The sequence below is a fragment of the Amycolatopsis sp. NPDC048633 genome, assembly GCF_040650695.1.
GTDB lineage: Bacteria > Actinomycetota > Actinomycetes > Mycobacteriales > Pseudonocardiaceae > Amycolatopsis.
Genome location: NZ_JBEZHS010000049.1, coordinates 1 through 56,033 on the forward strand (window position 1 = coordinate 1; position 56,033 = coordinate 56,033).

52 protein-coding genes (1 of these 52 running past the window's edge) are annotated in these 56,033 nt (G+C 72.9%); 22 read left to right on the top strand and 30 right to left on the bottom strand.

The window, feature by feature from the left end; translation table 11 throughout:
- The first annotated feature begins 216 nt into the window (after positions 1-216).
- The 4 genes from AB0C38_RS45400 (at position 217) to glgC (ending at position 5,806) form a co-directional block, all read left to right on the top strand.
- Positions 217-1,635, top strand: coding sequence for a choice-of-anchor A family protein (locus AB0C38_RS45400; protein WP_360686405.1), 1,419 nt, complete (start codon positions 217-219; stop codon positions 1,633-1,635).
- A gap of 173 nt (positions 1,636-1,808) precedes the next feature.
- Entirely contained in the window at positions 1,809-3,344 is a 1,536-nt protein-coding gene (locus tag AB0C38_RS45405; protein WP_360686408.1) for a hypothetical protein, read from the top strand.
- A 93-nt stretch (positions 3,345-3,437) separates the two neighbouring features.
- Complete coding sequence (glgA, locus tag AB0C38_RS45410) at positions 3,438-4,592, top strand: glycogen synthase (RefSeq protein ID WP_360686411.1); 1,155 nt, start codon at positions 3,438-3,440, stop codon at positions 4,590-4,592.
- A complete protein-coding gene (glgC, locus tag AB0C38_RS45415) occupies positions 4,589-5,806 on the top strand; it encodes a glucose-1-phosphate adenylyltransferase (RefSeq protein ID WP_360686414.1) in 1,218 nt (405 codons plus the stop codon). The genes glgA and glgC overlap by 4 nt, the downstream gene beginning before the upstream one ends.
- A gap of 18 nt (positions 5,807-5,824) precedes the next feature.
- On the opposite strand, the gene AB0C38_RS45420 is transcribed toward glgC, so the two are convergent.
- From AB0C38_RS45420 to AB0C38_RS45430, 3 genes are all read right to left on the bottom strand, one after another.
- Positions 5,825-5,956, bottom strand: a complete 132-nt coding sequence (locus AB0C38_RS45420; RefSeq protein WP_360686417.1) for a hypothetical protein — start codon at positions 5,954-5,956, stop codon at positions 5,825-5,827.
- Between the two features lie 79 nt (positions 5,957-6,035).
- Positions 6,036-6,194, bottom strand: coding sequence for a hypothetical protein (locus AB0C38_RS45425; protein WP_360686420.1), 159 nt, complete (start codon positions 6,192-6,194; stop codon positions 6,036-6,038).
- 27 nt (positions 6,195-6,221) lie between these two features.
- The gene (locus tag AB0C38_RS45430) at positions 6,222-6,371 is read right to left on the bottom strand and encodes a hypothetical protein (RefSeq protein ID WP_360686423.1); all 150 of its coding nucleotides are present in this window, start codon (positions 6,369-6,371) and stop codon (positions 6,222-6,224) included.
- A gap of 202 nt (positions 6,372-6,573) precedes the next feature.
- Between AB0C38_RS45430 and AB0C38_RS45435 the strand changes: the two genes are divergently transcribed.
- The gene (locus AB0C38_RS45435) at positions 6,574-7,611 is read left to right on the top strand and encodes an NADPH:quinone reductase (RefSeq protein ID WP_360686426.1); all 1,038 of its coding nucleotides are present in this window, start codon (positions 6,574-6,576) and stop codon (positions 7,609-7,611) included.
- Here AB0C38_RS45435 and AB0C38_RS45440 read toward each other — a convergent pair.
- Entirely contained in the window at positions 7,595-10,366 is a 2,772-nt protein-coding gene (locus tag AB0C38_RS45440; RefSeq protein WP_360686430.1) for a BTAD domain-containing putative transcriptional regulator, read from the bottom strand. The genes AB0C38_RS45435 and AB0C38_RS45440 overlap by 17 nt on opposite strands.
- 115 nt (positions 10,367-10,481) lie before the next feature.
- Between AB0C38_RS45440 and AB0C38_RS45445 the strand changes: the two genes are divergently transcribed.
- From AB0C38_RS45445 to AB0C38_RS45455, 3 genes are all read left to right on the top strand, one after another.
- Positions 10,482-10,976, top strand: a complete 495-nt coding sequence (locus AB0C38_RS45445) for a hypothetical protein (protein ID WP_360686433.1) — start codon at positions 10,482-10,484, stop codon at positions 10,974-10,976.
- 126 nt (positions 10,977-11,102) lie between these two features.
- Positions 11,103-12,977, top strand: a complete 1,875-nt coding sequence (locus tag AB0C38_RS45450) for a serine/threonine-protein kinase (protein WP_360686436.1) — start codon at positions 11,103-11,105, stop codon at positions 12,975-12,977.
- Positions 12,974-14,776 (top strand): serine/threonine-protein kinase, encoded by a 1,803-nt coding sequence (locus tag AB0C38_RS45455; RefSeq protein WP_360686439.1) that lies wholly within the window; start codon positions 12,974-12,976, stop codon positions 14,774-14,776. Before AB0C38_RS45450 ends, AB0C38_RS45455 begins: the two co-directional genes overlap by 4 nt.
- Here AB0C38_RS45455 and AB0C38_RS45460 read toward each other — a convergent pair.
- Entirely contained in the window at positions 14,773-15,726 is a 954-nt protein-coding gene (locus AB0C38_RS45460) for an alpha/beta hydrolase (RefSeq protein WP_360686442.1), read from the bottom strand. The two genes, AB0C38_RS45455 and AB0C38_RS45460, sit on opposite strands and share 4 nt — an antisense overlap.
- A 104-nt stretch (positions 15,727-15,830) precedes the next feature.
- Between AB0C38_RS45460 and AB0C38_RS45465 the strand changes: the two genes are divergently transcribed.
- Positions 15,831-16,853: a helix-turn-helix domain-containing protein gene (locus AB0C38_RS45465; protein WP_360686445.1), complete on the top strand. Its 1,023-nt coding sequence runs from the start codon at positions 15,831-15,833 to the stop codon at positions 16,851-16,853.
- Here the strand turns inward: AB0C38_RS45465 and AB0C38_RS45470 are convergent.
- Positions 16,846-17,805, bottom strand: a complete 960-nt coding sequence (locus tag AB0C38_RS45470) for a TIGR01777 family oxidoreductase (protein ID WP_360686448.1) — start codon at positions 17,803-17,805, stop codon at positions 16,846-16,848. The two genes, AB0C38_RS45465 and AB0C38_RS45470, sit on opposite strands and share 8 nt — an antisense overlap.
- Before the next feature lie 119 nt (positions 17,806-17,924).
- Here AB0C38_RS45470 and AB0C38_RS45475 point away from each other — a divergent pair, with 119 nt between their 5' ends.
- The 3 genes from AB0C38_RS45475 to AB0C38_RS45485 all read left to right on the top strand — a co-directional run bounded on the left by AB0C38_RS45475 (position 17,925) and on the right by AB0C38_RS45485 (position 20,648).
- The gene (locus AB0C38_RS45475) at positions 17,925-18,788 is read left to right on the top strand and encodes a universal stress protein (protein WP_360686451.1); all 864 of its coding nucleotides are present in this window, start codon (positions 17,925-17,927) and stop codon (positions 18,786-18,788) included.
- A 59-nt stretch (positions 18,789-18,847) separates the two neighbouring features.
- Positions 18,848-19,249 (top strand): hypothetical protein, encoded by a 402-nt coding sequence (locus AB0C38_RS45480; protein ID WP_360686455.1) that lies wholly within the window; start codon positions 18,848-18,850, stop codon positions 19,247-19,249.
- Between the two features lie 169 nt (positions 19,250-19,418).
- Positions 19,419-20,648 (top strand): amidohydrolase, encoded by a 1,230-nt coding sequence (locus AB0C38_RS45485; protein ID WP_360686458.1) that lies wholly within the window; start codon positions 19,419-19,421, stop codon positions 20,646-20,648.
- Here AB0C38_RS45485 and AB0C38_RS45490 read toward each other — a convergent pair.
- The 12 genes from AB0C38_RS45490 to AB0C38_RS45545 all read right to left on the bottom strand — a co-directional run bounded on the left by AB0C38_RS45490 (position 20,596) and on the right by AB0C38_RS45545 (position 33,434).
- On the bottom strand, positions 20,596-21,600 hold the full coding sequence (locus tag AB0C38_RS45490) for a pectinesterase family protein (protein ID WP_360686461.1): 1,005 nt from the start codon (positions 21,598-21,600) through the stop codon (positions 20,596-20,598). The two genes, AB0C38_RS45485 and AB0C38_RS45490, sit on opposite strands and share 53 nt — an antisense overlap.
- Positions 21,601-21,655: 55 nt before the next feature.
- Positions 21,656-22,426, bottom strand: a complete 771-nt coding sequence (locus tag AB0C38_RS45495; protein WP_360686561.1) for a pectate lyase — start codon at positions 22,424-22,426, stop codon at positions 21,656-21,658.
- Between the two features lie 183 nt (positions 22,427-22,609).
- Positions 22,610-23,887, bottom strand: a complete 1,278-nt coding sequence (locus AB0C38_RS45500; protein ID WP_360686464.1) for a pectate lyase — start codon at positions 23,885-23,887, stop codon at positions 22,610-22,612.
- Positions 23,888-23,897: 10 nt separating this feature from the next.
- Positions 23,898-24,812, bottom strand: a complete 915-nt coding sequence (locus AB0C38_RS45505; protein WP_360686467.1) for a PmoA family protein — start codon at positions 24,810-24,812, stop codon at positions 23,898-23,900.
- On the bottom strand, positions 24,809-26,035 hold the full coding sequence (locus AB0C38_RS45510; RefSeq protein WP_360686470.1) for a Gfo/Idh/MocA family oxidoreductase: 1,227 nt from the start codon (positions 26,033-26,035) through the stop codon (positions 24,809-24,811). Before AB0C38_RS45510 ends, AB0C38_RS45505 begins: the two co-directional genes overlap by 4 nt.
- Positions 26,035-27,144 (bottom strand): Gfo/Idh/MocA family oxidoreductase, encoded by a 1,110-nt coding sequence (locus AB0C38_RS45515; protein WP_360686473.1) that lies wholly within the window; start codon positions 27,142-27,144, stop codon positions 26,035-26,037. The genes AB0C38_RS45510 and AB0C38_RS45515 overlap by 1 nt, the downstream gene beginning before the upstream one ends.
- Entirely contained in the window at positions 27,141-27,722 is a 582-nt protein-coding gene (locus tag AB0C38_RS45520; protein ID WP_360686476.1) for a hypothetical protein, read from the bottom strand. The genes AB0C38_RS45515 and AB0C38_RS45520 overlap by 4 nt, the downstream gene beginning before the upstream one ends.
- A 2-nt stretch (positions 27,723-27,724) precedes the next feature.
- Positions 27,725-28,570, bottom strand: a complete 846-nt coding sequence (locus AB0C38_RS45525; protein WP_360686479.1) for a carbohydrate ABC transporter permease — start codon at positions 28,568-28,570, stop codon at positions 27,725-27,727.
- Positions 28,567-29,550 (bottom strand): sugar ABC transporter permease, encoded by a 984-nt coding sequence (locus AB0C38_RS45530; RefSeq protein ID WP_360686482.1) that lies wholly within the window; start codon positions 29,548-29,550, stop codon positions 28,567-28,569. The genes AB0C38_RS45525 and AB0C38_RS45530 overlap by 4 nt, the downstream gene beginning before the upstream one ends.
- A gap of 3 nt (positions 29,551-29,553) precedes the next feature.
- Positions 29,554-30,843, bottom strand: coding sequence for an extracellular solute-binding protein (locus AB0C38_RS45535; protein WP_360686485.1), 1,290 nt, complete (start codon positions 30,841-30,843; stop codon positions 29,554-29,556).
- Between the two features lie 212 nt (positions 30,844-31,055).
- Positions 31,056-32,243: a Gfo/Idh/MocA family oxidoreductase gene (locus AB0C38_RS45540; protein WP_360686488.1), complete on the bottom strand. Its 1,188-nt coding sequence runs from the start codon at positions 32,241-32,243 to the stop codon at positions 31,056-31,058.
- 213 nt (positions 32,244-32,456) lie between these two features.
- Positions 32,457-33,434 carry a pectate lyase gene (locus AB0C38_RS45545; RefSeq protein ID WP_360686491.1) on the bottom strand — a complete coding sequence of 326 codons (978 nt, stop codon included), beginning with the start codon at positions 33,432-33,434 and terminating at the stop codon, positions 32,457-32,459.
- A 231-nt stretch (positions 33,435-33,665) separates the two neighbouring features.
- Here AB0C38_RS45545 and AB0C38_RS45550 point away from each other — a divergent pair, with 231 nt between their 5' ends.
- On the top strand, positions 33,666-34,643 hold the full coding sequence (locus AB0C38_RS45550) for a LacI family DNA-binding transcriptional regulator (RefSeq protein ID WP_360686494.1): 978 nt from the start codon (positions 33,666-33,668) through the stop codon (positions 34,641-34,643).
- A 33-nt stretch (positions 34,644-34,676) separates the two neighbouring features.
- On the opposite strand, the gene AB0C38_RS45555 is transcribed toward AB0C38_RS45550, so the two are convergent.
- Positions 34,677-35,396 (bottom strand): VOC family protein, encoded by a 720-nt coding sequence (locus AB0C38_RS45555; protein WP_360686497.1) that lies wholly within the window; start codon positions 35,394-35,396, stop codon positions 34,677-34,679.
- A gap of 142 nt (positions 35,397-35,538) precedes the next feature.
- On the opposite strand from AB0C38_RS45555, the gene AB0C38_RS45560 reads away from it, so the two are divergent.
- Together AB0C38_RS45560 and AB0C38_RS45565 are read left to right on the top strand one after the other, a co-directional pair.
- A complete protein-coding gene (locus AB0C38_RS45560; protein ID WP_360686500.1) occupies positions 35,539-35,814 on the top strand; it encodes a carboxymuconolactone decarboxylase family protein in 276 nt (91 codons plus the stop codon).
- A gap of 23 nt (positions 35,815-35,837) precedes the next feature.
- Positions 35,838-36,632, top strand: a complete 795-nt coding sequence (locus AB0C38_RS45565; RefSeq protein ID WP_360686503.1) for an SDR family oxidoreductase — start codon at positions 35,838-35,840, stop codon at positions 36,630-36,632.
- 3 nt (positions 36,633-36,635) lie between these two features.
- Here AB0C38_RS45565 and AB0C38_RS45570 read toward each other — a convergent pair whose 3' ends face one another.
- The 5 genes from AB0C38_RS45570 to AB0C38_RS45590 form a co-directional block, all read right to left on the bottom strand.
- Positions 36,636-37,877, bottom strand: coding sequence for an FAD-binding protein (locus AB0C38_RS45570; RefSeq protein ID WP_360686506.1), 1,242 nt, complete (start codon positions 37,875-37,877; stop codon positions 36,636-36,638).
- A 40-nt stretch (positions 37,878-37,917) separates the two neighbouring features.
- Positions 37,918-38,949 carry an Lrp/AsnC family transcriptional regulator gene (locus AB0C38_RS45575; protein ID WP_360686509.1) on the bottom strand — a complete coding sequence of 344 codons (1,032 nt, stop codon included), beginning with the start codon at positions 38,947-38,949 and terminating at the stop codon, positions 37,918-37,920.
- A 67-nt stretch (positions 38,950-39,016) separates the two neighbouring features.
- Positions 39,017-39,784, bottom strand: a complete 768-nt coding sequence (locus AB0C38_RS45580; RefSeq protein WP_360686512.1) for a hypothetical protein — start codon at positions 39,782-39,784, stop codon at positions 39,017-39,019.
- Complete coding sequence (locus tag AB0C38_RS45585) at positions 39,781-40,368, bottom strand: papain-like cysteine protease family protein (protein WP_360686515.1); 588 nt, start codon at positions 40,366-40,368, stop codon at positions 39,781-39,783. Before AB0C38_RS45585 ends, AB0C38_RS45580 begins: the two co-directional genes overlap by 4 nt.
- Positions 40,369-40,566: 198 nt before the next feature.
- Positions 40,567-41,157, bottom strand: a complete 591-nt coding sequence (locus tag AB0C38_RS45590) for a DUF6801 domain-containing protein (protein WP_360686518.1) — start codon at positions 41,155-41,157, stop codon at positions 40,567-40,569.
- Between the two features lie 212 nt (positions 41,158-41,369).
- Between AB0C38_RS45590 and AB0C38_RS45595 the strand changes: the two genes are divergently transcribed.
- Entirely contained in the window at positions 41,370-41,879 is a 510-nt protein-coding gene (locus AB0C38_RS45595; protein ID WP_360686521.1) for a hypothetical protein, read from the top strand.
- An 87-nt stretch (positions 41,880-41,966) separates the two neighbouring features.
- On the opposite strand, the gene AB0C38_RS45600 is transcribed toward AB0C38_RS45595, so the two are convergent.
- Positions 41,967-44,717, bottom strand: a complete 2,751-nt coding sequence (locus AB0C38_RS45600) for a BTAD domain-containing putative transcriptional regulator (protein ID WP_360686524.1) — start codon at positions 44,715-44,717, stop codon at positions 41,967-41,969.
- 275 nt (positions 44,718-44,992) lie between these two features.
- On the opposite strand from AB0C38_RS45600, the gene AB0C38_RS45605 reads away from it, so the two are divergent.
- The 3 genes from AB0C38_RS45605 (at position 44,993) to AB0C38_RS45615 (ending at position 47,431) form a co-directional block, all read left to right on the top strand.
- Positions 44,993-45,694 carry a trypsin-like serine protease gene (locus tag AB0C38_RS45605; protein WP_360686527.1) on the top strand — a complete coding sequence of 234 codons (702 nt, stop codon included), beginning with the start codon at positions 44,993-44,995 and terminating at the stop codon, positions 45,692-45,694.
- Between the two features lie 82 nt (positions 45,695-45,776).
- Positions 45,777-46,346, top strand: a complete 570-nt coding sequence (locus AB0C38_RS45610) for a TetR/AcrR family transcriptional regulator (RefSeq protein ID WP_360686530.1) — start codon at positions 45,777-45,779, stop codon at positions 46,344-46,346.
- A gap of 74 nt (positions 46,347-46,420) precedes the next feature.
- The gene (locus AB0C38_RS45615) at positions 46,421-47,431 is read left to right on the top strand and encodes a medium chain dehydrogenase/reductase family protein (RefSeq protein WP_360686533.1); all 1,011 of its coding nucleotides are present in this window, start codon (positions 46,421-46,423) and stop codon (positions 47,429-47,431) included.
- Positions 47,432-47,482: 51 nt separating this feature from the next.
- On the opposite strand, the gene argG is transcribed toward AB0C38_RS45615, so the two are convergent.
- Entirely contained in the window at positions 47,483-48,931 is a 1,449-nt protein-coding gene (argG, locus tag AB0C38_RS45620; protein ID WP_360686536.1) for an argininosuccinate synthase, read from the bottom strand.
- A gap of 91 nt (positions 48,932-49,022) precedes the next feature.
- Between argG and AB0C38_RS45625 the strand changes: the two genes are divergently transcribed.
- On the top strand, positions 49,023-49,955 hold the full coding sequence (locus AB0C38_RS45625; RefSeq protein ID WP_360686538.1) for an aminoglycoside phosphotransferase family protein: 933 nt from the start codon (positions 49,023-49,025) through the stop codon (positions 49,953-49,955).
- On the opposite strand, the gene AB0C38_RS45630 is transcribed toward AB0C38_RS45625, so the two are convergent.
- From AB0C38_RS45630 to AB0C38_RS45645, 4 genes are all read right to left on the bottom strand, one after another.
- Complete coding sequence (locus AB0C38_RS45630) at positions 49,879-50,976, bottom strand: hypothetical protein (RefSeq protein ID WP_360686541.1); 1,098 nt, start codon at positions 50,974-50,976, stop codon at positions 49,879-49,881. The genes AB0C38_RS45625 and AB0C38_RS45630 overlap by 77 nt on opposite strands.
- A gap of 65 nt (positions 50,977-51,041) precedes the next feature.
- Positions 51,042-52,748 carry a glycerol-3-phosphate dehydrogenase gene (gene glpD, locus AB0C38_RS45635; protein WP_360686543.1) on the bottom strand — a complete coding sequence of 569 codons (1,707 nt, stop codon included), beginning with the start codon at positions 52,746-52,748 and terminating at the stop codon, positions 51,042-51,044.
- 9 nt (positions 52,749-52,757) lie between these two features.
- Positions 52,758-54,272 carry a glycerol kinase GlpK gene (gene glpK, locus AB0C38_RS45640; protein WP_360686546.1) on the bottom strand — a complete coding sequence of 505 codons (1,515 nt, stop codon included), beginning with the start codon at positions 54,270-54,272 and terminating at the stop codon, positions 52,758-52,760.
- A gap of 15 nt (positions 54,273-54,287) precedes the next feature.
- The gene (locus AB0C38_RS45645; protein WP_360686549.1) at positions 54,288-55,109 is read right to left on the bottom strand and encodes an MIP/aquaporin family protein; all 822 of its coding nucleotides are present in this window, start codon (positions 55,107-55,109) and stop codon (positions 54,288-54,290) included.
- Positions 55,110-55,263: 154 nt separating this feature from the next.
- Here AB0C38_RS45645 and AB0C38_RS45650 point away from each other — a divergent pair, with 154 nt between their 5' ends.
- Both AB0C38_RS45650 and AB0C38_RS45655 read left to right on the top strand, forming a co-directional pair.
- On the top strand, positions 55,264-56,016 hold the full coding sequence (locus AB0C38_RS45650; RefSeq protein ID WP_360686552.1) for an IclR family transcriptional regulator: 753 nt from the start codon (positions 55,264-55,266) through the stop codon (positions 56,014-56,016).
- 11 nt (positions 56,017-56,027) lie between these two features.
- Positions 56,028-56,033, top strand: partial view of a hypothetical protein gene (locus tag AB0C38_RS45655; RefSeq protein WP_360686555.1) — the 5' portion only. The gene runs 231 nt beyond the window's last position; 6 of the gene's 237 nt are visible here — the first part of the coding sequence; the start codon lies at positions 56,028-56,030; its stop codon lies beyond the right edge, outside the window.

Consider the following 56,033-nt stretch of genomic DNA (forward strand, 5'->3'; position numbering starts at 1 on the left):
GCCCCCCCTCGCACCCCCCCCGGGGGGGCGCACCCCCCGCACCCCCGCAACGCGGTTATTGGCACACCCCGGGACATCAAGTCCCTCGATGTGCCATTCACGGACGGTGGAGCAGCGGGCCTGGCGGCGGCCTCGATCGGGTGGATCGGCGGGCGCCCGGGGTGACCGGCCGCTAGCGTCCGAGCCGACGAGTCCACAGTGGACAGGGGAGGTCCCGTGCGCGTGACCCATGCCGCCCTGGCGGCGCTGGCGGCCTGCGGGCTCGTGCTGCTTTCGGTGCCGGTGGTGCGGTCCGCGCACGCCGACCCGCTGCCCGGCGGCCTCGGGCCGTGCGTGCCCGGCACGTGCCCCGACCCCCACCCCCCGGTCGGCAACGGCGCGTTCGCCGGGCGTGACAACGGTGTCAACGTCTTCGCCGGCGGCAGCATGCGCGTCACCGGGAGCGCCGCCGAGGCGGAGGGCCGGGTGGTCGTCGGCGGGGACTTCACGCTGCGGAAGACGTCCGGTTCGTCGATCTACAACGTCGGCGTCGCCGGGGTCGGCTCCCGGGTGCCGCCGCCGGACGGCGCCGACTTCCTGACCGTCGGCGGGAACCTCACAGTCGCCGACAGCCAGCGGCTCGACGCCGTGGGCGACTCGGGCGGCGGCGTGGTCCGCCACGCCGGGACGGTCACCGGCACCGTGCTCGGCAAGCTCGTCCAGGACGCCGCCGCGATGAAGCCCTACGCGGGGCTGGCGGCCGAGCTCACCGCCGCGAGCGAGTGCTACGCCACGACCGCGGTCACCGGGACCGTGCAGAACCAGAACTACCAGACGCTCTTCACCGGCGACGGGAAGTCGGCGCTGCAGGTCTTCACCGTCACCCAGGACATCGCCGGGGCGACCGGCGGCGCCCAGGGCATCGTGTTCACCGGGATCCCCGCCGGCGCGACCGTACTGGTCAACCTCACCGGCGCGGTCCGGACGATCAACACCTACAGCGGCACCCTCGACGACAACGACCCGCTGAACAAGCTGCGCCCGCGCCTGCTGTGGAACTTCCCGGCCGCGACCACGGTCCGGCTCACCGGCAGCGGCATGTTCCAGGGCAGCGTGCTCGCCGGGAACCCGGCCGGGACGACGACCGTGACGCTGCCCGGCACCAACGGGCGCTTCTTCACCGCGGGGAACCTCGTCCACGGCTCGAGTGGCGAGCCGGGCAGCGGCCAGGAGTTCCACGCGTACCCGTTCACCGGCGACCTGCCGTCGTGCCGGGAAGAGCCCGAACCGACCACCACGACGCCGACGACGCCGTCCACGCCGGCTACCAGCACGACGACCCCCACAACGACCACGCCGTCCACCAGCACGACGACGGCCCCCACGACCACCTCGCCGGCCACGACGAACCCGACCACCACGACCGAGCCGTCCACGACGGAGCCGTCCACGACTGGCCCGGCCACCTCCACCACGACGTCGACATCGACATCGACGAGTTCGGCCACCCCGGCACCCGTACCGGACACCCCGGGCGGCAGCGGCGGCCTGCCGGACACCGGAACCGACGCCGGCCCGCTCCTCGGCCTCGGCGCCTTGCTCCTGACCGGCGGCACCGCGCTTGTCCTGGTCACGACCCGCCGGCGGACCCGCTGAGCGTCGTCCACAGTGGAGTCACCGTGCGAACCCGGCCGGGCCGTGACACCATCGTGTGAACCCTGGCGGGGGCGGCGGACGTGACCCGGGTGTAGCACCCCGGTAACGCGTCGTCGGTACGGTGCCGGGCCATGGCAGTCGGACAGCGGGCAGTCGTTCCGCGAGGTGGGCAGGTGCTTGCGGTAACGGACGCGGAACCAACGACCGCGAAACACACGAACGCGCCCGGCCGGTGGCTGCCGGTCTTCGGGGCGGTGCTGGGCGCCGTCGTCTTCCTCGTGGTGCGGGGCAGCCTGACCGACGACGGCTACATCACCCTCGCCTACGCGAAGAACCTCGCCCTCCACGGCGAATGGGGCCTGATCCCGGGCTCGCCGGCGAACTCCGCGACCTCGCCGCTGAACGTCCTGCTCCTCGCCGCGCTGACCCTGGTGACGCGGGTGACCGGCGATCCGCACCCGGTCGTCGCGCTCGGGATCCTCACCGTGCTGTGCGGGGCCGCGCTCGGCTGGGCGTGGCTGCGAATCGGCCGCAAGCTGGCGCTGCCGGCCGCGGCCGGTGTCCTCGGCGTCACGCTCGTGCTGCTCAACCCGTTCGTGCTGTCCGCGATCGGTCTCGAGGTCCTGTTGATCCCGGCGGTCCTGCTGGTTCTGACGGTCTTCGCGCTCGAAGAACGGCCGGTCCTGTTCGGTGTCGCCGCCGGCTTCACCGTCCTCACCCGGCTCGACCTGGTCGTGTTCGTGGTGGTGATCGCGCTCAGCGCGCCCGCGATCCGCCGCCGGCTCCCGCTCGCCGCCGGCTGGGCGGTGCTGGTCGCCGCGCCGTGGTTCGTCGTGAGCTGGTTCGCCTTCGGCTCGTTCGTGCCCGACACGCTGGCGATCAAGCAGACGCAGGTGGGGCTGTTCGCGCCGTGGACCTACAGCACCGGGCCGGTCATGTACTACCTCGGCTACCCGGTCACCGTGCTGGTGACGTTCGTCCCGGCGCTGCTCGGCGTGGTCGCGCTCGCCGTGTGGGCCACGGCGCGGTTCGCGGTGCGGTGGCCGGAGTTCCCGGCACTCGGCCCGGTGGCGGCGCTGGGGGCCGGCGGGGTCCTCTACTTCGTCGCCTACTCGTTCATCGGCGTCGGCCCGTTCCACTGGTACTACGTGGCTCCGACGACCACGGTGGCCTCGTTCGCCGTCGCGGCCTTCGGTGCCTGGTTCGGCCAGGCGCGCGAACGGACGGCGCTGCGCACCGGTCCCCCGCTGCTGGCCTTGGGGGTCACCGGGGTACTGGTGCTGAGCGCGGCGACCGTCGACGCCGCGCAGGGCCTGCCCTGGAAGTCCCCGGTCATCTTCGGGAACTGGGCCAGCGCGCAGGACTACGCGCGGGTCGGCACGGAGCTGGGCGCGCGGCTCGACGGCGCGAGCGTGGCCAGTCCCGGGGAGATCGGCACCCTCGCGTACTACTGCGAGTGCGCGATCATCGACGAGTTCTCCGACCGCGGCCACGCGAAGGAGCTGGTCGAGAAGCGGATCGCGACGGCGAACCCGCTCATGAGCCTCGCGCTGCGGGTGAACTACCACTGGCTGGACCGCTCGATCACCCCGCGCAAACCGGACTACCGGCTGCAGTACGCCACGGGCCCGGCGACCGGACCGGACAGCTGGCAGGTCCAGTCGGCGGCGAAGGGCGTCGGCCACTTCACCCTCGGCCGGGAGCCGTGATCTTCGCGCTCATCTGAGCAGTGACCGAAAACTCCGAAGATTCCCCTGGACGCCAGACTGCGCCACAGGCCGGGAAGGCCATAGGGTTTCGGCATGAAGGTCGGCCTGCTCACCCGGGAATACCCGCCGGAGGTCTACGGCGGCGCCGGAGTTCACGTGGAGTTCCTCGCCCGGGAGTTGCGGCCGCTGGTCGACCTCGACGTGCACTGCTGGGGCGCGGACCGGCCCGACGCCACCGGGCACACCGACCCGCACGGCTACCGCCAGCCCGCGTTCACGACGATGGACATCGCCGTGTCGATGGCGAACGCCGTCGAAGGCCACGACCTGGCGCACAGCCACACCTGGTACGCGAACCTGGCCGGCCACCTGGCGAAAATGACCCACGGCATCCCGCACGTCGTCACCGCGCACTCGCTGGAGCCGCTGCGGCCGTGGAAGGCCGAGCAGCTCGGCGGCGGCTACCGCGTCTCGTCGTGGATCGAGCGCGAGGCCTACGAGTCGGCCGACGCGATCGTCGCGGTCAGCGGCGGCATGCGCCAGGACGTGCTCACCGCGTACCCGGCTGTGCCGCCCGAGCGCGTCCACGTGATCCACAACGGCATCGACACCGCGCTCTACCGGCCCGACCCGGGCACCGACGTCCTCGCGAAGCACGGCATCGACCCGGACCGGCCGTACGTGCTGTTCGTCGGCCGGATCACCCGCCAGAAGGGTGTCCCGCACCTGGTCCGTGCCGGTGCCGCGCTCGACCCCGGCACCCAGCTGGTGCTGTGCGCGGGCGGCGCGGACACCCCGGAGCTGGACGCGGAGTTCCGCGGCCTGGTCGCCGACCTGGAGCGGACGCGCACCGGCGTGCGGTGGATCCCGGAGATGCTGCCGCGCCCCGAAGTCGTGCAGCTGCTCACCCACGCCGCGGTGTTCGCCTGCCCGTCGGTCTACGAGCCTCTCGGCATCGTGAACCTGGAAGCCGCGGCGTGCGGTACCGCCGTGGTCGCCAGCGACGTCGGCGGGATCCCGGAGGTCGTCGACGACGGCCGGACCGGCCTGCTCGTGCACTACGACGAGGCGGACGCCGCCGGGTACGAGGCGCGGCTGGGCGCGGCCCTCAACGAGCTGGTGGGCGACCCGGACCGGGCCGCCGCGATGGGTACGGCCGGCCGCGAGCGCGCGGTCGGCGAGTTCGGCTGGAAGGCGATCGCCGAGCAGACGGTCGCCCTCTACGACGCGTGCGGGAGGTCTTCGTGAACACTGGAGCCGACGTTCTGGGCATCGTGCTCGCGGGTGGCGAAGGCAAACGGCTGATGCCGCTCACCGCGGACCGCGCGAAACCCGCGGTCCCGTTCGGCGGCGTGCACCGGCTGGTCGACTTCGTGCTGTCGAACCTGGTGCACGGCGGCATTCGGCGCTTGTGCGTGCTGACGCAGTACAAGTCGCACTCGCTCGACCGGCACATCTCGACGACGTGGCGGCTCTCGGCGCTCACCGGCGAGTACGTCACGCCGGTGCCGGCGCAGCAGCGGCTGGGCCCGCGCTGGTACCAGGGCAGCGCCGACGCGATCCACCAGAGCCTCAATCTGGTCTACGACGAGGACCCCGAGTACATCGCGGTGTTCGGCGCGGACAACATCTACCGGATGGATCCCCGGCAGATGCTGGAGACCCACATCTCCTCCGGCGCCGGCGTGACGGTCGCCGGGATCCGGGTGCCCCGCGCCGAAGCGAGCTCGTTCGGCGTCATCCGGACCACCGACGGCCTGATGATCGACGCGTTCCTGGAGAAGCCCGCCGACCCGCCGGGCCTGCCGGACTCCCCCGAGGAGTCGTTCGTGTCGATGGGCAACTACATCTTCACGACGAAGGTGATGCTGGAGACGCTGCACGCCGACGCCGAGAACGCCGCGTCCCACCACGACATGGGCCGCGACATCATCCCGGCGCTGGTGAAGTCCGGTGAGGCCGCGGTCTACGACTTCAGCGGCAACGTCGTGCCCGGAGAGACCGAACGCGACCACGGCTACTGGCGCGACGTCGGGTCGATCGACAGCTACTACGACGCGCACACGGACCTGATCTCGACGCACCCGATCTTCAACCTCTACAACCGGAAGTGGCCGATCCTGGCCCACCCGGGCCAGCGCGCGGCGGCGAAGTTCGTCGAAGGCGGCTCGGCGAACCAGTCGATCGTCAGCAACGGCTGCATCATCTCGGGCGCGCAGGTCGTGGACTCGGTGCTCTCGCCGGACGTGCTCGTGGAGCAGGGCGCGGTGGTGCAGGGCTCGGTGCTCCTGGACGGCGCCCGCGTGGGCCGCGGCGCGGTGGTGCGGCGGGCGATCCTCGACAAGAACGTCGTCGTGCCGCCGGGGGCGCACATCGGTGTCGACCTGGCCCGGGACCGGGGGCACTACCACGTGAGCGAAGGCGGGATCGTCGTCCTCGGCAAGGGGGAACGCGCGATCTGAGGGCGGCCGCGCAGACCGTCAGGAACCGGCAGTCGCAGCCAGGCGCTCGAGCACCTGGCGCGGGTCGATGCCCCAGCGCTCGGCCAGCTCCGAGATCGTGGCGCCCGCCGCATGCTCGGCGGCGATCATGCTGTTCACCACGCCGGCCACGGTCCACTCCTCGTCTGCAGATGCACGTGCAGGCGACATGCTACATGTTCACTGCGGACGTCCATCAAACTGCCTCAGGTCAGCGGGCGGCGAAGCCGCACGCGATCGCCGCCGCCAGGAACAGCGCCGCCAGGGCCGCCGCCCACGCGACACCCGTCGCCGCCGCGAGGTAGGCCTGGGCCGCCGACACCACCGCGTACGTCACGGCCAAGCCGCGCCACGCCCACCCCTCGCGCACGCCGTTCCCTCCCCCGCCGAAAGCGATTCAGCGTCCCGTTTTCTCCGGCTCCCCCGGCGGATTCTTCGCGGTGGCCCGCGCGCGCGTGGCGCTGAACACCGCGTCGAAGATCGGCGTCGGTTCCCCCTCGTCGCGCTTCGGCCGTTCGTCCCCCGGGCCGCGCTTTTCCTCTCCCACGCGCCCAGTTTCTGCGACGGCGGCCGATTTCGCTCGGGCAGCACCGAAAATCGCCCGGCCGGGGGATCACCCGCACGGCGTCCTTTTTCCGGCCGTTTTCGCTCGCCGACGAACAATCGGGCGGCGCACGCTGCGGGTGCACCGTCACCTCATTTCCGCCGGCCCCGGGAATACCCGGGGGTGCCGCGGGATTGCACCCGGCATGAAAGCAGTCGTCTACCGCCGGCACGGCGGACCCGAAGTGCTGTCGCTGTCCGAGCGGGCCGTCACGGACCCGGGGCCCGGCGAGGTCCGCGTCCGGGTCGTCGTGTCCGCGGTCAACCCGACCGACTGGAAGGCCCGGCTCGGCCGCGGCGCGGAAGCCGGCACCGAGACGCCCGACACCGTCCCCAACCAGGACGGGGCCGGGGTCGTCGACGCGGTGGGCCCGGACGTCACCGGGTTCGCCCCCGGCGACCGCGTGTGGCTGATCCTCGCGGGCACCCACGGCCCGGCGGCCGGCACCGCGCAGGAGTACACGGTGCTCCCGGCCGCGAAGCTGGTCCGGCTGCCCGATGGCGCCGGGTTCGACGAGGGCGCCGGGTTCGGCGTCCCCGGGCTGACCGCGCACCGCGCGCTCACCGTCGCCGAAGACGGGCCCGCCCGGCTCTCCCCCGGCGCCCTCGACGGCAAGACGGTGCTGGTCAGCGGCGGCGCCGGCGCGGTCGGCAACGCCACGATCCAGCTCGGCCGCTGGGCCGGGGCGACGATCGTCGCGACGGTCAGCAGCGACGAGAAGGCCGCGCTCGCCCGCGCCGCCGGGGCGCAGCACGTGCTGCGCTACCCCGACCCGGAGCTCGCCGCCCGGATCCGCGAGGTCGCACCGGACGGCGTCGACCTGGTCGTCGAGGTCGCGGCCGGGGTCAACGCCGGGCTGCACGGCGAGGTCCTGCGCCCGCGCGGCACGGTCGCGGTCTACGGCGACGACCGCGGTACCGGCACGGTCAGCCTCGACTTCGGGGCGAACCTGTGGCTGAACGCGCGGTACCAGTTCCTCGTGCTCTACACGGTGGGGGCGGACAAGCTGCGCGCCGGCGCCGAAGACGTCTCGGCGGCGCTGGCCGACGGTGCGTTGCGGCTCGGCGAGGACCGTGGTGTGCCGGTGCACCGCTTCTCGTTGGAAGACACCGCGAAGGCCCACATCGCGTCCGAGGAGGGTGCGACCGGGAAGGTGCTGATCGACGTCACCCCGGCCGGCTGACCGGGACTCGCCCGCCCGGGACCGGCAGCCCCATCTCGTCGTACAGTGCGCGGCCCGCCCGCAGCAGCCGCCGCGCCTCGGCGCTCTCCCCCAGCTCGGCGTGCGCCGAACCGAGGCCGGTCAGGGCCCGCGCCTCCTGCGCGCGGTAGCCGATCCGGCGCGCCGTCGTCAGCGCCGAGGTGTGCGCCGTCACCGCCGCCGCCGGGTCGCCGAGCGCCCGGGCGGCCGAGCCGAGGCTGTTGGCCGCCATGGCCAGCAGCAGCGGGTGGTTGAGCCGCGCCAGGATCGCGCACGCGCGCTCGGCGTGGTCGTGCGCCCGTTCCGGGCACCCGGCCGCCAGCAGCACCTCCGCGCCGTCGATCCGGCTCCACGCCTCCCCGAACGCGTACCCCCGCTCGACCGCCGCGCGCACCGCCTTCTCCGCCACCTCGAGGGCTTCGACGGGCCGGTCGAGCCGGGCGAGCACCAGACCCTGCTGGGCCGCCGCCAGGATCGCGCCGTCCCCGTCACCGAGCTCGTCGCGGATCGCGCGGGCGCGCGACGCCGACGTCAGGGCGTCTTCGAACGACCCGAGCACCTCCTGGGCGTTGCTGAGGTTCGACCAGACCAGGGCGGCGACGGCGTGGCTCCCCGTCTCGCGGGCCAGCGTCAGCGCCTGCCGGTACAGCCGGACCGCGTCGGGGTAGCGGCCGAGCATGCCGTGCACCGCGCCCAGCCGGGCGAGCGCCGAGGCTTCGGCCGCGCGGTCGCCGGACGCGCGGACCAGGCGCAGCCGCTCCGCCGCGGCGGCGGCCGCCTCGGTGAGCCGCCCGGTTTCCCAGTGCGCGATCGTCAGGTTCGCCAGGCTCAGCTGCCGGGCCTCCGGGTCGCCCAGCCGGTCCGCGGCCCGGACTCCCGCGCGGGCCAGCGCCGTCAGCTCGTCGCGGTGCCCCTGTTCGCGCAGGGCGGCCACCGCGCGGTCGGCGATGCGCCAGGCGTGGTCGTCGCGGCCCGCGTCGAGCGCGGTGACGGCGACGAGGTTCGCGCGTTCGGCGGCGAACGAGAAGTCGCCGTCGCGGTAGTGCTCCAGCAGCCGGTCCAGCGCCGCCACGGCTTCCCCGGGGTCCGCCACCTCCCGCGCGTGCTCGGCGATGAGGTCGTGGAACCCGTAGCGGTCCGGGGCCGGCTGCCGGAGCAGGTGGGCGTCGAGCAGGTCTTCCAGCAGCCGCTCGGCCTCGGCCACGCCGGTGCCGTACAGCGCGGCCGCCGCGGGTAGCGCGAAGTCGCCGCCCGGGTGGCACCCCAGCACCCGGAACATCCGCCGCTGCACCGGCGTGAGGTCCCGGTAGGACAGCGCGAACGCCGCCGCGACGTCCCGCCCGCCCGCGCGCAGCTCCCCCAGCCGCCGCCGCTCCGAGCCGAGCCGCGTCACCAGGTCGTCCACCGTCCACAGTGGACGCGCCTGGAGCCGGGCGGCGGCGATCCGCAGCGCGAGCGGCAGGTACCCGCACAGCCGGGCGACCCCCGCGCCGGACCGGCCGCCGGCCGCGGCCGTGAACAGGGCCTCGGCCTCCGGCGGCGGCAGCACGTCCAGGCACAGCGCGACCGAGCCGTCGACCTCGGCGACCCGCCGCCGGCCGGTCACCAGGACCCCGACGCCCCGGTCGCCGGGCAGCAACGGCACGACCTGCGCGGCGTCCGCGGCGTTGTCGAGGACGACGAGCAGCCGGCGCCCGGTGAGGCGCGACCGCCAGAGCGCGGCGCGCTCGTCGAGCCCGTCCGGCTGGCGGCTCGCCGGGACGCCGGTCTGCAGCAGCAGGGCCGCGAGCGCGGCTTCGGCCGGGAGCGGGTCGCGGCCCGGCGTGTGGCCGTGCAGGTCCACGAACAGCTGGCCGTCCGGGAACTCCCCGGCGGCCCGGTGCGCGACGCGGACCGCGAACGCCGTCTTCCCGACCCCGGCCATCCCGTCGACCACGACCGGCCGGCCGGCGCGCAGCGCCTCGAGCGCGCGGGCGAGCCCGGCGGCGCGGCCGGTGAAGTCCGGCACGTCGTACGGCAGGAAGCCGCGACCGGACGCGGGTTCCTCGCGCAGGAGCTGTTCGTGGAGCGCCCGCAGCGGCGCGCCCGGGTCGATCCCGAGCTCGTCGGCCAGCCGCCGCTTCGCGCGTTGGTAAGCGGTGAGCGCGTCGGCCTGCCGCCCCGCCCGGTGCAGGGCCCGCATGAGCAGCCCGACCAGGCCTTCGCGCAGCGGGTGCTCGGCGACCAGCGCGGTCAGCTCCGCGATCGCGTCGCCGTCCTCGCCGTCTTCGCCGTCGACCTCGGCGGCCAGGCACTGCTCCAGCACGGCCAGCCGACGCTCCGCCAGGCGCTCGGCGTCCGGCCGCAGCGCGGCGCTGTCCACCCCGGCCAGCGCCGGACCCCGCCAGCGGGCCAGCGCCTCCCGGAGCTCGCCGCGCCCGGCGAGCTCCTCGAACGCGTCGAGGTCGAACGCGCCCGGCCGCAGCGTGAACCCGGGTCCGTCCGCGGTGAGGACGTCGGGGGCGGCGCCGGCCGCGACGAGGGCCCGGCGCAGAGCCGTGGTGAGGTTGCGGACCTGCCGCACCGCCGTCGCCGGCGGCTCCCCGTCCCAGACGACGTCGACCAGCCGGGCCACCGGCACCACCCGGCCGGCGCCGAGCAGCAGCGCCGCCAGGATGCGTTCCTGCCGTGGCCCGGACGGCCCGATCGGCCGGCCGTCGACGAGCACTCGCACCGGACCCAGGACGCGGAACTCCATGACTCACCCCGCCAGCGAGGGTAACGGGCCCCCGAGCGGCGCCGGTGCGGAAGTGATGCAGCTGTGATGCGCCGTCCCGGCAGCGTCCCGGCCGGACACGAAGAAGGGAATCCGGATGCGCAAGTGGGCTTACGTGGTGCTGGGGACGACGCTGGCCGCGGCGGCGGTCGCCACCCCGGTCGCGGCTTCGGCCGGGGAACAGGGCGGCGGACAGGGTGGACAGGGTGGACAGGACTGCCGGCGGGCGTTCGACCACGCCGTGTGGGAGGACATGGACAGCTACAACAAGCGCGACGCCGCCCGCTACAGCGCGATCATCCACCGCGACATGGTCACGGTCGGTCGCCGCGGCGACCTGTACATCGGCTGGGAAGCGAACGTGATCCCGGTACTGGAGAAGCAGTTCACGGTGCCGTACGAGTACTCGATGCCCTGGACGGTGGTGCACACCGTGGTCGAGAACTGCCAGATGGGCTTCGCGATCCTCGACGCGCACTACCTCGAGCCGTCCCACGGCATCGACCGGCACTACACGATCAGCCTGACGCTGGTGCGCGACCACGGCCGGTGGCAGGTCGTCAAGGACACGGTCACCGACGTCGTGGCCTGACCGAGAGCCGGCGCGCCGCGCTCGCGGCGCGCCGGCTCCGGTACCAGACCGCCACACCGGGCCGGATCAGGCCATTCCCCGTCGCCGGCCGCGCCGCACGCTCTACGATCGCCCGCGGAGGTGGGTGTGGAGCCGTTGGGGCGGGGTGAGCCGGCGCAGGCCGGGCGGTACCGGCTGCTCGCCGCGGTCGGTGAGGGCGGGATGGGCCGGGTGCTGCTCGGGGTCGCCCCCGACGGGCGGCTGGCCGCCGTCAAGCAGGTGCACCGGGGATTCGCGCACGATCCCGGGTTCCGTGAACGGTTCCGGCGCGAGGTCGAGGTCTCGCGGCTCGTCTCCGGTGCCTACACCGCCGCCGTGATGGACGCCGACGCGCACGCGCCGACGCCGTGGCTCGCTTCGGTGTTCGTCGCCGGGCCCTCGCTGCAGGAAGCCGTCGACGCGACCGGGCCCCTGCCCGTCGCCGCGGTCCGGCACCTCGCGGCCGGGCTGGCGTCCGCGCTCATCGGGATCCACCGGGCCGGGCTCGTGCACCGGGACCTCAAGCCCGCCAACGTCCTGCTCGCCGACGACGGCCCCCGCGTCATCGACTTCGGCATCGCCCGCGCCGCCGAGGGCGGCACCGACCTCACCCACACCGGCGTCATCCTCGGGTCGCCGGCGTTCATGTCGCCGGAGCAGGCCGACGGGCGGCCGCTGACCCCGGCGAGCGACGTCTTCTCCCTCGGCGCCCTCCTGGTGCTGGCCGCCACCGGGCACAGTCCGTTCGCCGGGGCGTCGGGCCCGCAGTCGCTCTACAACGTCGTCCACACGCATCCGGACCTGCGCTTCCTGCCGCCCGAGGTCCGCGCCGTCGCCGAGCCCTGCCTCGCCAAGGACCCCGCCCGGCGGCCGTCGCCCGCCCAGGTCCTGGACCTGCTCGGTCCCCTGCCGCCGGTCCAGCGCCCCTGGCCGCCGGCCGTGCACACGCTGATCGCCCGGCGCCAGGCCGAGGTCGCGGCCGTCGTCGCCAAGAAGCCCACGCGCAAGGGCCCCCGGATCGCGCTCGCCGCCACCGCGGCCGTCGTCGTCGCGGCCGGCGCGATCACCGCAGTCACCCTGACCAGCGGCGACGACGGCGCGACCGCCGCCCCGGCGAGCACCTCCGCCGCGCCGGCGGTCACGACGAAGCCCGCGCCGAACCCGGACCCGCTGGGCCCCGACAAGCTGCGCGGCGCCGACCTGTGCCAGGTGCTGCCGTCGGTGCCCGGGACCGGGACGCTCACCCCCAAGATCGACGTGCACTTCTTCGAGTGCGTCTACGAGACCCCGCAGGGCCAGTGGCTGGAGCTGACCGTCGGCGGCCCGGTGACCGCCAAGGGCACCGCTTCCGGGGAGCTCGACGGCTTCCCGCTCAGCCTCGACGAGCAAGCGGGCGGCTGCACCGCGTCCGTGCCGATCGTGGACCGGCCGGACGCGACGATCGGCGTCGAAGCGAGCCAGGCGGCCAAGCCGTTCGCCAAGCCCTGCGACTCGGCCAAGGCCGCGCTCACCGAAGCCGTGAAACGCCTTCGCGCCGGAAGCGCCGGTTCGCCCGCCGCGCAAGGAGGACTCGCGCCGGTGGACCCGTGCGGCCTGGTCGACACCGCCACCGCGCAGCGGATCGTCGGCCCGGTCACCAAGGTCGAACCCGGCGGGCTGCACGAATGCCACTGGCAGGTCGGTGGTGAGGTCGTGGTGTCGCTCGAGCGCGGTACCCGGCCCACGCAGTCCAAGGACTCCTACTACGACTCGGCCGGGACCGTCGACCTCGGCGGGGTCACCGCGTACTTCACCACCAAACGGTCCAACCCCGCGACCGGGTTCTGCAGCCTGACCTGGCAGCACCGCCCGCTCGAAGAAGACTTCTCGGAGAACGTCGTCGTCGATTTCCGCACCTCCGCCAGCACGCTCCCCGACGCCGAGATCTGCCGTCAGGCGCAGGACTTCGCCAAGGCGGTCCGGCCCGGATTGCCGAAACCGTGAAGCCGCTCGAAGCCGGCGACGCCCGGCAGGCCGGGAAGTACCGCCTGGTCGCCGCGCTCGGCGAGGGCGGGATGGGCCGCGTCCTGCTCGGCGTGGCACCGGACGGCCGGCTCGTCGCGCTCAAGCAGGTCCACCCGGAGTTCGCGCACAACGCCCGTTTCCGCACCCGCTTCCGACAGGAAGTCCAGGCGTCGCAACGGGTTTCCGGGGCCTTCACCGCCGCGGTGATGGATGCCGACCCCGACGCCGAGACCCCGTGGCTGGCTTCGGTGTTCGTCACCGGGCCGTCGCTGAAGGAGGCCGTCGAAGCCACCGGGCCGCTGCCGGTCGACGCGGTGCGCCGGCTCGCCGTCGGGCTCGCGACCGCGTTGATCGAGATCCACCGCGTCGGCCTGATCCACCGCGACCTCAAGCCCGGCAACGTGCTGCTGACCGGCGACGGCCCGCGGGTGATCGACTTCGGCATCGCGCGCGCCACCGAAGGCGGCTCGGACCTCACGGGCACCGGCGGCATCGTCGGCTCCCCCGCGTTCATGTCGCCCGAGCAGGCCGAAAGCCGCCCGCTGACCCCGGCGAGCGACGTCTTCTCCCTCGGCGGCCTGCTGGTGATGGCGGCGACCGGGCACGCCCCGTTCCCCGGTTCGACGACGGCGCAGATGCTCTACAACGTCGTCCACGCCGTCCCCGACCTGGCCGCCGTGCCGCCCGAGATCCGCGCGCTCGTCGAGCCGTGCCTGGCCAAGGACCCGGCGCGGCGGCCGACGCCGCAGCGGATCCTCGACTTCCTCGGCCCGGTCCCGCCCGGGACCCGGCCGTGGCCGCCGGCCGTGCACGACCTGATCGGGACCCAGGACGCCGCGGTCCGCACCGCGCTGTCCTGGCCGGCCCCGCCCCCGCTTCCCGCACCGCCGAAACGCCGTCGCTGGCTGCCGGTCGTCACGGCGCTGGCCGCCGTCTGCGCGCTCGCCGCGGGCAGCCTGATCGCCGTGGCGGCCTTCAAGGCGGGCGCCGACCCCGCGACGGCCGGCGCGAACCTGGACCCGACGAGCCTGGACACCCTGCGCCGCGCCGATCCGTGCCGGGTGCTCGACGACGTCACCGTCCCGGAGGCGGGCAAGCTCCAGGCCGACCCGGACACCGGACAGCTCGACCGCTGCACGTACCAGTCCCGCTCGGGCGGGAAGATCTCGGTCAAGCTCGGCGACCAGATCTACGTCGAAGGCGGCCGTCCGACCGAAGACCTGGACGGCAGGCAGGTGCTGTTCACCGAGATCAGCGGCGGTACGTGCGACGCGAGCGTCCAGGTGCCCGCACAGCCGGAGCTGGGCGTGACCGCGCTCGCCGAGACGTGCGCCCTCGCGAAGACCACGCTGGGCAAGCTCCTGGACCGGCTCCACGGCGGCGGCAACGGCTACACCCTGGCGCCCGGGACGCTCCTCGCGCTGGACCCGTGCGCCGTGCTCGACCGGGCCGCGGTGGCGCGGGCGATCGGGCCCGTCCGCGAGACCAAGCTGAACCGCGTGCGCGAGTGCGAGTGGACCGCGACGACGTCCCTGCGGCTGACCTTCGAGAAGATGCCGACCGGGGTGCCGGACGAAGGCTCCCCGGTCGACCTCGGCGGGGTGCCCGGCACCCGCCGCGAACTCGACGGCAGCTGCGCGCTGTCGTGGAACCACCGCCCGCTCGACGCGCAGGAGTCCGAGCACGTCCGGATCTTCGCGTCGAAGACGGGCGGCGGGGCCTGCGACGCGGCGGTCGCATTCGGGAAAGCCCTGGTGGCTGGGCTTCCCCGCGGCTAGCTCACCCGCAGGCCGCGGCGCAGCGCGTCGACCTCGTCGGCGAACATCCGGCGCGAGATCGCCGCCGTCTCCACCATCCCCGAGCCGTGGAACGTGCCCGGGTAGTGCCGCAGCTCGGTCGCCACGCCCGCGTGCGCGAGACGTTGCGCGTACTGGATCCCCTCGTCCCGCAACGGGTCGAACTGGCACGTCGTGACGAACGCGGGCGGCAGCCCGGCGAGGTCCGCCGCCCGGGCCGGTGCGGCGTACGGCGAGACGCCGTCGCCGCCGGGTTCGGTGCCGAGGTAGCTGGTCCAGCTGAACACGGCGTTCGGCTGGTTCCACAGTGGTGTGTCGGTGTACGCGCGCATCGACGGCGTGTCCAGGCGGTCGTCCACCTCCGGGATCCCCAGGTACTGGAAGCACAGCGCCGGGCCGCCGCGGTCGCGGGCCAGCAGCGCCACCGCCGCCGAGAGGCCGCCGCCGGCGCTCTCGCCGCCCACGCCGAGCCGGGCCGGGTCGATGCCCAGCTCCGCGGCCTTGGCCTCGACCCACTGCAGGGCCGCGTAGCAGTCCTCGACCGGCGCCGGGAACGGGTGCTCGGGCGCCAGCCGGTAGTCCACCGACACGATCACGATGCCCAGCTCGTCGACCAGCCGGAGCAGCGACGCGTGGAACATGTCCAGGTCGCCGAGGACGAACCCGCCGCCGTGGAGGTAGAGCAGGCCGGGCACCGCGCCGGTGCGGTTCGCCGGGGCGTAGACGCGCACCGGGACGTCCGGCGCGTCCGACGGCCCGGGCACCGCCGTGTCGCGGACGTCGACCGGGTTCACCGGCTCGTAGGCCGGGAGGACCTCGCCCAGCTGCCCCATCGAGGTGCGCGCGGCGACCAGGGCTTCGTAGTCGGTCAGGGTCACGCCCGGCAGCATGTCCAGCCAGGGCAGCAGCTCGGGATCGATCGCGTAGGTCATGACCCGATCTTGGGCCGCGGTGTGCTTCCCCGGCCACCGCCACGCGGCGGGCGTTGCCGGGCCGGAGCTCGCCATCCGGCGGCGGGCGCGCCTATCGTGACGGCATGAAGGGGCTGCTGCTGCGGCTGTCCGGGCTCGACGCCGACGCCGAGAACGCCGTGCGGGTGATCGGGTTCTTCGACCGCCTGATCACCGGGCGCGCCGGCCTGGACGCGCTGGTGCGCAGCACGGCCGAGCTCGCCGGCTGCCGGGTCGGCGTGCACGCGCCCGGCCGGGGGATGTCGCTGCGCGCGGAACCGGGCGAGGACGTCACCACCCCCGGGACGGCGCCCGCGGGAGCGGCCGTCCGCCGGCTCGAGGGCGGCGTCGAGGTGTGGGTGGCTCGCGGCGGCGCGCCGGTCCCGCTCGACGACATGCTGCTGGAGCGGTTCGCGATCGCCACCGCGATCCTGCTGGAGCAGGGCGGCGTGCCCCGGCCCGAGCTCGGCGACCCGGCGCTGGTCGAGCTGGTGCTGTCCGGGGACGCCGGCACGGCCGAGCGTTCGCGGGCCCTGCACCTGCTGGGGATCGCCCCGGCGGCCCGGCTGCGCGTGCTGGCGGGCACCGGCGTCGACGGGCTCGCCGGGCGTGCCGCGCAGCTGGGCGGCGTGCGTGCGGTCCTGGTCGACGCGGTGCCCGGCCCGCTGCCGGACGGCGGCCGGGCGGGCGTCGGCCCGGAGCTGCCGGCGATCGACGCGGCCCGCTCCTGGGCCGCCGCCCGGACGGCGCTGCGGTTCACCTCGGCCACCGAGCCGGTGGTGTGGTGGGACCGGCTCGGCAGCCTCGCCGCGCTCGCCGGCAAGCTCGGCGGGCCGGACGTCGCCGAGCTGCCGGACGTTCGCGCGCTCGACCGGCTCGCGGCCGAGGCCCACGGTGAGGACACCCTGGCCGCGCTCGACGCGCTGTGCGCGACCGGCTCGGCTCGCAAGGCCGCGGCGGTGCTGCACCGCCACCACAGCACGATGCCGGCCCGGCTGGCCCGCGCCGAAGCCGTCCTCGGCTTCGAGGTCGACTCCCCCGCGGGCCGGTTCCGGCTGCACCTCGCGTTGATGCTGAGAAGGCTGCGGGACAACGACTCCCTCAGCTGACCGTCCTCAGTGGACGGCCCAGCAGGTCGGCGGCCGCCGGCGGCCATTCGGGATGCTCGAAGGCGAACCCCGCGTCCAGGAGGCGGCCCGGCACCACGCGTCGGCTCTTGAGCAGCAGTTCGGTGTCGCTGCGCAGCGCGAACGCCCCGAGCTCGGCCATCCACCGCGTCGCCGGCAGTCCGAACGGGACGCCCGCCGCCGCGCGCAGTGACCGCAGGAAGTCCCGGTACGGCAGGGGTTCCGGCGCCGCCAGGTTCACCGGCCCGCTCAGGTCGTCCCGCGCGACGAGGAAGTCGATCGCCCGGACCAGGTCGTCCTCGTGGATCCAGGACAGGTACTGCGCCCCGCCCGCGACCGGACCGCCCAGCCCCAGCCGGGTGAGCCGTAGCAGCATCGCGAACGCGCCACCGGGCTCCTGGCTCATCACCATCGCCGTCCGCAGCGCCACCTTGCGGGTGCGCGGGGTGTCCGCCACCTCCTGCTCGCGCTCCCACGCCCGGGCGAGGTCGACGCTGTAGGCCCAGTAGGCGGGGACGCCGGGCTCGCCGCCGCCGAGCACGCCGGTGGTCTCGTCGTTCGGGGCGTCGTACCGGTGCGCGTAGATCGTCGCCGTGCTCATCTGCAGCCAGACCCGCGGCGGCCGCGCGGCGCGCTCGATCGCGCCACCGACGACCCGTGCCGAGTCGACGCGCGAGTTCCACATCTCCCGCAGGTTCGCCCGGGTGTACCGGCAGTTCACCGACCGGCCGGCCAGGTTGAGCACGACGTCGCTGCCGTCGATCTCCGCCGTCCACGGGCCGGCCGCGCGACCGTCCCAGCGGACGTGGCGCACCCCCGGTTCCGGCGTGGTGTCCCGCCGGGTGAGCACGACGACCTCGTCCCCGCGTTCCCGCAGCCGGCGGCTCAGCACCCGCCCCAGGTGCCCGGTACCACCGGGTAGCACGACCTTCATGAAATCCCCTTCACGCTCCGCCCGAGACCAGCGTACCGAACATTTTGAACACGTTCAAATACGTGTTCCCGCCCGGCTGACCGGCTCGCGGCGGCCGCGGGCGGGCATAGAGTCGGCGGATGACCGCTGCAGCCGCGCCGCCGATCGTCACCGGGGTGGACGGGTCGGCCGAGTCCCTGGACGCCGTCCGCTGGGCCGCGCGGACCGCCTGCCTGCGGGACGCGCCCCTGGAGATCGTGCACGCCCTCGACGTCCCGGCCCTGCTCGCCGCCGGGGTCGTGCCGCCGCCGGAGGAGATGGTCGACGCGCTGCGCGCCCGCGGCCGGCGGGCGCTGCGGACCGCGCGGGAACTGGCCGCCGCGCAAGGGGTCCCGGGCGCGGCGACCCGGCTCGACCCCGACCGCGCCGCCCAGGCGCTGATCGGGGCGTCACGGACCGCGGCCCTGCTGGTCGTCGGCTCCGCCGGGCACGGCCGGCTCACCAGCCTGCTCGCGGGCTCGGTCGCCGCGGCGGTCGGGACGCACGCGCACTGCGACACCGTGGTCGTCCGCGGCGACAGCTGGGACGAGCCCGATGCGGGCGGCCGCCCGGTCGTCACCGGCATCGACGGCAGCGAGGCCGGCGCCCGGGTGCTCGCGGCGGCGCTCGCCGAAGCCCGCGTCCGCCGCGCGCCGCTGGTCGTGCTGCACGCCTGGACGGACGCCGCGCCGCCGCGGCCGGACCCGCGGTGCGTCACCGAGGCCGGGCGCCGGCTGCTCGGCGAACGGCTCCACGACCACGACGTCGGCGACGTCGCGGTCGAGCAGGTCGTCGTCCACGCCCACCCGCGGCGCGAGCTGATCGGCCGCAGCGGGGCCGCCCAGCTGGTCGTCGTCGGCGACCGCGGCCGCGGCGGCTTCCCCGGGCTGCTGCTCGGCTCCACCGGCCAGGCGCTGCTGCACCACGCGGCGTGCCCGGTCCTGCTCGTCCGAACAGCCCAGTGAGGGAAGCGGGACGGAAGCGGGATCCGGCAGGATGGCGGCGACCGAGAGCGAGGATCCAGATGAAGACAGTGGTGCGAGCCGGGCTCGTAGCGATGCTGGCGATGGGAGTGGCGGCCCCCGCCGAGGCGGCGACCGTCAAGCAGGTCACGAGCATCTGCCATGCCGGGACCTTCAGCGGGACGTTCACCCTCCGGTACGAAACCACCGGCGGCTACCACCACCCGCTCGACGCGTACACGACGTCGGGCCCGTACATCGGCGACGTGGGCACCCAGTCGCTGAAGATCTCCTATTCCGACGGACTGGGCACGCACACGGTGTACTCCCGGATCGGCCCGGCGTCGAACGGCCCGGCGTCGCTGCCGTCGGGCCTGGCGATCCCGGCCACGGCGCGGGGCACGGCGTCGACGACGTTCGACAACGGCGCGACGTTCTGCGTCGCCACGGTGCCGATCACGTAGGCATTGTGCGGTAAGCCGCCGGAACCGCTGCAGGACGCCAAGGGCACCGCCAAGGGAGTCAAGAACAATCTGAAGTGACCCGGCGCCCGGTGCGTCCCCGCGGCGCACCGGGCCCTTCCCTTCGCCCGCCTCCGGCTGCCAGGCTCGGCGGCGACGAGAAGGAGCGACGATGCCCGGACTCTTGCTTCGCGACGGCCGTCCCTGGAGAGCCGGCGGCCCGGCCGACCTCCTCATCCGCGACGGCGTCGTCGTCAGGATCGGCCCCGGGCTCGACCCGGGGGACGCCGAAGTCCTCGACCTCGGCGGCCGGCTCGTCCTGCCCGGCCTGGTCGAAGCCCACTGCCACCTCGACAAGACGCTCTTCGGCGGTCCGTGGCGGCCGCACTCGGCCGGGCCAGCGCTGGCCGACCGCATCGCCGACGAACGCGTCCGCCGCGCCGAGCTCGGCCTCCCCGACCCGGCCCGCGTGACCGCGCTGCTGGAGACGATGGCCGCGGCGGGCACCACGCACGTGCGCACCCACACCGATGTCTACGCCGGCACCGGGCTCACCGGCGTCGAGGTCGTGCGGGACGTCGCCGCGCGGCTGGCCGGCCGGATCACCGTCGAGCAGGTCGCCTTCCCGCAGAGCGGCATCCTCACCAATCCGGGGACGGCCGAGCTGCTGGAGCGGGCGATCGGCCTCGGGGTGAGCGCGGTCGGCGGCATCGACCCGGCGGGGATGGACCGCGACCCGGTCCGCCACCTCGACGTCGTGTTCGGCCTGGCCGAGCGCCACGGTGTGCGGATCGACCTGCACCTGCACGACCCGGGCTCGCTCGGCGTGTTCGAGCTGGAGCTGATCATCGAACGGACCCGGGCGGCCGGCTTGGCCGGACGGGTGACGGTCAGCCACGCGTACGCGCTCGCCCAGGCGGACGCGGCGACGCAGGACCGCCTGGCGGCCGGGCTCGCGGAAGCTGGGATCACGATCACCACGGCGGCGATCTTCGACTTCCCGGTCCCGCCGCTGAAGCGCCTGCGCGCCGCCGGGGTGACCGTGGCGTGCGGGCACGACGACATCCGCGACCTGTGGAGCCCGTTCGGCAGCGGCGACCTCCTCGAGCGGGCGATGCACCTGGCCTACCGCAGCACGTTCCGCCGCGACGAGGACATCGAACTGGCTCTGGAGGCCGTCACCTACAGTGGTGCCCGCGCTCTCGGGCTCGACAACTACGGCCTCACCGAAGGCGCTTCCGCCGACCTCGTGGTGGTCGAGGCGGACACCCCCGCCCACGCGGTCGTGACCCGGCCGCCGCGGGACCTCGTCCTCAAGGCGGGCCGGGTCGTGCACCGCGGCGCTGTCCTCAGTGGACGGGGTTCCAGCCGTCCGCCCCGGCCAGGTACCGCAGCGCGGTGAACGTCGCGGCCTGGGCGGCGCTCAGCTGCGGCCGGTCGGTGCCGGTGCCCGCACCCGGCCCGGTGTTGCGGTATTCGAAGAACCGGGCGTCCTTCCACGAGAAGCCCGACATGTCCGTCCACGGCGCCGGCTTGATCGCCGCGGGCAGGACGGTCTCACGCACGACGACCTGCGCGATGGCATCGACGTCCCCGCTGGGGTGCCACGGCCGGCCCAGGTAGAAGCTCGCGTTCGCGGCCGAGCTGACCACCTTGCTGCCGACGACCAGGAAGCCGTACGCGTTGGTCCGCCGGGTGCTCGCCGCCGTCAGGTAGCCGTTGGGGTTGGAGCCGCGGTCGAGCGCGGTGATCGTCGCCCGGTCGAACACGGCGGTGGCACGCCCGAAGAGGAAGTCGACGTCGCCGCTGATCGAGCAGTTGCGGTAGTACTGGCGGCCGATCGTGCCGGTCGCCGCGGTGTCGGCGTACAGCGTGTCCTGGTGGCCGAGGAACGTGACGTTGTCGAAGACCATCCGGTCGCCGGTGGTCTTCACCGCGACCGCCTGGGTGGCGGTGATCTCCGGGTGGGCCTTGCGGTCGAAGGAGTTGCGGAAGGTCAGCGCGCTCGCGGTGAAGCCGTTCGCGGCGATCGTCGCGGTCGCGCTGCCCGTGGTGCCGTACGTCGAGCCGTCGGGTTTCTTGGTCCCGCTGGCGTTGTCGTAGTCGATCACGACGTCCGATGCCTTGCCGGTGGTGCCGCGCAAGGTGATCCCGGTCTTGCTCGCGGACACGGTGATCACCTCGCGGTAGGTACCGGGCTTGAGCGAAACCGTGCCCCCGGCGGGGACCGCGTCGATCGCCGCCTGGACGGTCGCGAAGCTCGCCGAGCCGTCCGCGGCCACCACGAGGTGCGCGCACGCGGGCGCCGTGAGCGACGCGCCGGCGAGAACCGAAGCGATGAGCAGGGTGAACATGGCACCTCCACGGGGACGCCGGGGGTACCGGACGGCGGCCGGCACCCCCGGACGGTTACTGGTAGGTGAGGTTGGCCGTGGTGTAGAGGCAGTTCGTCGAGTCGGGCCCGCTGCCGATCGTCGTCGGCTCGCCGCTGGTGACGCCCTTGTACTTCTGGCAGGGCACGATCTTGCGGCTCGAGTCGCCGACGATGATGATCCGGGTCAGCTTCGCGGTGTCGCCGTAGTTGGTGTTGATGCCGACGAGCGTCTTGCCGGGCACGGTCGCGGTGACGTTGTCGACGACGACGTTGCGCTTGTACTGCGTCTTGCAGTTGCCGCAGGAGCGGTACAGCTTGCCGAAGTCGTTTACCTGGAAGTTCCGGATGTACATCGTGCCGGGGCCGTTGTGCTGGAAGACCTTGTCCGACGCCTTGCGCGCACCGCCGCCGTCGATGGTCATGGTCTGCGACGCCGAGGTGCCCTTGAAGGTCGCGGCGTCCTCGCCGACGTCCTCCCACCAGACGTTGAGCAGCGTGCAGGTGCCGAGGCAGTGCACGCCGTCGGCGGCCGGGTTGCCGAGGACGACGTTCTTCAGGGTGGTGCCGTTGGCGAGCTCGAAGATCGGGCCCTGGTCCTCGTCCTGGCCGCCGGTGCCGAGGTCGCCGGAGCCGTAGAACCGCTTGAGGCCGCCGTCGTAGGTGCCGCTGGTGACCTTGATGGTCTGGCTCACCGCCTGGCTGCTGCTGGGGTTCGGCCACGAGGCGGCGGCGGCGGGCGTGCCGCCGACGATCACGGTGGAAACCGCGAGCGCGGCGACGGCCGCGGCCCGGGCCACCCGGGAGATCGGGAACATGCTCATCACTCCTTTGGTCATCCCTGGACGGGAAATGTCCTGGCGAGTGCTGAAAGCGCTTTCTCAGTCTCCGGTTCCCGGGTTCCGCGTGTCAATGTCAGCCGCCGCAGCGGCGGCCCTGTCGCCCGGATGGTCGCCGCGGGAAGGAGTTTTCAGAAAACGACGGGGAGGCGCTCAGCGCCCCTGGGGACCCGCGCCGGTCAGCACCCGTACCGGCACGGCCCACGCCGGATCCATGCGGTCCACCAGCGTCGGCGTCCACCCGACGTCCGGCCCCAGATCCGGGTCGTTCGCCGCGTTGTACTCGGCCAGCAGATCCACCGGGCGCGGACGCTGCGAGCCCACCGAGACCAGCGTTCCCGTCGCGTGCAGCACCGTTCCCTTCCAGTACTCGACCAGCGCGCCCAGCGGGACCGACTGCGGGATCCGGAAGAAGTTGTTCTCCGCGTAGATCCGCGACTCGACCCCGACCCCCAGCGAATACGTGTAGGCCGCCGGATCCTTCACCACATAGAGATTGTCGTACACGTGCACCTGCCCGTACCGCACCCGCGGCGCGCGCTGGCCGATCTCCGAAAAGAGGTTGTGGTGCACCGTGACGCGCAGCTTGCCCACGTCGTAGGTCGGCTTGTCGGTGTTGCCGATCAGCATCGTCTTGTCGTGGTCGTGGAGCCGGTTGTCCGACACCGTAACGAGGTCCGAGCCGTTCACGATGTCCAGCAGTCCGTCGTGGACCTCGTACTCGCGCCCGAAGTACGAAGGCTGCGCACTGTTCCCGCCGTCGCTGAACTCGTTGTGGTCGACCCAGACGTGCGTCGCCCCGACGAGGTCGACGTTGTCGTACTCGGAGTTCCAGTTCCCGTCCGCGCCGTCCAGCGGGTCCCACTGCGGGAAGCAGTCGTGCGCGTCGGAGAACCGCAGGTTCCGCAGGATCACGTTGTCGCCGGTGACGCGCAGCGTCAGCCCGTGCAGGGTAGCGCCACCGAGGCCGTAGATCGTCGTGTCCGGGCCGACGTCGACCACCACCTGCGCGGCCTGGTTGGCCTGCGACCGGGCCCGCGCCTCCTCCAGCGGACCCGACGGCTCGACCTTGCCCCAGGTCGCCGGGTCGTACGCCGCCAGGTACCCGGGCAGGGTATACGCCGGGTCGGCGAAGCCGGCGCAGCTCACCGGCCGGTCGCGGGCGTCCACGTTGCCCTCGATCGTGCCGCGGACGTAGACGATCTTCGGCGCACCGGGGTGGGACGCCAGCGCGGCGACCAGCTCCGAACGCTTGGTCACCGTGTGGACGTCGGCGGCCGCGGCGGCCGCTCCCCCCGTGGTCCCCGCGCCCCAGCCGTCGTGCGCGCCGAGCACGACGCGGCCCGGTTCGTGGCCGTGGGCGTCCGCCGGTGCGGCGGTGAGCGTGAGTCCGAGCAGGGCGAAGCACCCCGCGAAGGCCTTCCAGCGCATGTCGGCTCCTTCAGTCGGTCGCCCGTGCCGCCAGTTCGGCCAGCCGGGCGGGGTCCGGGTCGCCCTCGAGGACGACGACGTGGTGGGTCAGTGTCAGGTCCTCGCCGGGTTCCAGCAGCCACGGCCGGTGGTAGGTGGCGGCGAAGCTGACCACCGGGAACGGCTCGGCCCGCACGTACCAGGCCGTGGGGAAACCGGGGTTGGCCGGGCTGTCGGCGAACAGCAGCGTCGACGTCCGCAGGCTCTCGTCGTGCCGGCCGGTGAACGCGAGCCACGGCGCGCGGTGTCCCATCGCGTCGTCCGCCGCCCGGCCGTCCGACGTCCGGACCGTGCCGCCGACGAACGAGCGCGGGCCGCGCCAGAACAGCCCGCCGTACCCGGCGGTGTCGCGGCCTTCGGTCACCGGGCTCCCCCAGCGCAGCTCCTGGTTGCTCGTGTTGCGCAGCCGGCTCGTCCACGTGAGGGTCCAGCTGTCCGCCGAGACGTCGCCGAAGCGCAGCGTGCGGTGCTCGGTCAGCCACCGCCGCCCGGCCGCGGTGCGCCAGGCCAGCTCGTGCCGCAGTTCGCAGTACCCGGCCTCGGAGACGATGCTCTCCCAGCGGACGTGGCCGACGCTGCCGTTGTTGTCCAGCGGCGTGTACCCGCGGCCGCGCACGTAGGTCCGGCCGCCCCAGAAGTTCTCCCCCGACAGGTGGGCCATGGTGAACTGCAGGCCGTTGTGCCAGGTGTGGTCGTGCGGCCGGACCGCGGTCACGGTCTCGCCCGCGGTGGTGCGCAGCGGGTGCAGGTACGGCTTCGGCGAGTCCCCGGCCGGCGTCGGCGGCGCCACGACGTACTCCGCCAGGACGAGGTCGCCGAGGTGCACGCGCACCCGGCCGTCGTCCTCGGCCAGCTCCAGCGCCCCGTCCACCGCCGCCCGGCTCACGCCGGTTCCCCGATTTCGGCGAGCAGCTCGTCCACCGATACCGGCGCCCCGGTGACCAGCGACCGGTTCGCGGCCAGGCCCGTGAGCAGCGCCTGCAGGCCGGAGTCGTGGTCGGCCGCGCAGCCGAGCTCGTCCGGGTCGGCGTCGCCGAGCAGCTCGGCGAGCATCCGCTCGTCGCCGCCGCCGTGGCCTTCGCCGAGCACCTCGTCCACCACGACTTCCGGCGACGCCCAGTGCCGCTGCACGGTCAGCCGCGCGCGTCCCGGCTCCGCGGTCGGCACCGCGCCGGCCGGGAACTCGTTCTCCCGGACGTCCAGCTCGAGCCGTCCCTCACTGCCCGAAAACGCGACGCGGTAGCCCTCCCGTGGCGAGTACGCGTGCAAGTGGTAGTTCAGGACCACCCCGCCGCGATGCCGGACGAGCACCGACACGTCGTCCTCGATCGTGACCCCGGGCGCGAACACGTCCCGGTTCCGGACGTAGCCGTCTTCCCGCTCCGCGTCACGGTAGAGCGCGCGCAGCCTGGGCGAGGCCTCCAGGTCCAGTGCGAACCGGTCATCGGGGTGGCCGCGGCCGGTCTCGTCGCCGTAGAAGAACAGCCGACCGAGCGCGAACACCGTCTCGGGCCCGCGGCCGAGCCACCAGTTGACCAGGTCGAAGTGGTGGCCGGACTTGTGCACGAGCAGCCCGCCGGAGTTCGCCTTCTCGCGGTGCCAGCGCCGGAAGTAGTCGGCGCCGTGCGCGGTGTCGAGCAGCCAGGTGAACTCGACCGAGCCGATCTCCCCGATCTCGCCCGCGGCGAGCAGCTCCCGCACCCGCCGGTGCACCGGGTTGTACCGGTAGTTGAAGGCGACCCGCACCGAGCGTCCCGTCTCGCGGCGGGCCGCGAGGATGCGCCGGGCGCCGTCGACGTCGGTCGTCATGGGCTTCTCGGTGACGACGTCGCAGCCGGCGTGCAGCGCGGCGACGACGTAGTCCGCGTGCGTGTGGTCGGGCGTGCACACGACGACGACGTCGATGCGCTCCTTCGCCAGCATGACGGTGAAGTCCTCCGGCCGGTAACCCGGCACCGAGGCGCCGATCCATCCATTGTGGACACGCATCCGGGTCTCGCTGCGGTCGCAGAAGGCCGCGAGCTCCGCGCGCGGCGAGCCGGCCAGAGCGCGGGCGAACAGCTCGGCCCGGGAGCCCAGGCCGACGATCGCGTAGCGGCGCACCGCCATCACCTCTCCTCTCGGGCGAGCGTCCAGGGCAGGGCGAGTTCGGAGAAGAGCGCGAGCCGCTCGGCCGCGGCGTCGACGGCCACGTCGACGCCCGGCACGACGAACCGGCGCTCCGGCCCGGTGCCGACCGGCCGGGCCTGGGGCAGCCGCCTCGGCTCAGGCGCGTCGCGGACCGCCTCGACCAGCGCGGTGAAAGCGCGGGTGGCGGCCAGCGGAGCGAGCAGCGGCACGCCGTCGCGGACGTGGCCGACGAGGTTCGTCAGCAGGTCGACCGGCGGGTCGACCGGCACCGGCTCATCACCGATGAGGACGACGTCGGTCTTGTAGTGCCACCGGATCCGGCCTTCCGTGCCGTGGATCAGCACGTAGGGCTCGTGGTCGGCTTCGGCGGCGAGCGTCGCGGCCGCGACGACGTCCGGTGCGCCGGCGAAGCACAGACGCGCGCACGCCGTGTCGTCCGACTCGATGTCGCGGGCACGGTACAGCTCGACGGTCATGCGCTCGGGCAGGGCGCCGGCCGTGCCGTTGAGCAGCAAGGCGGTCGCGACGGCGTGGGCGAACGGGTTCGTCAGAGCGCCGTCCACGACCGCTCGCCCGTCGAGCCGGCGACGGCCCGCCCAGGCGGTGCGGGAGAAGTAGCGGTCACGCCGGATCCACGCTCCCGCGGCGGCGACCCCGGTGACCGTCCCGATCGCTCCCCGGGCCAGTGCGGCCCGGATCACCGGTACCGCGGGCGATCCGAAGCTCTGGAACCCGACCTGGCAGGCCCGGCCACGGGCCCACTCCGTCAGCTCGTCGAACGCCGCCAGGTCGAGCACCGGCGGCTTCTCCACGAGCACGTGGCAGCCGGCGGCGAGCGCGAGGCGGACCAGCGGCAGGTGGGTGTGGGGCGGGGTGGCCACCACGGCGATGTCCGCCGGCACGCGAGCCAGCAGCTCGGCGGGGTCGCGGGTGAACACCGGCACCAGCTCGCGGGTCTCGGCCGGCGGCTCGCTGACGTCGCACGCACCGGCCAGGACGAGCTCGCCCAGGTCGTGCAGGGCCCGGGCCCGGCGCAGGTGCGTGCGCGCGTAGCCGGCTGTGCCGAACACGACGACGCTCGGGGTCATCGGCGGCCACCGGTCGCCACGGCGGCCAGGGCGAGCGGCCCGGCCACCAGCAGGGCCAGGATCGGCAGCATCCACACGAGCACCGCCGCGAGCCCGGCCGCCCCGGCCAGCAGCAGTCCGTTCCCCGGCGCCGCCGCGGTCTCACGAGCCGCCGTCACGAGCGCGCGGCGCCAAGACGGCTCCCCGGTCGCGACGACTTCGCAGGTCCGCACCGCCACGACGGCGGCCACCACGGCCAGCGACCACAACGCGGGCCGGAGCACGCCCGCGCCCGCCATCGAGCCGGCGATCTCGAGGTCGACCGCGAACAGCACCACCGCGGCGAGGCACCCGAGCGCGAAGAGCAGCCCGCCCCGGGCGACCTGCCGGAAGTCGGCCCAGAACGTCGTCCACAGAGGACGCCCGATGCCGTGGCGCGCCCGGTCGAGGGCCCGGCAGCCCGCCACGAACGCCGGGGCCGCCGTCACCACCGGGATCGACGCGAGGGCGACGAGCAGGCCCGTCAGCAGGCAGTCCGAGAAGTCGCCGAGCCCGGTCCGCCACTGGGTGGTTCGGCGCTGGGCAGTCTTGGTTCGCATCGTCACCCCTTCAGGCCGCTGGTGCTGACGCCTTCGACCAGCAGGCGCTGGAAGGCGAGGAAGAAGAGCACGATCGGGACGAGCGCGAGCGCCGACATGGCGAACATCGCGCCGAAGTTCGACTCGCTGCTGGTGTCGACGAACAGCCGCAGGCCGAGCGGCACGGTGAACTTCTCCGTGTCGTTCAGGTACACCATCTGCGTGAAGAAGTCGTTCCACGTCCAGATGAACGTGAAGATCGACGTCGTGACCAGCGCGGGTTTCGACAGCGGCAGCACGACGTGCCAGAACGTCCGGTAGACGTTGCAGCCGTCGATGATCGCCGCTTCGTCGAGCTCGCGCGGGATCCCGCGCATGAACTGGACGATCAGGAACACGAAGAACGCCTCGGTGGCCAGCAGCTTCGGCAGGATCAGCGGGACGAACGTGTTGACCAGGCCGGCCTGCTGGAAGATCACGTACTGCGGGATGAGCGTGACGTGGTACGGCAGCATCAACGTCGTGATCATGAACGCGAAGAGCGCGCCGCGGAACCGGAAGTTCAACCGGGCGAAGGCGTACGCGGCCAGCGAGCACGACAGCACGTTGGCGGCCACCGACAGGCCGGCGACGAGGAACGAGTTGAGGAAGAAGCGGCCGAACCCGACGTCCGCCGCGCCTTCCCAGCCCTTCGTGTAGCCGTCGAAGACGAACCGGGTCGGCAGCAGCGCCAGCCGCGAGAGGATCTCGTCCGGCGGCTTGACCGACGCGAACGCCAGCCACACCAGCGGGTACAGCACCACGGCGACGATGACGAGGCACAGCACGTGCCAGCCCCAGGAGCGGGCCGTGCGCGGGAGCACGGTCATCGGCGCTCCCCTTTTCCGTCGACGTCGTCGTAGAACACCCACAGCTTCGCCGTCCGGAACACGATCGCCGTCACGATCGCGATCACCGCCAGCAGCACCCACGCCATCGCCGACGCGTAGCCCATGCGGAAGTCCTGGAAGCCGACCTCGAACAGGTAGAGCGTGTAGAACAGGTCCGCGTCGGCCGGCCCACCGCGGCCGCCGCCGATGACGAACGCCGGGGTGAACGCCTGGAACGCGTGGATCGCCTCCATCACCAGGTTGAAGAAGATCACCGGCGAGAGCATGGGCAGCGTGATGTGCCGGAACCGGCGGAACGCTCCGGCCCCGTCGATCGCGGCCGCCTCGTGCAGCTCGGCCGGGATCTGCTTGAGCCCGGCCAGGAAGATCACCATCGGCGCGCCGAACTGCCAGACCCCGAGCAGCACGATCGAGGCGAGGCTGAACTGCGGGTCGTCGACCCAGCTCGGCGTGTGCCAGCCGAAGAAGGCCAGAACCTCGTTCACCGGGCCGCCGCCCATGAACAGCGCCCGCCACACCAGTGCCGCCGCGACGCTCGCGCCGAGCAGCGACGGCGCGTAGAACGCGGCCCGGTAGAAGCCACTTCCGCCGCGGCGGGTGTTGAGCAGCATGGCCACCAGCAGCGACACGGCCAGCTTCAGCGGCACCGAGACCAGGACGTAGATGAGCGTGACCTTCACCGACTGCAGGTAGCGGTCGTCGTCGGTGAACATGTGCGCGAAGTTGCCGAAGCCGACCCACTTCGGCGAGGTGAACAGGTCGTAGTCGGTGAAGGACAGATAGAGCGAGACGACCATCGGGCCGACGGTCAGTGCCACCGCGCCGAGCAGCCAGGGCGTCAGGAACGCGAAGGCCTCCGGCTGGCTCTTGCGGCGGCGCCCGGCCGGCCGGCCCTGCCGCCGAGCCCGCGCGGCCGCCTCCGCGGCGACCGGCGGGTCCGGGGTGCGCACGGTCGTCATCGGCTACTTGAGTCCCTTCTCGGCTTCGGACATGAACCGGCTGACCGCGTCGTCGATGCTCATCCGCCCGAACGCGACCTCCTCGTAGGTGCGCTGGAGAAGCTTCTGGATCGCGCCGGCGCCCTTGGGCGGCACCGGCGGGGCGGCCCCCAGCTTCGGTTCGAGACCGGCCTCGTAGTCGTAGAGCGTCTTGTCGGCGCCCTTCGCGGACGCCGCCAGCTGGGCGCGGACCTTGAGGTTCGGCGCCAGCCCGCGGTCGGTGCCGACGATCGTGCCCACCTCGGGGTCGTTGACCAGGAAGTCGACGAGCTTCGCCGCCGCCTCCTGCTGCTGGCTGCGCGCGGCGACCGACAGGAACATCGACGGGCGGCGGTACTGCCCCGTGTTCCCGTTCGCGTCCGTCGGGTACGGCGCCACGTTCAGCGGCTTGCCGTTCGCCTTCTGGTACGCGGGCAGGAGGTTGTCGTAGGCGAACTCGGAGCTCGTCAGCTTCTTGCCGAGCGGAGACTGCTCGGGCGAGGTGTTGTAGGACGCCGTGACGTCGGCCGGGGACGCGGCCTTGGTGTCGCGGAACCGGCTCGCGAGCTGCCAGTAGCGGCGCAGGTCGTCGGCGGTGAAGCCGAGCTTGCCCTCCGGGGTGTAGAACTGCTTGCCCTGCTGGCGCAGCCAGATCTCCAGCGGGGTGTCGAGGATGCCGAAGTCGGTCACCCCGCGGGCGGCGAACCCGCCGGCCGCGCTGACCTTCTCCGTGGCGGTGGCGTACTGGTCCCAGGTCAGGCCCTTCGCCGGGTCCGCGCCGGCCGCGGTGAACGCGGCGGGGTCGTAGAGCATCGCCGGGGTGTTCTGCGCCCACGGGACGGCGTACCGCTTGCCCTGGTACACGCCGGTGGCCGCCAGCTCGGGGTTGATGTCGGCGAGCGAGATCGCCTTGCCCGCGCCGGAGTTCAGGTCGGCCAGGACGTTGCGCCCGCCGTACTCGGCGAGGTAGCGGGTGTCGACGTTGAGCACGTCCGGCGGCTTGCCCCCGGCCGTCTGCGTCGCCAGCTTCTCCCAGTAGGCCGCGTACGCCGAGAACGACGTCTGCACCTTGATCTTCGGGTTCTTCTGCTGGAACAGCTCGACGGCCTTCTTCGTGAGGTTCGCCCGGCCGTCACTCCCCCACCAGACGAACGTGATGGTCACGTCCCCGCCGTCACCGCCCGGGTCCGAGCCGCACGCGGCGACCCCGGTCAGCAGCAGCGGGACCACCGCGGCCAGCGCGACGAGGGTTCGTCTCTCACTTGTCCGACGCATCGAGCTTCTCCGTTCTCAGCCGGTCAGCACTTTTCTGAAAACGCTGTCAGCGCGCTCACGGTAGGCAGTGCGCGCGACTCGTGTCAACGGGCTGTTCGAGGCAATACCCCTTGTGCAGCAATGGTTCCGCTGGTTTCCGGGCAGCCCGAGAAAGCGCTTACAGCACACCGGGGTCGAGGCGGGCTGTCAGCGCGAGGGGCACCGGGAGGGTGTTACCCGGTGCGTTCCGCGGCCGGCCCGCCGCGGCGGGCACTCGCCCACGGGACGCCGATCTCGGAGAACAGCGCCAGCCGGTCCGCGGCGACGGCGACCTCCTCGCCGATCCCCCGGACCACGGGGTGCCGGCTCGCCCCTTCACCGGCCGTGCGGATCCAGCCCGCGGGGATCCGGGCCGGTGACGGCGCGTCGCGCACCGCCTCGACCACCGACGCGAAGGCGCGGGTGGCCGGCAGCGGCGCGAGCAGCGGGACACCCGCCGGGTCGAGGTGGTGGGCGACCAGGTTCCGCAGCAGGTCCACCGGTTCGCCGAGGTGCACCCGTTCGTCGTCGAGCTCCAGCCGGTGGCTCTTGTACCAGAACTTCGCGCGCCCCTTCGCGCCGTGCACCACCACGTACGGCTCGTGGTCCTGCTCGGCGCACAGCGACGCGGCGACGACGATCTCGGGACCGCGGTCGAAGCGGATGCGCAGGCACGCCGTGTCGTCGGCTTCGATGTCGCGCGTGCCGTACAGCTCCAGGGCGATCTCCGCCGGGTCGCGCCCGCCGACCCCGCCCACGAGCAGCGCGGTGGCGACCGCGTGGGAGAACGGGTTGGTCAGGGCGCCGTCGACCACGGCTTCGCCGTCCAGCCACCGGCGGCCCGCCCAGGGGTTGCGGCGGTAGTAGGCGTCGGTGCGGATCCACGCCCCGGCCGCGCCGACGCCCACCACCTCGCCGAGCTTCCCGGCCGCGATCGCCGCCCGCAGCACCGGCAGCGCCGGGGAGCCGAAGCTCTGGAAGCCGGTCTGGCACGCCGAGCCGTTCTCCGCGGCCAGCCGGGACAGCGTCCGGAACCCGGCCAGGTCGAGCACCGGCGGGGTTTCCAGGAGCAGGTCGCCGCCCGCCCGCAGCACCGCGCCGCCGACGCGGACGTGCGCGTGCGGCGGGGTCGCGACCACGGTGATGTCGGGGCGGCAGCGGCGGAGCAGGTCGTCGACCCCGACGTGCGCGCTGCCGCCCTCGGGCAGCAGGGCGATCGCGGCGGCCGACGGCACCCGGATGTCGGCCATGCCGGCGAACCGCACCAGGCCTTCGTCGTGCAGGATGCGGGCGCGGTGCAGGTAGCTGAACGCGTAGCCGGACGTGCCGACCACGGCCAGCCTCGGCGGGTCCGCGACGGTGCGGCGCCTGCTCCCCGACATGGGTCTCCGATCGGCGCGGCCGGTCTCCGGTCGCGCGGGAACTGACGAATGGACAGTTCGGGAGAAACTTCCGCTGGTCACCGTAGGGCGTTCGCGACAAGTGTGTCAATACACGCCGACGCGCCTTCGAATTTGTCGAATGGCGGGTACTCCGAACGGCGGTGGCCGGTTCGAGATAGCGCTTACCCGAACCGGCCGCACACTCCCCGCCGATCAGATCCGGCCGACGCCCGCGCCCGCGGTCACGGTGGCCTTGACCGTCGAAGTCGGCTCCAGGGTGAAGGAGTACGGCGCGTTCGTCATGCTCCCGGTGCGCGTGATCTTGTTCGTGCAGCCGCCGAAGGAGTTGCCCGACTCGTTCAGGTAGCCGTCGACGTCGCTGTCCCCGGTCGTTTCGAGGCAGACCTTCGTGGATTCGAAGACGTTGTTCTGGGCGAGGAACTGCGCGTTCATCCGCGAATGCACGGCGGAATCGGTGACCGCGTGGAAATAGTTGTCGTAGGCGTGCCCGGTGCCGAACCGCAGGCTGGGCATCCGCGAGTTCACGTTCTCGAACCAGTTGTGACTGTAGGTCACGTGCAGCTTGCCCGTGTCTTCGGCGGCGTTGCTGTCGCTGTGCCCGACGAGGGAGACCTTGTAGTGGTCGTGGAACTTGTTCCAGGAGACCGTGATCCCGTCGGCCGCGTGGCTGATGTCGAGCAGGCCGTCGTAGTAGTCCTTGCCGTGGTCGAGGTCGGAGGACAGGTCGTTGTGGTCGACCCACACCCGGGTGGCGCCGCGCTGGATCTGGATCGCGTCGGTGCCGACCGACTTCGAAATGGCCAGGTTGCGGATGATCACGTTCGACGACTTGTCCACGGCGAGGCCGCCGCCGGTGAAGCCGGAGCCCGACCCGACGCCGAGGATCGTCTTGTTCGACCCGATCTTCACCAGGGTCTTGCTGGCCAGGGTGATCTTCCCGCTCACCCGGACCGTCCGGGCCGTGGTGCCCGTCACCGCGGTGGTGAACGCCGAAGCCGTCGTCACGGTGACCGTCTCACCGCCCGCGCCGCCGGTCGTGCCGGCGCCGTAGCCGACGGGTGAGCTCTCGTAGGCCGCGTGCGCGACCCCGGTGGGAACGGCGGCGGCCATCGCCGCGGCGAGCGCGGCCGTTCCGAAAACGCGCAGGCAGAACTGGGTCTTCCTGGTCATCAGGCACCTCGAAGGGGGTGGGGACCCGCGTCCCCGGGGAACGGGGAACACGGCGGAGACTCCGTTCTACGATTTGCAGCAAAACCCGGTCAACGATTTGCAGGGTTTTCATGAGAAGCCCAGCCGAATGGCCCTGCGGCGGCCGGATCCCCGCTGCCGCAAGGCAGTTCGTTGTTGACAACGCTGCCGCGCGTTTCCATGATGTTGCTCAGAGCCTGCCGAGGAGTAGCCGTGAGCGTGACCATTCACGACGTCGCCCGCCGGGCCAACGTGTCGATCTCGACCGTGTCGCGCGCGTTCACGTCGCCGGACCTGGTCCGGCACCAGACCCGCAGCCGGGTGCTGGCGGCGGCGAACGAGCTCGGCTACCACGCGGTCGGCGCCCCGCAGCCGGTCGCCCGCACCGGGCACATCGGGATCGTGGTCTCGGACCTCGGCAACCCGTTCTTCACCGGCGTGCTCGACGGCGTCCAGGCCCGCGCGCGCCAGGACGACGTCGCCGTGTTGTTCGCGAGCAGCGACCAGGACCCGGCGACCGAGCAGAACCTGGTACGCCGGATGGCCCGGCAGGTCGACGGCGTCGTACTGGGCAGCCCGAGCATGACCGACGACCAGCTGCGCGCGCTCGCCGGGCAGACGACCCTGGTGCTGCTCAACCGCGAGGTGCCGGGGATCCCGTCGATCGTGATGGACGCCGCCGACGGCATGCGCCAGGCGATCGAGCACCTGGCCGCGCTCGGCCACCGCCGCTGCGCCTACCTCGGCGGGCCCCGCATGTCGTGGGCGAACCGCACCCGCCGGCAGGGCCTGGCGGAAGCCGCCGAGCGCCACGGCACGGAGGTCGTCGAGTTCGGCCCGTTCCCACCGGTGTTCGAGGGCGGGCTGCAGGGCGCGGACCTGGCGCTGGCCGCGGACGTGACGGCGATCGTCGCCTACAACGACCTGGTGGCGTTCGGCGCGCTGGCCCGGCTCAACGCCCGCGGGGTGCCGGTGCCGGACGAGATCAGCCTGGTCGGCTTCGACGACCTGGTCTTCGCGGCGATCTCGGCCCCGCCGCTGACGACGATCGCGATGCCGACGGAGGCAGCGGGCCGCGCGGCGGTGACGCTCCTGCTGGACCTGCTCGACGGCGGCGCGGACGAGCACACGACCCAGGTCCTCGACACCTACCTGATCGTCCGCGCGACCACAGCCCCGCCGGCGGGCTGAGACACCCAGCGGCGGTCACTCCGGCTGGGGTGGCTACCCGGCTAGGTCGCGGCCGGCCGGCCGCACGCGGAACTCGGTGCCGTCCGGATCCGCCAGCACGACGGTCCCGTCGTCGCAGGCGTCGAGCCGAGCGGCGCCGAGGGCGATCAGCGCGTCGACCGCCGCCCGCTGGTCGCCGTCCGCCGGGAGCAGCTCGAAGCGCTGCCGGTTCGGCGCCACCGGCGTGCCATCCCATGCGTCCCAGGCGACTTTCGTGCCGCCGCGCGGTGACTGGATCGCGGTCTGCTCGCCCCGGTCCCACACCAGGGGCCAGCCCAGCGCCGTGCTCCAGAACAGGCCGGCCTGCCGGGTGCCGGCACAGGTGAGCTCGCCCAGCGGGCCGCACCCGGCGAGGTAGCCGTTGCCGGGCTCGATCACGCAGAACTCGTAGCCCGCCGGGTCGGCCAGGACGACGTGCGCCTCCTCGGGTCGCTGCCCGACGTCGACGGGGCGGCCGCCGAGCCGGACCGCCGTGGCCACCGTGTGCCGCTGGTCGTCGAGGTCGGCGCTGGTCAGGTGCAGGTGCATCCGGTTCGCGCCGACCCGCCCGGCGCGGCCCGGTACGAACCGCAGGCCGAGCTGGGCGTCCCCGCCCGGCAGCAGCACACCGCCGGCATCCTCGACGATCTCCCGGCCGAGCAGGCCGGACCAGAAGCGTGCCGCTCCAGCCGGGTCGTCCGCCTCGAAAGTCACTGCCAGCAGTCGCGAAAGCATCACCGGACCGTAGACATCGCCCCCGTGGGGCGGCAAGGCAATATCGGACCGGCTTCTCCCGTGGTGGCCGTCACGTTTGACCTGGAGCGCGCTCCAGCCCCTAGCGTCGTTCGAGACAAGATCGCTGGGGAAAGGAACCGAAATGACCGACGAGCGTTTCGAGCGAGGCCTGAAGACCCTGACCGAAATCGACGGCGAGAGCGGGCAGCGGGTGCTCACCGCCCTCGGCGGCTGCGAGCCGCAGCTGGAAGTGCACGTCAACGCCTCGCTCAACGTCGGCCTCACGCCCGCGGAGATCGTCGAGGCGCTCCTGCACTCCGCCGTCTACTGCGGATTCCCGAATGCGCTGAACGCGACCTTCACGGCCAAGAAGGTTTTCGGCGAGCGCGGGTTGCTGCCGGTGAACCAGCGATCCTGACCGACCGACAAGAAAGGCGACCAGTGGTGAACAGCAAATTCGCAACGCATACCGAGCTTTTCGATCTGAGTGGTAAACGCGCTCTCGTCACCGGTGGCACCAGGGGCATCGGGATGATGATCGCGCGCGGGCTCCTCCAGGCGGGCGTCCGCGTGGTCATCAGCTCACGCAACGCGGAAGCGTGCGCTCAGGCGCAGGAACAGCTGTCCGAATACGGCGATGTCCGGGCGTTCCCCGCCGATCTGTCCCGGCACGAAGAGTGTGAGCGCCTCTCTGAATTCGTCACGGCCGACGCCGGGAGTCTCGACATCCTCGTCAACAATGCGGGCGCGATGTGGGACGAGCCGTTGGAGACGTTCCCGGACGCGGCCTGGGACACGGTCATCGACCTCAACCTGAAGTCGCCGTTCTGGCTGGTGCAGGCGCTGCTGCCGGCCCTTCGCAAAGCTGGGACCGCCGACGATCCCGCGCGGGTCATCAACATCGGCAGCATCGCCGCCATCCACATCCCCCAGCGGCCCAACTACTCGTACTCCAGCAGCAAGGCCGCGCTGCATCAGCTCACCAGGGTGCTCGCCAAGGAACTGGGCCCGCAGCACATCACGGTGAACGCGGTGGCGCCGGGACCGTTCCCGTCGACGATGATGGCCGCGACCCTCGACGAGTTCGGCGAGGCGATCGCGGCGTCGGCCCCGCTGCGCCGGATCGGCCGCGACGACGACATGGCGGGGGTCGCCGTGTTCCTCGCCAGCCGGGCAGCCGCTTACCTGACGGGCACCATCGTCCCCGTCGACGGGGGAATCGCCACGACCGCGTGATCGCTAGCTGTCCGGTCCGAAGACGTGCCGCTCCAGGAACGGGTTCCGGAACTTGCCGGACGGGTCCAGTTCCGCGGCCAGCACCCGGAAATCGTCGATCCGCGGGTAGGTCCCGGCGGTGTGGAAGAGCTTGCCCCAGTGGGCCCGGGCGCCGAACGGGGCCAGGCGTTCCTCCAGCGCCGGGAGGACCGCCTCGACCTCGGGCTGGCGCGGCTGCCAGGTGAAGTGGAACGCGACCCGGTCGCCCCCGTGGCACGGGCTCAGCCACAGCTCGTCGCCCGCGATCGCGCGGATCTCCGACACCAGCAGCAACGGCGCCAGCAGGTCGCCGATCTCGCGGACCGCCCGCGCCGCGGCCACCGCGTGCTCGTACGGCACGAAGTACTCCGACTGCAGCTCGTCACCGACGCTCGGGGTGAACGCGAGCGCGAAGTGCGGCAGCCGGTCGTGCCACGGGCCCGGCACCCCCTGCTGCGGTGTGCCGTTGTCGGCGGAGATCCCGGCGGCGTGCGCCGGGTGCCGGGGCCCGTCGGCCGGGACCGCGCCGAACAGGTCCGTCCGCGCCGTGAACGCGTCCGCGCGGCTCTTGATCCACACCTGGTCGATGCTGTCGTTGGCCCAGTTCGTGAACATGCTGACGCTGTAACCGGCGTCCTCGATCTCGTCGAAGTGCCGGTCCGCGGCCTCCCACGGCAGGCCGTCGAAGACGTCCTGGCGGACGTCGAACGCGGGCACGACGTCGAGGGTCAGCCGCGTGACGACGCCGAGCGCGCCGAGGCCGACGACCAGCCCGGGGAACTCGGCGTGGGCGCGGGTGAACGTCCGCAGCTCCCCGTTCGCGGTGACCAGCTCGACCGCCGACACGGCCGAGGCGAGGCCCGGCAGCCGGCGCCCGGAGCCGTGGGTGCCGGTCGCGACGCTGCCGGCCACCGTGATGTGCGGGAGCGACGCGAGGTTCGGCAGCGCGAACCCCGCCGCGTGCAGCTGCGCGGCGAAGTCGCCGTAGCGGGCCGCCCCGCCGACGGTGACCGTCCCGTCGCCGATCTCCACCGGGACCTCGAGCCCGCGCAGGTCCAGCAGGACGCCGCCGGGTGAGTCCGCGATGTCGTTGAAGCAGTGGCGGCTGCCCAGCGCCTTGACGTGCGTCGCGGCCGCGACGGCTTCGCGCACCTCGTCGACCGTGCGCGGTGTCGCCACCGCGTCCGCGGCGTAGACGTGGTTCCCGGCCCAGTTCGACTCGCCCACCTGAATGTCCTTCCACCGTGCCGCATCCCCGCCTGCGACCCTACGCGGCCGGGATGATCGCCTGGTGGGCGCCGCCGAGGCCGTGCGGGCTGAGCAGCCGGCCCATCCGCTTCGGCATCCGCAGCGTGATCGCGCGGTCGAGGACGCGGGCGCCCGGGGCCGCGGCCGCCAGCCGCGTCTCGTAGCCCGTGCAGCCGGCCGGTTCCCGCAGCCACGCCGACACCACCAGGTTGCCCTCCCCCACCACCGCGGCCGAGAGGCGGGTCTCCGGCAGCTGCGCGATCGCCGTGCCGGCGCGGTCCAGATCGCCGGCGGCGATGCCGAGGCGGTAGCCCGCGATCACCGGCCAACCCGCCGCAACGTGCGCGAGGTCGCAGCGGAAGTCGAGCTCGTGGTTGCGCAGCATCCGCGCCAGCGTGCGGCGCACCGCCGACTCGCTCATCCGGCAGTCGCGGGCCAGCTCGGCGTAGCTGCGCCGGCCGTCCTCGCCGAGGGACTCGACCAGCGCGCGCACGTCCCGGTCGTCCCACTGCTGCGGGACGACCAGGCGGGCCTGCACCGCCGTCCCGTCGAGCACCGCGCGCTGTTCCGGGGCCAGCGCGTTCACCAGCCAGCCGCTGCCTTCGCGGTAGACGCGCGTGGCGACGGCGAACCGGACCTCGCGCACGCCGGGCAGGGCGCCCAGGCGGCCGGTGACCAGCTCGTCCAGCGCGTCGAGGTCGCGGGCGGCCAGGGACAGGAACAGCGAGAACCGGCTGGTCGTGCGCTCGACGCTGAACACGGCCGGCCAGCCGCACAGCTCCCGCGTCAGGTCGGTCAGCGCGTCCGGGCGGCAGGCCAGGTCGACGTAGCCGACCGTCGTCGTCGGGGCCGTGGCGTACGCGGTCAGCCACGCCAGCCCGGCCGCCTGCAGCCGGTCCCAGCGGCGCGCGGCCGTCGTCGCGTCGGTGCCGACGGCGGCGGCGATCCGCGTCCACGGCGCCCGCGGGTCGCGCTGCAGCGCTTCGACCAGCGCGAGGTCCGAACCGCTCGGCCGCGCCGGTTCCGGCTGGGCGGCCGTGGGAACGGGCATGGCGCATTCTGACCTGATCATGATCGGCTGCCAAGGGCCGCCGGGCATGCCGGCGGCCCCCGCCGTCCTACCGCCGACGCAGGCGCGGCGTCACGACCGCGCCCGCCACCAGCACGAGGACACCGCCGAGCACGAACGGCAGCACCGGCACGTCGCCGGGGTCCGCGGCCGGGACAGCGCGCTCGCGGCCGCCGTAGCCGCCACCCGCGCCGTCGCGGTCGTAGGCCGAGCCCGGCAGCTTGTCCGCGTACCGCCGGTGCAGCGCCGCGCGGTAGTCCCGCACGGTCAGCTTCGTGCCGGCGGCCAGGCCGGTGACCGAGCCGTCCAGCACCGTCACGGCGTCGCCGTGCACCGCGTACCAGGCGTTGACCTGCGGCTCGTGCACGAGGTAGCCGCCGGCCGCGGCCGCGGCGTACCGCTGCTCGTAGTCGCCGGACGCGACGTTGACGACGGTCCAGCCCGGGCCCTGCCGCTCGGCCCAGACCGTCGCCGTGGTGCCGTCGCCGGTCCGCGCCGGCACCGCGACGTAGGCGAGCGCGGCCGGGACGTCCGACGTCCCGGCGACGAACGCCGCCGTCGGCTCGTAGACCGCGACCTGGGCACGTGGGTCGGCGCTGGCCCCCTGCGCCGCGGCCGCCGCGTGGACACCCGGGAACCTCGTCGTCGTGAGCCGGTCGAGGGTCGACTGGCCGCCGGTGACCTGGCCGATCGCGGCGGTGTCGGCCGCGGTCGGGGTGCCGGCGGGCCCGGTCGCCGCGCCCGCGGTGCCGGCCGTGGTGAGCATCGCGGCGCCGGCCAGCACGGCCGCGCCCATCGCCTTCTTCAGCACGCTCATCCCTCGATCCCGTACAGCGTGTGCGTCCACTGGAACTGGGTGTTCGAGCGGTAGGTGTCGTAGTTCATCGAGTTGTACCGGCTGTTGTCCGGCCACGGATCGCCGTAGTCCACCCGGGTCGCGCCGCTCGAGTTGTCGTACCCGTAGAGGACGTGCATGTGACCGCCGCCGGAACGCCAACCGATGCGGGTGCCGATCGGCTGTCCCGCGTCGATCTGGTTTTTGATGGTGGCGAAGGAAAGGACCTGCCCGTTCGAGTTGTAGGACCCGACGTTCGTGAATCCCAGTGAGCGGAACACCCGCTGCTGGTCGGACAGGTAGCCCTGATTGTTCGCGCAGTCGCTGCCGGACTCGTTGTGCGCGATCTGGCAGAACCGGGTCTGGGAAAGCGAATGTCCCCAGTAGTCGGCGATGGTGTTGCCGCTGGCGTCCCAGCACCACTGGTCCTTCTGCTGGGCCTGCATGCTGATGCCGAGATCGGTCCGCGCGGCGGCCGCGGCGGCGGGCGCCTGCAGCGCGACGACGGCGGCCGCGGCGGCCGAAACCGCCGCGAGTCCACGTAGGACTCCTGAAGTGGTTTTCACGAAGTGGTCCTCCAGCCGGTGACGGTTCGACGTGGTGGCACGGAATACTCCGCGCACCGGCACCGGACCGGTACCTACGAAGGGAGGATCACGTTGGGAGGGAACGGTTCCCGGCGGATCCCGGCATTTCCCGGGTGCCGGATTCCGGCATCGGCTCCGGCCCGCCGGACGGATTCCGGCGGGCCGGAGCCGGGCCCGTCAGCCGACCGTCGTCGTACCGAGGGTGGTGTCCTGGTCCGGCGGGTCGAGCGCCAGGTCGACGTCGAACTCGCCGAGCCCGCTGTCGGTGACGACGTGGGTGGTCGCCGCGGAGTCGACGCTGCTCGTCGCCTCACCCGCCGGGGTGCCCGCCGGGACGGTGAAGTCGACCTGGCCCTGCGCCGTGAACTTCAGGCTGCCTTCCGCGGGGACGGGCGTCTCCGGGATCGGCAGCTCGATCGGGATGGCCACGGACTGACCGCCGATCGCGAGGTTCACCTTCGAGGTGATCGTGCCGGAGATCTTGGTGGCACCGACGAGGCGAAGGCCGTCGCCGGCCGCCTGCCCGGCGTCGACGTCGAGGCTGAACGGCACCGAGATCGGCTCACCCGCCGTGGCGGTCGCGGGGATTTCCGCATTCACCACCACGGTGACCTGCTGGTCGCCGATCAGCGGGAAGCCGCCCTTGAAGGTGAGCGATTTCTCGGCCGCCGCGGCCGGTCCCGCGGAAAGCACGGCGACCGCGCCGGCGAGCAGCGTGGCCAGCCCGATTCCCCGGAAGCGCCTTTTCCGCACGAGGGTTTCCGTCATGTCTCGTCCTTTCGTCGTCGAACGGCCTTTCGGATGCTAGGGGGAAACTTGCCAACCGGCCATTACGCTTTTCCGTGGCCCAGAAATTTGTCACGCGGATTTGCGTCGTGGACATTGTTTTTTGTGATGTGCGTGAGAGCGTGGGTGTAGCGGCGGTGTAGGTGTCGCGCGCAGGGTCGTCCCGGTCGAATCCGGTCCACTGAGGGAGACCCATGCGCAGCATCTACCCGGCGGCGGCGCTCTCGGCCGCCGCCCTGTTCCTCGGCGGCGCGACCGTCGCTTCGGCCGCCCCCGCCCCGGCCGAGGTCTACGCCGAGGTGACGGCCGCCGACATCGCCGACCCGGGCGCGGTGATCGTCGACTCGCCCGCCGAACTGGCCGCCGCCCGGACCGCGGCGCAGGCGATCGCCTGGTACTCGAGCCGCACCGGCAGCACGGCTTACCAGGGCTACTGCGAGAAGGCGGCGCGCCTTTCGTGGAACCGCACGACCCACCACCCGAGCGCGATCGAGCACTGGCAGTCCTCGGACGGCGCCCGCCACACGACGGGCACCCCGCCGAAGGGCGCGTTCGTGTTCTGGAACATCTCGGCGTACGGCCACGTGGGCATCGCGGACGGCAGCGGCGGGGTCTGGGCGACGAGCGTCAACGGCGCGATCGGCCACGCGAAGCAGAGCTACTTCGGCAGCTACCTGGGCTGGAAGCCGGGCAACAGCAACTGAGCACGGCCTCCGGACGCAGTGAATGACTCATTCCTGGCACTGGACGCAAGGAATGGAGTCATTCACTGCGTTCCGCCCGAGCCGGGGTCAAGCGCGGGCCGGGGTCCGTTGCCGCTGAACCTGCTTCAGCAGCTCCAGTCCCGTCGTTTCCCCTTGCCGGTTCCCGGTCTCCCGGAACACCCGCAACGCGCGATCGCACACCCCGCGCGCCTGCCTCGGCTCGCCCGCCGCCAGCAGCGTCCGGCCGATGCCCAGCAACGCGTACGCACTGCACCGCTCGTCGTCCAGCTCCTCGAGGATGCTGAGCGCCAATCGCAAGCACCTCAACGACTCCGGCAGCGCTCCCCGCTCGCGGTGCAGCGTTCCCAGCTCCGTGAGGACCTTCGCCTCGCGGTGCGGGTCCTCGATCTCCCGCGCCAGCTCACGCGCCCGGCACAGCCACGAATCCGCCTCCGTGAAGGAACCCAGCGACGCATACGTCGTGCCCAAGGAGTTCCGCACCTGTGCGACGCCCCGGCGGTCGCCGGCCCGCTCCAGCCCCGCCAGGGCCCGGCGGTAGAACCCGAGCGCCTCCCGTGGCCGGTCGCCGATCCGCGCCACCGTGCCGAGTCCCGCCACCGCGAGCGCCTCCCCGCGCACGTCGCCGAGCGACGCGAACAGCGACGCCGAACGCTCCATGTCGCCGGCGGCCGCCGCGTATTCGTCGTGGTACAGACGGACCTGGCCGAGGCCCCGGTACAGAACTGCCGCTCCCGCAACGTTTCCGGCCGCCTCGACCGCGGCCAGCGCCGTCAGGTGGCCACGGCGCCAGTCGTCGTACGCGCCGCGCAGGTCGTAGAACGGGACCGCCGTCGCCGCCAGCTGCCAGGCCAGCTCGTCCAGGCCCGCGTCCGCGGCCAGCTGGACCGCGGCCGCCAGCAGCTTGCGTTCCGCGGTGAACCAGCCCAGCGGGTCGGCCACCAGCCCGGCCGTGGCCACCGGCGCCCCGACCGCCGGCCCGGTCATCGCGCCGAACGCCGGGGGCAGGCCCGCCGCGGCCGTCTTCGCCAGCGCCAGCACCACCGTCAGCACCCGGGCGAGGGTTTCGCGCCGCGCCGAAGCCGGCTCCTCCGCCAGGAGCTCCGCCGCGTAGCACCGCAGCAGATCGTGCAGCCGGTACCGCGGGTTCCCGCCGGAATCCCGCCCCGCCAGCGCGACGAGGTTCGCGTCGACGAGCACGTCGAGCACCTCGTGGGAGCCGTCGCGGTCCAGCAGCGCGTCGACCACCCAGCTCGGGAAGTCCTGCGCGCCCAGCACCGCCGCGCGGCAGAACGCCGTCCGCGCGTCCGCCGGCAGCTGCCGCAGGCTCAGCTCGAAGCTCGGCCGGACGCCGAGGTCCCCGACGCGCAGCTCGCTCAGCCGGCTCGACTCGTCCGCCAGCCGGTCGTGCAGTGTGCGCAGGCTCCACGCCTGCCGCCCGGCCAGCCGCGCGCCGGCGATCCTGATCGCCAGGGGTAGGTAGCCGCAGCAGCGGACGATCGCCGCCGCCTCGGCCGGCTCGCCGACGACCCGGTCGACCCCCGCGACCCCGGCCAGCAGCCGCGAAGCCTCGTGCTCGCCGAACACCGTCAGCTCGACGTGCTTCGCGCCCGCCAGCTCCGGCATCCGCCCGCGGGTCGTCACCAGCACCGCGCACCCGGCGTCCCCGGGCAGCAGCGGGCGGACCTGCGCGGCGGTCGCGGCGTCGTCGAGCACCAGCAGTACCCGCCGCCCGGCCAGCCGCGAGCGGAACAGCGCGGCCCGCTGGCCGAGCCCGGCGGGGACGGTGTTCCCGGTGACCCCCAAGGCGTGCAGGAAGTCGGCGAGCACCTCGGCCGGGTCGCGCGGGGCCCCGGTGCCGGCGAGGTCGACGTACAGCTGCCCGTCGGGGTACCGGTCCGCGAGGCGGTGGGCGACGTGCATGGCCAGCGCCGTCTTGCCGGTCCCGGGTGCCCCGGTCAGGACGACCGGCGCCGGGCCCGCCGCCGTTTCCAGCTCCCGGACGTAGTCCTCGCGGCCGGTGAAGTCGGGCAGGTCCGCGGGAAGCTGCCGCAGCGGCGGGGGTGCCGCCGGCGGTGCCGCGACCGGCTCGCCCGCGAGGATCGCGGCCTGCACCGCCCGCAGCTCGGGCCCCGGTTCGACGCCCAGCTCGGTGACCAGGCGCTCCCGCGCCGTCGCGTACGCCTGGAGCGCCTCGGCCCGCCGGCCCGCGCCGGTGAGCGCGAGCAGGTACTGCTGCCAGAGCCGTTCCCGGTACGGGTGATCGGCGAGCAGGACGGTGAGCTCGGCGATCGCCGGGTCGTGCCGCCCCAGCCGCACCTGCAGCGAAAGCCGTTCCTCGACGGCGGCCAGCCGGTTCTCGGCGAGCCGCCCGAGCTCGGCGTCCCACGCCGGCGCGGTCGGCAGGTCCTCCAGGGGATCGCCGCGCCACAGCGACTCCGCCTCGGCGAGCAGCTTCAGCGCCGCTTCGGGCGCGGACGCCCGCGCGGCGTCGGCGACGAGCCGGGCGAACCGGTGCGCGTCGACGTCGCCGGGGTCGACGACGAGCGAGTAGCCCGGGCCGTGGGTGCTCAGCACGGACCCCTCGGGCAGCAGCCGGCGCAGGCGCCACACGTAGGTCTGCAGGTTGGCGGTGGCGGACGTCGGCGGGTCACCCGGCCAGATCGTGTCGACCAGCTGCCCGGGCGGGACCGTCCGGTTCGCGTTGAGCAGCAGGTGGGCCAGCAGGACGCGCTGCTTCGCCCCGCCGAGCGGGACCGGCCGGCCCCCGACCGTCACGACCAGCGGTCCGAGCAGGTGAAACCGCACTTCAGGACCCATCGAGCACCCCGTTCCCGCGGCCGCCCCCAGGCGGAACCAAGCAGCCGGGACTGTAGCGGGACGATGCCGCGTCCCGTGAGGAGATCGCCCACATTCGAGACAGCCGGCCAGAACTTGCCGCCCGCTGCGCCGGTCGGCCCACGACGAAAGTCGCGTTCTGGATCAACCGACTATCGGCGGGTTCCGGAGATTCACCCACAACAGTGACGGTAGGTGCGTCCTTCACTACCCGTCACCGCGAGACCCCGGTCCGCGGGCAGGAGGTTGATCCTAAAGTGCGTATCGCCCGAACCGGCGTAGTCGTCTCCGGTGTTTTGCTCTCGGCACTCGCGGCCGCGGCGCCGTCCCTGGCCGCCCAGCCGGCCATCATCGACGGCAGCAATGCCGACTCGCTCCACTCGGCGGCCCGGATGTTCGCCGGTGGCCAGGAGATCTGCTCGGCGACGATCATCGCGCCCGACTGGATCCTCACCGCCCGCCACTGCACGCAGGGTGCCGACGGCCAGCCGATCAGCTTCCACGTCGGCGACCTGGACCAGACGAAGGGCACCACCGTCAACGCCACCTCGGTGCACGAGGCGCCGGACTCGGACCTCGCGCTGGTGCAGATCGACCAGCAGGTGCAGACCGAGTACGCGCCGCTGGGCAGCGAGGGTGACGTCAAGGTGGGCGACCAGGCCGAGGTCTACGGCTGGGGCGCGACCTGCACCGACAAGCCCGAGATCGAGTGCCAGTCGCAGCTGCTGAAGGTGGCGAAGGTCAGCGTCTCCTCGATCGACTGCCCGGACGGCGCGGCCGGCGTCTCGGTGTGCGCGAACCGCGGCGACGGCATCACCGCGGGCGGCGACTCCGGCGGCCCGATGTACGCGAACGGCAAGCAGGTCGGCGTGGCCTCGACGAGCGACCGCCAGTCCTACACGGCCTACATCAACATCACGAAGTACCGCGACTGGATCTCGTCCACTGCGGGCGTCTGAGCCACCCCGGCGAGGCAAGCCCCGGGTCGTCCACAGGCCCGGGGCTTGCCTCGCCGATGAGAGTGAGTGTACAGTCACTCACATGACCAAGCGCGGTGCCACCCTCTCCACCTCGGACGCCCGGCGGGACGTCGTCGTCGACGCCGCCATCGCCGAGTTCGCCCGGGGCGGGTACCACAGCACGCCGATCAGCGCCGTGGCCGCGAAGGCCGACATCTCCCCCGCCTACGTCTTCAAGTTGTTCCCCGGCAAGGTTTCCCTCTTCGTCGCCGCGCTCGACCGGTGCTACGAGCTCGTCGTGCACGCGCTCTCGAACGGGGCCGCCCGCGCCGAGGGTGCCGATCCCGACCGGATCCTCTACGAGATGGGCGGCGCCTACGCCGAGCTCATCGCCGACCGGAACCTGCTCATGCTGCAGGTGCACGCCCAGTCGGCCACCGACACCCCCGAGATCGCCGACGCCGTGCGCCGCGGGCTGGCCAAGGTGACCGACTTCGCCCTGACGCGCTCCGGCGCCGCCGGCGAGCAGGTCCAGCGGTTCATCGCCTACGGCCAGCTCTGCCACCTGATCGCCACCCTCGACCTCGACGAGCACACCGGCGACTGGGCCGCCGTGCTCGCCGCCGGCATCCGCCACCCCGGCAAAAACTGATCCCGGCCAGCAAGTCCCTTTTGCTTGCCCATTGAGTGATTGACCAGTCACTCACGCCCCGGAAGGAACCCATCATGACCACCACCACCGAGATCGTCCTCCCCGGCCTCGTCGAGCCGGCCGGCCTGCGCGTCGAGCACCGTGAGCTGCCGCGGCCCGGCGCCGGCGAAGCGCTCGTCCGGGTCGAGGCGAGCGGGATCTCGTTCGCCGAGCAGCAGATGCGCCGCGGGAAGTACTACGACCAGCCGCCGTTCCCGTTCGTGCCCGGGTACGACGTCGTCGGCACGGTCCTCGAAGCCGCCGACCCGGCGCTGGTCGGGCGGCGCGTGGCCGCCATGACCAAGATCGGCGGCTGGAGCAGCCACCTGGTCGTCCCCGCCGCCGACCTGGTCCCGGTGCCGGCCGGGCTGGACGCCGCCGAGGCCGAGACGTTCGTGGTCAACGGCATCACGGCGTACCAGATGCTGCACCGGATCGCGCGGGTGCAGGCCGGCGGCACGATCCTGGTCCACGGCGCGAGCGGCGGCGTCGGCACCACGCTCGTCCAGCTCGCCCAGGCGGCCGGGATCACCGTGCTCGGGACCGCCTCGGCCCGCAACCTCGACGTCGTCACCGCGCTCGGCGCGACCGCCCTCGACTACCGCGGCGACGTCCCGGCCCGGGTGCGCGAGCTGGCACCCGGCGGGGTCGACGCCGTGTTCGACCACGTCGGCGGGCCCGGCATCGTCGACTCGTTCCGGCTGCTCGCCCCCGGCGGGACGCTGGTCGCCTACGGCAGCGCGTCCACCAAGGACACCGGGGGCAACCCGAAGCCGGCCGTGCTGAAGCTGGTCGCCCGGCTGCTGTGGTGGCAGGCGCTGCCGAACCGGCGCCGGACGCACTTCTACAACGTGTGGGGCGGCAAGCGGAACCTCGCCCGGTTCCGCACGCGCCTCACCGAGGACCTGACGGCCGTCTTCGCCCTGGCGGCGAAGGGACAGCTCAAGGCCCAGGTGGCGGCCCGGATCCCGCTGACCGAAGCCGCGAAGGCGCTGACGCTGGCCGAATCCGGCACCGTCACCGGCAAGGTCGTGCTCGTCCCCTGAACGCACCGAAGGCCACCACGGCGAGCGTGGTGGCCTTCGGGAAACGCGAAATCAGTCCGTGCCGAACTCCATCGCCGCGCTGTCGAGCAGCTCGTCGTCGTCGGTCTTGCCGCGCGAGGCGATCACCTGGGCGCCGCCCTCGGGCATCGCGCCGATCAGGCCGGTCGAGGCCGCCTGGGCGGCGCCGATCAGCTTCGGGTGCGAGTTCCCGCCGACCATGCCGATGCTCGCGTACTGCTCGAGCTTCGCCCGCGAGTCCGCGATGTCGAGGTTGCGCATGGTCAGCTGGCCGATCCGGTCGACCGGGCCGAACGCCGAGTCCTCGGTCCGCTCCATCGACAGCTTGTCCGGGTGGTAGCTGAACGCCGGGCCGGTCGTGTCCAGGATGGAGTAGTCCTCGCCGCGACGCAGGCGCAGCGTCACCTCGCCGGTGATCGCGGTGCCCACCCAGCGCTGCAGCGACTCGCGCAGCATCATCGCCTGCGGGTCCAGCCAGCGGCCTTCGTACATCAGGCGGCCGAGCCGGCGGCCGTGGTTGTGGTAGCTGGCGAGGGTGTCCTCGTTGTGGATCGCGTTGACCAGCCGCTCGTAGGCCGCGTGCAGCAGCGCCATGCCCGGCGCCTCGTAGATGCCACGGCTCTTGGCCTCGATGATGCGGTTCTCGATCTGGTCGGACATGCCCAGGCCGTGCCGACCGCCGATGGCGTTCGCCTCCAGCACCAGGTCGACGGCGGTGGCGAACTCCTTGCCGTTGAGCGTCACCGGCCGGCCCTGCTCGAAGCCGACCGTGACGTCCTCGGTGGCGATCTCCACCTCGGGGTCCCAGAACGCGACACCCATGATGGGCTTGACGATCTCGATGCCGGTGTCCAGGTGCTCCAAGGACTTCGCCTCGTGCGTGGCACCCCAGATGTTGGCGTCGGTGGAGTAGGCCTTTTCGGTGCTGTCGCGGTAGGGCAGCTCGTGGGCCACCAGCCACTCCGACATCTCCTTGCGGCCACCGAGCTCGGTGACGAAGTCGGCGTCGAGCCAGGGCTTGTAGATCCGCAGGGAGGGGTTGGCCAGCAGGCCGTAGCGGTAGAACCGCTCGATGTCGTTGCCCTTGTAGGTGGAGCCGTCGCCCCAGATCTGGACGTCGTCCTCGAGCATGGCGCGCACCAGCAGCGTGCCGGTGACCGCGCGGCCGAGCGGGGTGGTGTTGAAGTAGCCGCGGCCGCCGGAGCGGATGTGGAACGCGCCGCAGGTCAGCGCCGCGAGCCCCTCCTCGACCAGGGCTTCCCTGCAGTCGACCAGCCGCGCGATCTCGGCGCCGTACTGCCCGGCCCGCCCGGGCACCGAGTCGATGTCGGGCTCGTCGTACTGGCCGATGTCGGCGGTGTAGGTGCAGGGGACCGCGCCTTTGTCGCGCATCCACGCGACCGCTACGGAAGTGTCGAGGCCACCGGAGAAGGCGATACCGACACGCTCGCCGACGGGCAGGGAAGTGAGCACCTTGGACATGCGAATGATTATGCACGCCCATGCATCGTCGTGCAATCCGGGGTGCCCGGGCTCACGGAAATGACTTTGACGCGGGTGGTTCGGTGAACGCATGGGCCGGATGCACGCCGACGAGCACGCCATCGACGCGGCACTCGTGCGGCGGCTGCTGCGCGGCCGGTCCCCGGAGTGGGCGGACCTGCCGCTCACTCCCCTGGCCTCCGGCGGCACGGTCAACGCCGTGTACCGCCTGGGTGCCGGCCTGACGGTCCGGCTCCCCCTCACCGCGGGTGGCGCCGGCGACGTCGCGAAGGAACGCCACATCCTGAGCACGCTCGACGGACTGCCGGTGGCGGTGCCGGTGGTCGCGGCGGTCGGCGAACCCGCCGAGGGCTACCCGTGGCCGTGGGCGGTGCACACCTGGCTCGACGGCGAACCGGCGGTCGAGGGCCGGCCCGCCCCGGCGCGCGAGCTGGCGGAGTTCGTCGTCGCGCTGCGGGCGCTCCCCGCGGACGGTCCGCCCGCCTACCGCGGGAAGCCGCTGTCCTCAGTGGACGCCGGCGTCCGCCGCGCGATCGCCGAGCTGACCCGCACCGACGAGCCGTTCGACGCGGAGGCCGCGCTCGCGGTCTGGGCCGAAGCGCTCGGCGCTCCACAGTGGACGGGGCCGCCGTGCCGGCTCCACTCCGACCTGATGCCGAGCAACCTCCTCTTGCGCGACGGCCGGCTCGCCGGCGTCCTCGACTGGGCCACCGCGGGCGTCGGCGACCCGGCGTGCGACCTCATCCCCGCGTGGAACCTCCTGACCGCGGCCACGCGCCCGGTCTTCCGCGACGCCGTGGGCACCGACGACGCGACCTGGGCGCGCGGCCGCGGCTGGGCGCTGGCGATGGCCGTGATCCAGCTGCCGTACTACCGGCACACGAATCCGGTCATCTCCGCCAACGCCCGCCACGTGCTCGCGCAGCTCAGCTGCCGACCGGTTCCCCGAGCTTCCACAGCACGGCGTGGGAGTTCCGTCCGGGCGCCGAACACGACCCCGTGACCTCCCAGTCGGTCAGCCCGTAGCCGTGGCACGAGGCGTTCTCGACGGGCGGCAGCGGAAGCACCGAGAGCTCGCCGGCGGTGGTCCAGACGACGGATTTCGTCCAGTCGAGCTCGCCGAGCACGACACCGGCCGGGCTGACGGCGGTGAACCGGCTCGGCGCCCCGTCCGGGGTCGGGAGCACCAGGAGCCGGCCCGCCGGGTCCCAGCGCGCCACCCGCGTCGTGCCGTCCTTGCCGGTCACCTCGCCGAAGATCGTTCCGTCGGCGGTGATCGCCAGCGCCGAGCTGGCCGCCCAGGTGGTGTCGAGCACCGTGAGGTGTCCCGCCGAGTCCCACTTCGCCGCGTGCGAGCCGGCCGAGCCGACCGCCGTGCCCGCGTCGTCGATGTCCGCCAGCACTCTCGCGCCGGTCATCTCGACGAGGTTGCCGGCCGGGTCCCAGTACAGCGGGGTGTCGAAGCGCCAGCCGATGACCGCGCCCGCCTCGTTCATCGCCCGGACCCGGCCGAAGCCGAGCTCGGTGACGGTGCCGTCGGTCTCCCACCGCACGGCCGTGTCCGGCCCGGGCGCGCCATAGGCGAACCCGGCGATCACGCCGTGGTCGTTGATCGCCGCCGCCTCGGTCGACGGGTGGTAGGGGAAACCGGGCAGCAGCGGAAGTGCCGCGGGCACGCCGGAAGCGTCCCAGCGCGTGGCCCGCCCGGCGAGCACGGTGGCCATCGAGTTCCCGATCGCCACCCCGGCTTCGTTGATCGCCACGGCCGTCACGGTGTCGTAGCCGTCCAGCGGCCGCAGCTCGGAGATCCGGCCCGCCGCGTCCCACCGCGCCGCGTGCTGGTGGAACGCCGCGTCGTACGCCTCGCCGAACACCGTCCCGTGGTACGTCACCCGCAGGCCCACGCTGGTCAGCCCGCCGGGCAGCGTGCCCAGGTCGACCGGTCCCGGCACTTCGTCCGCACTCGCCGGCACCGCGGCGAGCACCGTCACCACCGCCGCCGTCGCGAAAACACCTCTGAACATCCCCTGTTCCTCCCCTGTCAGGCTGGTTCCGGGGTGTTCACGCGCGACGGCGGCGATCGGTTGAGTCAGCCCGGCAGGAGCGCCGGGGCCGCGAGCCGCGTGGCGTTGGCGGCCTCGTCGTCCGGGGCCTCCTGCGCCGAGCGCTCCGCCTCCACCCGCGCGAGGTAGTTCGCGACCTCGCGCTCGACCCGGTGCGCGTCCCAGCCCAGCAGCGGGGCGACGAGCCCGGCGACCACCGGGGCCGCCGTCACGCCGCGGTCGCGTTCCTCGATGGAGATCCGCGTCCGCCGGGTCAGGATGTCCTCCAGATGCAGCGCACCCTCGTGCGAAACCGCGTACACCGCCTCGACCTTCAGGTACTCCGAGGTGTCCGTGATCGGTTCACCGAGCGACGGCTGCTCCTCGACCAGCTCGACGAGGTTCCAGATCCGCGTCCCGTACCGCTGCAGGAGGTGTTCGACGCGCGGCAGCGGCAGCCCGGTCTTCGTGGCGACCGAGAAGCGGTCGGCCCACAGCTCGTGGTACCCCTCGGCGCCGACGATCGGCAGCCGGTCGGTCCACGACGGCGGGGCGGGCCGGCCGAGCTCCTCGACCACGACGTCGACGGTGTCCGAGGCCATCACCCGGTAGGTCGTGTACTTTCCGCCGGCCACGATCACCAGGCCCGGCACCGGGTGCGCTACCGCGTGCTCCCGGGACAGCTTCGTCGTCGCGGCGGCCTTCGCCGCGAGCAGCGGACGCAGGCCCGCGTAGACGCCCTCGATGTCGTCGTGCGTAACGGGAGTGCGCAGGACGGCGTTGAGGTGCCCGAGCACGTAGTCGACGTCCGCGCGGCTCGCCGCCGGGTGCTCCCGGTCGAGGTCCCACTCGGTGTCGGTGGTGCCGACGAGCCAGTGCTTGCCCCACGGGATGACGAACAGCACGCTCTTCTCGGTGCGCAGGATCAGCCCGGTGTCGAGGTCGATCTTCTCCCGCGGCACCACCAGGTGGATCCCCTTCGACGCGCGGACGGTGAACGGCGCGGGGATCCCGGCCGCCTCCGCCATGTCGTCGCTCCACACGCCGGTGGCCGCCACGACGGTCTTCGCGCGGACCTCGATCTCGGCCCCGCTTTCCCGGTCGACGACCTTCGCGCCGACCACACGTTCGCCGTCGCGAAGCAGCGACGTCACGCGAGCCCGCGTCAGCACCGAAGCGCCCTGCTCGGCGGCCGTCCGCGCGATCGTCATCGTGTGGCGGGCGTCGTCGACCTGGGCGTCGTAGTACTGGATCGCGCCGATCAGCGCGTCGTCGGCCAGGCCGGGCGCCACCTTGGCCGCCCCGCGCTTGGACAGGTGCCGGTGCCGCGGCAGCGCCCGGGCCCCGCCGAGCGTGTCGTACAGCGTGACGCCGGCGCCGATGTAGCCGCGCTCCCACACCCGGTGCGTCAGCGGCACCAGGAACCGGACCGGCCGCACCAGGTGCGGGGCCAGCTTCTGCAGCAGCAGCCCGCGTTCCTTGAGCGCTTCGCGCACCAGCTTGAAGTCCAGCTGCTCCAGGTAGCGCAGGCCGCCGTGGATCAGCTTGGACGACCGGCTGGACGTGCCGGCGGCGAAGTCGCGGGCCTCGACCAGCGCGACGGACAACCCGCGCGAGGCCGCGTCGAGCGCGACGCCGGCACCGGTCACTCCCCCGCCGACGACCAGCACGTCGACCTCTTCGCGGGCCAGCTTCCGCAACGCCTCGGCGCGGTACTGCGGGGAAAGTGCGGTCACGGTGTTCCTCCTCGTCATTTCAGAGCCTCACTCCACGTCGACCCAGTCGAGCGTGCGGCCGACAGCCTTCTGCCAGCCCGCGTAGCCCTCGGCGCGCTGTTCTTCCGTCGACGACGGCTGCCAGCGCTTGTCCTCGTTCCAGTTCTGCTCCAGCTCGTCGGTGGACTTCCAGAAGCCGACGGCCAGCCCGGCCGCGTAGGCGGCGCCGAGCGCGGTGGTCTCGGCGACGACCGGCTTCGACACCGGCACGCCGAGGATGTCCGCCTGCAGCTGCATGCACAGCTCGTTGGCCGTGACCCCACCGTCGACCCGCAGCACGTCGAGGGTGACGCCGGAGTCGTTCTGCATGGCCTCGACGACGTCGCGGGTCTGGTAGCAGATCGCCTCCAGGGTCGCCCGGGCGAGATGAGCGTTGGTCGTGGCGCGGGTGAGCCCGACGATCGCGCCGCGGGCGTCCGAGCGCCAGTACGGCGCGAACAGGCCGGAGAACGCCGGGACGAAGTAGATGCCGCCGTTGTCCTCCACCTGGCGCGCCAGGCTTTCGCTCTGCGACGCGCCGCTGATGATGCCGAGCTGGTCGCGCAGCCACTGCACGGCCGAGCCGGTGACGGCGATCGAACCTTCCAGCGCGTACACCGGCTTCTCGTCGCCGAACTGGTAGCACAGCGTCGTGAGCAGGCCGTGTTTCGAGCGGACCAGCTCGTGGCCGGTGTTGAGCAGCAGGAAGTTGCCGGTGCCGTAGGTGTTCTTGGCCTCGCCGGGCCGGAAGCAGACCTGCCCGACGGTGGCCGCCTGCTGGTCGCCGAGGACGCCGGTGATCGCGACCTCCGCGCCGAGCGGGCCGTCCGCGCGGGTGGTGCCGAAGCCGGCGTTCGACGACGGCTTGATCGCGGGCAGCATCTGCCTCGGCACGCCGAAGAACGACAGCAGCTCGTCGTCCCAGTCGAGGGTCTCGAGGTCCATCAGCATGGTGCGCGACGCGTTGGTCGGGTCGGTGACGTGGACGCCGCCGTCCGGGCCGCCGGTGAGGTTCCAGATGAGCCACGAGTCGGTGGTGCCGAACAGCGCGTCGCCCTTTTCGGCGTCTTCGCGCACGCCGTCGACGTTTTCGAGGATCCACTGCAGCTTGCCGCCGGAGAAGTACGTCGCGGGCGGGAGGCCGGCCTTGCGGCGGATGACCTCACCCTGGCCGCCGCGCTCCAGCGCCGAGGCGATCCGGTCGGTGCGGGTGTCCTGCCAGACGATCGCGTTGTGGTACGGGCGGCCGGTGCGGCGGTTCCACACGACGGTGGTCTCGCGCTGGTTGGTGATGCCGAGCGCGGCCAGGTCACCCGCGGTCAGGTTTGCCTTGTTCAGCGCGGTCGCGATGACCGAGCGGGTGCGTTCCCAGATCTCGGTGGCGTCGTGCTCGACCCAGCCCGGCTTGGGCAGGATCTGCTCGTGCTCGAGCTGGTGGCGGGCGATCTCGTTGCCGCCGTGGTCGAAGATCATGAAGCGGGTGCTGGTGGTGCCCTGGTCGACGGCACCGACGAAGTCCGGCATGGGTCGTGCTCCTTCTCAGGCGGTGGTCTCGAAGTCCTTGGCGGGCATGGCGTCCAGCGGTTCCCCGGCGGGCAGGTACCGCTCGATGAAGAACTTGTAGATCGCGCCGCCGACGATCGCGCCGAGGACCGGCGCCACGATCGGGATCCACCAGTAGGGGAAGCCGTACTGGTCGGACCACGCCGTGTCGTAGCCGGTCAGCCAGGAGGCCAGGCGCGGGCCGAAGTCACGGGCCGGGTTGATCGCGTAGCCGGCGTTGGTGCCCCAGGCCATGCCGATCGCGACGACGAGGAAGCCGATGACGAGCGGGGCCAGGTTCGCGCCCGGCGAGGTGTTGCGGAGGTCGGTGATGGCGAAGATCACCAGGACGAGGATCGCGGTGCCGATGATCTGGTCGCGGAAGGCGCCCCAGTCACCCACCGGGAGCGTGCCGTTACCCGGAAGGGTGGAGAACACCCCCTGGGTCTTGATCGTGAGACCGGGGTCCTTGGCGTTGAGCACCTCGGTGTAGTTCCAGCGCACGAGCAGCGCGGCGAGGAACGCGCCGGCGGTCTGCGCCAGGGCGTAGGGGGCGACCTTGCGCCATTCGAAGCCCTTGAAGACCGCGAGGGCGACGGTCACGGCCGGGTTCAGGTGCGCGCCGCTGATCCGCGAAGCGACGTAGACACCGAGCGTGACGCCGAGCCCCCAGGCCCAGGCGATGCTGTCGTGGTCCCCGATGCCCGCGGCGGCGACCTGCGCCACCACCCCGCACCCGAACAGGATGAGGATCATCGTCCCCACGAACTCGGCGGCCATCTCGCCGGCGAGTCCGTGGGCCTTGAGGTTTCGCACCATTGCTTTCCTCCACAAAGGACCGTTCTTCCCCCTGATGGGTGAAAGCTAGGTTCGCCGGCCGGGACGGTCAACGGACGGCGGTCGGCATTGTCGAACGACCGGAGTGGATGTTCGACATTGTCGAATCAGGGCCGGTCGGGCTAGGGTCGCGGGCGTGCCGGGTCCGATCCAGTCCATCGAGCGCGCCGCCGCGATCCTGCGCCTGCTGGCGCGCGGCTCGGGCCGGCTGGGCGTCGGCGAGATCGCCGAGTCGCTCGAGCTGGCCAAGGGCACCGCGCACGGGATCCTGCGCACGCTGCAGGGGGTCGGGTTCGTCGAGCAGGACCGCGATTCGGGCAAGTACCAGCTCGGGGCGGCGCTGCTGCACCTGGGCACGAGCTACCTGGACGTCAACGAGCTGCGCTCCCGGGCGATCAACTGGGCCGACGCGCTGGCCTCGCGCAGCGGCGAAGCGGTCCGGATCGGCGCGCCCCTGGAGGGCCGGGTGCTGGTCGTGCACCACGTGTTCCGGCCGGACGACAGCCTGCAGACCCTGGACGTCGGCACGCTGCTGCCGCTGCACGCCACCGCGCTCGGCAAAGTGCTGCTGGCCTACGACACGACGTTGAAGGCCACACCGGAGTCGTACACGCGCCGCACGCTGGCCACCCAGACGGCGATCAAGCGCGAGTGTGCGAAGGTACGCGAAGCGGGTTGGGCGGCGGAGAACGGCGAGATGATCGCCGGCGAGGCGGGCATCGCGGCCCCGATCCGCGGCCACGGCGGCATCGTGGTCGGCGCGATCGGCGTGTCCGGCGCGGTGGAGCGCATCTGCGAGCACGACGGCAGCCCCGACCCGAAGCTGCTGGGCCACGTCCGCGACGCGGCGCGCGCGGTCTCCCGCGACCTCGGCGCGTCCCGATGGTGAAGGAGGTGCGGGTGCCC

Bases quoted from the DNA above. Each gene is read 5' to 3' on its own strand.
- glgA (WP_360686411.1), top strand. From the start codon at position 3,438: ATGAAGGTCGGCCTGCTCACCCGGGAATACCCGCCGGAGGTCTACGGC.
- AB0C38_RS45435 (WP_360686426.1), top strand. From the start codon at position 6,574: ATGAAAGCAGTCGTCTACCGCCGGCACGGCGGACCCGAAGTGCTGTCG.
- AB0C38_RS45440 (WP_360686430.1), bottom strand. From the start codon at position 10,366: ATGGAGTTCCGCGTCCTGGGTCCGGTGCGAGTGCTCGTCGACGGCCGG.
- AB0C38_RS45445 (WP_360686433.1), top strand. From the start codon at position 10,482: ATGCGCAAGTGGGCTTACGTGGTGCTGGGGACGACGCTGGCCGCGGCG.
- AB0C38_RS45460 (WP_360686442.1), bottom strand. From the start codon at position 15,726: ATGACCTACGCGATCGATCCCGAGCTGCTGCCCTGGCTGGACATGCTG.
- AB0C38_RS45465 (WP_360686445.1), top strand. From the start codon at position 15,831: ATGAAGGGGCTGCTGCTGCGGCTGTCCGGGCTCGACGCCGACGCCGAG.
- AB0C38_RS45470 (WP_360686448.1), bottom strand. From the start codon at position 17,805: ATGAAGGTCGTGCTACCCGGTGGTACCGGGCACCTGGGGCGGGTGCTG.
- AB0C38_RS45475 (WP_360686451.1), top strand. From the start codon at position 17,925: ATGACCGCTGCAGCCGCGCCGCCGATCGTCACCGGGGTGGACGGGTCG.
- AB0C38_RS45480 (WP_360686455.1), top strand. From the start codon at position 18,848: ATGAAGACAGTGGTGCGAGCCGGGCTCGTAGCGATGCTGGCGATGGGA.
- AB0C38_RS45485 (WP_360686458.1), top strand. From the start codon at position 19,419: ATGCCCGGACTCTTGCTTCGCGACGGCCGTCCCTGGAGAGCCGGCGGC.
- AB0C38_RS45490 (WP_360686461.1), bottom strand. From the start codon at position 21,600: ATGTTCACCCTGCTCATCGCTTCGGTTCTCGCCGGCGCGTCGCTCACG.
- AB0C38_RS45500 (WP_360686464.1), bottom strand. From the start codon at position 23,887: ATGCGCTGGAAGGCCTTCGCGGGGTGCTTCGCCCTGCTCGGACTCACG.
- AB0C38_RS45510 (WP_360686470.1), bottom strand. From the start codon at position 26,035: ATGGCGGTGCGCCGCTACGCGATCGTCGGCCTGGGCTCCCGGGCCGAG.
- AB0C38_RS45515 (WP_360686473.1), bottom strand. From the start codon at position 27,144: ATGACCCCGAGCGTCGTCGTGTTCGGCACAGCCGGCTACGCGCGCACG.
- AB0C38_RS45520 (WP_360686476.1), bottom strand. From the start codon at position 27,722: ATGCGAACCAAGACTGCCCAGCGCCGAACCACCCAGTGGCGGACCGGG.
- AB0C38_RS45525 (WP_360686479.1), bottom strand. From the start codon at position 28,570: ATGACCGTGCTCCCGCGCACGGCCCGCTCCTGGGGCTGGCACGTGCTG.
- AB0C38_RS45530 (WP_360686482.1), bottom strand. From the start codon at position 29,550: ATGACGACCGTGCGCACCCCGGACCCGCCGGTCGCCGCGGAGGCGGCC.
- AB0C38_RS45535 (WP_360686485.1), bottom strand. From the start codon at position 30,843: ATGCGTCGGACAAGTGAGAGACGAACCCTCGTCGCGCTGGCCGCGGTG.
- AB0C38_RS45540 (WP_360686488.1), bottom strand. From the start codon at position 32,243: ATGTCGGGGAGCAGGCGCCGCACCGTCGCGGACCCGCCGAGGCTGGCC.
- AB0C38_RS45545 (WP_360686491.1), bottom strand. From the start codon at position 33,434: ATGACCAGGAAGACCCAGTTCTGCCTGCGCGTTTTCGGAACGGCCGCG.
- AB0C38_RS45555 (WP_360686497.1), bottom strand. From the start codon at position 35,396: ATGCTTTCGCGACTGCTGGCAGTGACTTTCGAGGCGGACGACCCGGCT.
- AB0C38_RS45560 (WP_360686500.1), top strand. From the start codon at position 35,539: ATGACCGACGAGCGTTTCGAGCGAGGCCTGAAGACCCTGACCGAAATC.
- AB0C38_RS45575 (WP_360686509.1), bottom strand. From the start codon at position 38,949: ATGCCCGTTCCCACGGCCGCCCAGCCGGAACCGGCGCGGCCGAGCGGT.
- AB0C38_RS45580 (WP_360686512.1), bottom strand. From the start codon at position 39,784: ATGAGCGTGCTGAAGAAGGCGATGGGCGCGGCCGTGCTGGCCGGCGCC.
- AB0C38_RS45590 (WP_360686518.1), bottom strand. From the start codon at position 41,157: ATGACGGAAACCCTCGTGCGGAAAAGGCGCTTCCGGGGAATCGGGCTG.
- AB0C38_RS45595 (WP_360686521.1), top strand. From the start codon at position 41,370: ATGCGCAGCATCTACCCGGCGGCGGCGCTCTCGGCCGCCGCCCTGTTC.
- AB0C38_RS45600 (WP_360686524.1), bottom strand. From the start codon at position 44,717: ATGGGTCCTGAAGTGCGGTTTCACCTGCTCGGACCGCTGGTCGTGACG.
- AB0C38_RS45610 (WP_360686530.1), top strand. From the start codon at position 45,777: ATGACCAAGCGCGGTGCCACCCTCTCCACCTCGGACGCCCGGCGGGAC.
- AB0C38_RS45615 (WP_360686533.1), top strand. From the start codon at position 46,421: ATGACCACCACCACCGAGATCGTCCTCCCCGGCCTCGTCGAGCCGGCC.
- argG (WP_360686536.1), bottom strand. From the start codon at position 48,931: ATGTCCAAGGTGCTCACTTCCCTGCCCGTCGGCGAGCGTGTCGGTATC.
- AB0C38_RS45625 (WP_360686538.1), top strand. From the start codon at position 49,023: ATGGGCCGGATGCACGCCGACGAGCACGCCATCGACGCGGCACTCGTG.
- AB0C38_RS45630 (WP_360686541.1), bottom strand. From the start codon at position 50,976: ATGTTCAGAGGTGTTTTCGCGACGGCGGCGGTGGTGACGGTGCTCGCC.
- glpD (WP_360686543.1), bottom strand. From the start codon at position 52,748: ATGACGAGGAGGAACACCGTGACCGCACTTTCCCCGCAGTACCGCGCC.
- glpK (WP_360686546.1), bottom strand. From the start codon at position 54,272: ATGCCGGACTTCGTCGGTGCCGTCGACCAGGGCACCACCAGCACCCGC.
- AB0C38_RS45645 (WP_360686549.1), bottom strand. From the start codon at position 55,109: ATGGTGCGAAACCTCAAGGCCCACGGACTCGCCGGCGAGATGGCCGCC.